Below are 57671 nucleotides of genomic sequence, written 5' to 3'. Positions count from 1 at the left end.
GCCCTGGGCGAATCTCTCGGTTCGCAATCTTCGAGCCGTCATTAGCGGCCGATCAGGATAAACACGCCCGCCACAATCGCCAGAATGGCCATCACGGTCGGCTCGCCTTCGAAAGTGCCCAATCGCGGAAATAAAGCGAATACGCCGTAAAGAATTAACCAAATGGCCAACAACAACATGCCAATGTTCTTCGTGAATTTCATTTCCATCTCCGGTGTATAAGTGCCAGCGCAAACGCGGGGCCAGCGCCCCTGCCTGCCGTTAGTACCCAGCGTGTCGGCCAAAGTCACCGGCGGCCCAACGGACATAGCAAAGACAAAAGCTCGCCCGGCAACTTTGCCGAATGCGCCGCTTAATCCAGCGACTAGCTGACCGTGTTCGTCAGATCGATGTCGCGGGTGCCGGTCGTCCGGCGCGATTCCATGACGAAGGTCCGCAATTGCTCTTTCACGTCTTGCGGATGACGGACGCCGACCAAATGAATGGCCTGGGCATCTTTGTCGCTGGAAATGGCTTGCACGTGGCCGATGCCGGCCATGCGCTGCAAAAAAGTTTGCTCGACCGATAAATCGCGAATGCGAAACAGCTCGATTTCCACCACTCTGCGGCTGACCAGTCCGGCGGTAATTTTCAAACGCTGCGTAGTCAGGCTGTAATGAATCGATTTGATGCGAACGAGCGACGAGAATGCGAACAGCACCGGCAACACCAGCCCGGCAAAAAACCAAGGATGTACCAGCACTCCCGCAGCGATCAGCACGGCAGCGAACAAAAAGCACCAGGCATAAACTTTGAAGCCGATCCATTGCGATGGATTTGCTTGCCATACTTGGCGCTCCCCGCCAACTCCCGCGGCGCCGGTTGGCAAAGCGCCAATTCCTGGGCCGGCGGTTACCACTTCGCCAGTTGCAGTAGCGGCCGGCGCGGGATCGAGAACCGGCGCACCCTGGTTTTCCGGCTGCCGCGCCAGCGCCGGATCAGCAAGTTCCGCCACCGGCGCCGGAATTTGGAACCGGCCATGGCAAGCGGTGCACGCCGCCATCCGGCCGGCATCTTCCGGCGGAGCGTTAAATAGCTTTCCGCAGTAGGGGCATTTGATTTCCATGATGTGTATGCTTTTTGACGAGCGGGTTACCTGCAAGTTGAGAACGGTTCAGGACGTGGTATCCCGAAGGATATCGTCGATGAGATCCGTGGGGCCACGAAATGTAGTTTGACGGAGCGCGGAAATAGCATCGGAGAAAGAAAGTAATTGCTGTTCAGCGGCCATCTTGATGACGCCCAATGTCCCGATACCGTGTAATCCAAGCTCTTTGGCGACAACGGTACCAGCTCGTTCATCAATGAGAATTAAGTCTGCTTTAATTTCTTGGGCTAAAGAGATCGCATCGGATTCGCCGGCCCCGAGATTGCCAATCATGCCTTTCGAAGTTGGCGAGCGCAATTCCAACCAGGCCGGCGGATGCATCGCCCAATCGCGAACAACGGTCGGCGCATTAATATGCAGCAACTCTTGCAGGACCACACGCGGCACGAGAACCTGACCGAAAAGTTGTGGCAGTATATCAATCTGCCCGATCAACACCAAATAATTCAGCGGCGAAGTATCCGAGACAACAATCATTTGTCGAGCAGCTTCCGCAGCGTCGCCATTTGCGCTTCGAATTCAGCGGGAGTGATCAGGTCTTCCGTAACGTTGTGCCGCTTGAGCACACCGTCGACTTCCAGGCGCGTAATGCCAAGGGCGGTGGCGACTTGGTGCTGAGTGAGTTGGCCCTGGCGGTACAGTTCCACCAGCGCCGCTTCCTTGGCAGCGGCAGAAAGATCGCCAAGCTGGGCGCGAAGCTGTTGCTCGATGCTTTCGGGCAGGTTAAAACTAACGGTGGCCATGAGATGGGCTCCTGAGGTTAGTTTAACACAAAATCGTCCGGACTGAATGGTTTTAGAGTGCGACTGCCGGCTTGTCCAGCAGTGAATTCGGGGACTCGAATCTCGTTGCAAATGGCCGGCGTGGTTAGTAGAATGCTCCTTAAATTGCGTTGTTTGGTTAAATTGTTTCGTTAAATTGCCAAGCAATTGTAGTTCGGATCGCAGAGGTAGCAGAGGTGTCCGACCGCGCCCAGTGCATGGTGCGGACGAGTAGATTTTCAACAGTAGAAGATACATCTGAATCAGGGGTGCTGGCTAATGAAATCCAACCTGCAGGCGCTGATGGTCGTGGCGGTAATTGCAACGGCTCAATTTATTCCGGCGTGCGCGCGGGGCGCAAGTTTGTATGTAACGCTGCAAAACCCGGGCGAGGTTGTCGCGGTCGATGAGGCCACGGGAAATTTAACGCCGGTGATTACCAGCGGATTGAACTTTCCGCGCGGCATTGCCGTGAATAATGCCAACGGCGATTTTTTTGTGGCCGATTACACGAATATCGAGAATAACCCCGGCTCGCCTGACGTGCTGACAATCGATCATTATTCCTCGGGGGGCGCGCTGCTGAATTCGTTTCCCGCCGGACCGGCTTTGGGATTTGGCGGATCTCTGGCATTTGGCCCTAACGGAAACGTGTATGTAGCGGGCGTTACCGTTGCTGACAACGGCGGTTTGGCTGGAGGCCAAATTCGAGAGTATACGCCCGGGGGGATTTTCGTGGCAGAGTCGGTAAGCGATGCGAATAACATCCCGTTTCAAATGACGTTCGACTCAGCCGGCAACTTATTTGAGAATGATGCAGCGGATGGCAAAATATTCAAGTTTGCGGGTGCGAATTTGCTTTCGCCCAGCGTGTTTACAACTACGCCCGGACATTCGCCGGACGGCATTGCCGTGGCCAGCGACGGCACCGTTTTTGTTGGCTTCTACCTGGGGGGCACCAATGTGTATGACTCTTTGGGAACGTTGACTGGCCAACCGACGCCGAGCGTTGGCGGAGAGGCCGACGTGCTGGGCAGCGACGGCTTTTTGTATGCGTTGAGTCCGCAATCGATTTACCGGTTGAACGGCACGACGGGACAATGGCAGGCCCCCTTTTCTCCCATAAACAATTCTGGCGTGCCCGCCGCCGAATGGATGGCGGAGTTTAACCCGGTGCCGGAGCCGGCGAGTTTGGCACTGCTGGGCCTGGGCGGTTTAGCGCTGCTTGGGTTGGCACGCCGAGCGCGCGTCGTCGCCTAACAGCGATGAAAGCATTTGTACTGGCACATTACGGCGGACCGAAGGGGATGCAGTTTCGCGAAGTGCCGCGCCCGCAGCCGCAACCGGGCGAAGTGCTGGTGCGCGTGCATTCGGCGGGCTTGAACCCGGTCGATTATAAATTCCGCCAGGGAATGTTGTGGCCGATCTATCGACCGAAGCTGCCGGTGGTGATGGGCAACGAATTGGCCGGCACAGTCGTGGAACTGGGCGCAGGAGCGCGGCGGTTTGCCCTGGGCGAGCGGATTTTTGTGCGCGGCCATAAAGCGGAGCTGGGTGCGTTAGCAGAGTTTGCCACGGCGCCGGAAGAGTTGGCGGCGAAAGTGCCGGAGCAGCTCGATTTTGATGCAGCCGGCGGAGTGCCGCTGGCGGGTCTGACTGCTTTGCAAGTGCTGCGCGACGAACTGCACGTGCAGCCGGGAATGCGGCTCTTAATAACCGGCGGCACCGGCGGCGTGGGAATGTTTGCCATTCAATTGGCGAAATGGATGGGAGCGGAGGTCAGCGTCACCTGCTCCGCCGCGGGACGCGTGCTGGCGGAATCGCTGGGGGCCGACCGGGTGATCGATTATCAGCACGAGCCGATCGAGCAGGCGGTGCACAATGTTGACGGCGTTTTTGATTTGGTCGGCCACGCGACGCTCAAGCACTGTTTTGGCGTGGTGAAGCCGGGCGGAAAAATTGTCTCGATTGCCGGCACGCCGGAACCGACGACCGCCCAGCGCGACCTTGAGTCCCGGTTCGGTTTGCAAGCGCTGTTTTGGGTCGCAAGTTTTCGCTTGCGGCGACTGGCGCGACAGCACGGCGCGCAGTATCGCTATTACTTCATGCACGGCAGCGGAAGCGATTTAACCGAACTGGCCGGGCTCATCGCTGCCGGCAAGCTGCGCGTGGTGGTCGATCGCATATTCCCCTTCGACCAAATCGCCGACGCCTTTGCCTATTTGGAGCAAGGCCACGCGAAGGGAAAAGTGATTGTGCGGATGGAAGACGGAGCGGTTAGCGATTAGTGGGGAATGGGGAATGCGGAGTGGGGAATGGGGAGTGGGGAATGCGAAATGCGGAATGGGAAGTAGAGAGTTCACCACGGGGCCGCGAGTGGGTGCCACTGCTGGCTTGTCCAGCAGTGGTTCAAGTTGATAACAGCTTGTAGATTGCCTCCGCGTGCAAGCTAGTTTCAGGCCTCGTCCAATTTGCTGACTCAACTGGTGATTTGTCGAGAATCTCTTGGCACCTGAAAATCGACGGCTATTCTCATTTTCTTTGGCTTGGAGACCGTATTCACTGCTGGACAAGCCAGCAGTGGCACCCGTGCGCTTTACGGATTTTTAATGACGGTTATATTTCCTGTGAATTCTCTTCTCGCCATACGCGTGTATAAATAAATCTGACAACTGTGCACGCCTGCAATTTTACCAGTTTGTCGACTGACTCGGAAAGTTAGCCTTGACCAACCTTCAGGGTATATCCGAGCGATATTTGGTAGGACGGCTAATTTTTCTCCGAAGGAAAACTCGGCAGTTTCTATTCCATCAGGGAATGTGAGACCTGCGGGAATTACAAGTCCCACAGAAAAGTCGCTGTCGTTTACTATCGGCAGAGGATTGTGAATGTCGATCGATATTTCGATAGTCTGCCCGAACAATGGGTAATCTTTGATTTGATCGATCTGTAGCCAAAAACCGTCAGTTATTTCGTCACCTTTATGGAACAACTCGAGTCCCGAGTCCACCTTCGATAATCTTTCCAATGGATGTTCAATGCACCAACGAAGTTTTTTATCGAGTTCTTCACGAAGCTTTGTAATTTGTCTCTCGTAGATTATGTGCGGATAATCTTTAAGATCAAATGGAATGTCCTCGCTTCGTTGAGTCAACATAATCATGCGTTTCTTATCCAAGCCGTGAGCATAGCCGACTTCATAGAAGACGTTCGGGTTACGACCGGTCATGTCAGCGACGACAATGTCTGCCTTTGCAATCTGATTGTAAATTCGGTCAAGTATTCGGCCATCAAAGACCTGTTCGTCGACTCTTTCACAATATGCACCGAGCGATTCGCAGACTTGTTTAATACCCAACTGATAGACGTCGTTAAATGCAGCGTCAAACGGCATTAGCACGAAAACGAATGGTTTTGGCTGAGATGGCATTGCACTGATCCTGTGCGGTTCTAGTGCACCAGCTTCTTGTATTTAAACCGATGCGGTTGGTCGGCTTCCATGCCCATGCGGCGTTTGCGTTCTTCTTCGTAGGCGGCGAAGTTGCCGTCGCAGATGTAGACGTAGCCGTCGCCTTCGAAGGAAATAATGTGCGTGGCAATGCGGTCTAAGAACCAACGGTCGTGGCTGATGACCACCACGCAGCCGGCGAAATTCACAATCGCTTCTTCGAGTGCCCGCAGGGTATCGACATCCAAATCGTTCGTCGGCTCATCCAGTAGCAGCAGATTGCAGCCGCGGCGAAGCAGCTTGGCCAGGTGCACGCGGTTGCGCTCCCCGCCGGAGAGATCGCCCACTTTTTTTTGCTGATCGGGGCCGGTGAAATTGAAGCGGGCCAGGTAAGCGCGGGAGTTGATTTTGCGGCCTCCCATTTCCAACAGATCGGTGCCGCCGGAAATTTCTTGGTACACCGTGTTGTCGGCCTTCAGGGCATCACGATTTTGATCGACGTAGCCCAGCTCCACGCTGTCGCCGATTTTGACTTCCCCCTTGTCGGGCTGTTCCTCGCCGGTGATGAGGCGGAACAACGTGGTTTTGCCCGCTCCGTTGGGACCGATGACGCCGACAATTCCGCCCGGCGGCAGGCGGAAGCTGAGGTTATCCATCAGCAGATTGTCGCCGTAGCCTTTGTTGACGTTTTTCATTTCCACCACCAGCGAGCCGAGGTGCTTGCCCGGCGGAATTTGGATTTCGAATTCCTGCTCGCGCTCCTCGAAGCGTTCCTTGGAAAGTTGCTCGTAGGCGCTTAAGCGGGCTTTGCTTTTGGCTTGCCGGGCGCGGGGGGCGAGGCGAATCCATTCCAGTTCGCGCTGCAAAGTTTTTTGGCGGGCCGTGGCCTGTTTTTCTTCCACGGCCAGGCGGGCCTGCTTTTGCTCCAGCCAGGAGGAGTAGTTGCCTTCCCAGGGAATGCCGCGGCCACGATCGAGCTCCAAAATCCATTTGGCGACGTTATCTAAAAAATAGCGATCATGCGTGACGGCGACGACCGTGCCGGTGTACTCTGCCAGATGCCGCTCCAGCCACTGCACGCTTTCGGCATCGAGGTGATTGGTGGGCTCGTCGAGCAACAAGAGATCTGGCTTTTCCAGCAGAATTTTGCACAGGGCCACTCGGCGCCGCTCGCCGCCGGAAAGCTTGGTGACATCGGCATCGCCCGGCGGCAGGTTGACGGCATCCATGGCAATTTCGATTTGGCGGTCCAGCTCCCAAACGTTGTGCAGATCGATTTGATCTTGCACCTTGGCTTGCTCGGCCAGGAGCTTTTCCATTTCGTCCGGCTCCATCGGCTCGCCCAGGCAGGCGTTGATTTCGTCGAAGCGAGTGAGAATGGCGCGGAGGTGAGCCACCGCTTCATCGACATTGCCCTGCACGGTTTTGGCGGGGTTGAGCTGCGGCTCCTGCGACAAGTAACCGACGGTGTAGCCCTCGGCCAGCCGGGCTTCGCCGTCAAAGTTTTTATCCTGGCCCGCCATGATCCGCAGCAGCGTGCTTTTGCCGGCCCCGTTTTTACCCAGCACGCCGATTTTTGCGCCGGGGTAGAAAGAAAGCCAAATGTTTTTGAGCACTTCCTTGGGGCCGTGTTTTTTTGTGAGGTCGGCGACGGTATAGATGTATTTTTCGGACATGGGGAGGATAGTGGTCGGTGGTTGGTGGTCAGGGTTTAGTGGGCCTGGTGGCTAGTGGCTAGTGGCTAGCGATGAGCAGCAGGCACAAGACACCAGACACCAGGCACTCGACCTAGACACAAGGCCCGTTTCGGATAAATGGATTCTACCGCTGCGGGTTTCCGCATGTCGCGGGGGGAGGCGGGGCGGCGGCTCGCTTTCGGCGGGGCATAACCTCCAATTAAGAGGAGCAATTCTGCGTGAAAACAGCGCCGCTGAACAGGCGTGCCGTTCCAAAATTGCTCCGCGCCGCTGAAATTCAGCCGCCACAATCGGGGCTGCAGGCGGCAAGCCGTTACGCCGTAGTGAAAATGATCGAAGGTGCAAAATTATAGAGGGGCCTGGCCATGAGCAAGCTTTTGAATGGCGAATCGACCACGGTTCTAGCAAAAACCGAGTGCGCGCCGCCGGAGCAAGTCGTGAATTTTATTCGCCGGGTGATTCGGGAAGAAAAGTTTTACGAAGGGATGGAACGCCGGAAGAATTTGCGCTATCCCATCACCATTCCTGTGAAAGCCACGCCGCTGGACGATCGATGTCACCCGGCGGGAGAGCCGTTTTTGGGGGTGACGCGAGATATTTCGATCGGCGGATTGTGCTTGTACCACCTGGCGCCGATCGAGACCCATTTTTTGCAATTGGAGCTGGCCACCAATTCCGGTTCGGGGGCCAGCCTGCAAGTGCTGTTGCAAGTGGTGCGCTGCCTCCAGACGGGCCCGCTGTTTGAAATTGCCGGGCGGTTTGTCGGCAGCGAGTAAGTGGCGGCAAGCTGCGCGGCCCTTTACTGTGTTGTTGTCCGCTTACTGGGTTTTTACCCGCAGCACGTTGACCGAATGCGCGGGGAACTCCTGTGTAAAGCTGGCGGCGGCGTGGTCGAGGCTCGATTTTTTTGGTACGACTTTGGTCGGATGGTCGATGCTGTTCACATCGCCCGGCGAGCCGGAAAGTGTTTCCAGCGATGCTTGGGAGACCACGTTTTTGGCGCCCTGGAAATTTAATTTGGCCGAACAAGGCTCGGCGGAAATATTCACCAGCTTCAAGATGACATCGCCGCTGGCATCGTCACGGCTGGCGGTGGCGAATAAGTTGGTGGGCGGGGCCGGCGGCGGCTGCGTGCCTTCGGAAACCAACTTGTCGTCCAGGTAGCACTTGATGTTGCGGCCTTTCACTTCCATCTTGATGTTGTACCAGCGGTTGGGTTCCACCATGACCTGCGCATGAGGGCTGATTTCAGAACTGGCGCCGTCTTCAATGGCTTCCAGCGCGGAGGAAGTGTTGTTCCAGCCGCCTATGTTCCACCAGACGTAGTTGTCGTTGTCGGCGGCGTGAACCATGATGAGGAAACCTTCGCGGCCGGAGATTTTGCGGGCCTGCAAGGTCAAGGTGTAATCGGTCCAGGAACTGTCGCCGGTGACCGAGCGGCAATTTTCGCGGATGGCGGTTTGGCGATACGCGCCGTCGTTGACTGACCAATTGCTGCCGCGCGTGGGGCGCCAGCCCTCGGCGCTGTTGGAAAAATCTGATTCGTACAGCGTTTTGTCGTCGGAGCCGACAACTTTAATATCTTTGAACTCCGACGAAGTGTTCCAGGTGGCCACGCCGACGGCGCCGTGCGGCTCCGGCGGAGTCATGTCGGGCTTGGCAGCCGTGGAAATTTCCACGGGCAGCACCGTGTCACCGCGGTTCTGACTGAACATGACTTGCGCGTAATAAGACGGCGAGCCGTAACTGGAAAGCGCATTGTAACCGATTAAATCGGTGGGCCACTGCATCGAAGCGCCGCGCCGATCATCGGGTGGCGGGGTCAACTGGCTGACATTCACAAACAGCGGCGCGTAAGCGGCGATGACAACCAAATCGGAATTGCGTTCCATGCCGGTCATCCAGGCGGAATCGCCCAACGCGGCGTTCATGTTGGGCGTGGGATTGCCTTCGCGGGTGGCCCACTCGCCGACGAAAATTTTTGGCCCGGTGCGGGAAATGCGACTGGCATCGTAGTGATGCGCGTCGTGCTCCATGGCCTTGGCGGAGCGATAAAAGTGATCGTCCACCACATCTGGCTTGCGGTTATGCACCGGCGTGGTGGCGATAATTTGCAACTGCGGGTATTTAGCTTTAATGGCGTCATAAAAAGCGGCGAAGCGTTCTTCGTAGGTTCGGCCGCCGCCGCCGAGATTATCTTCATTCCCAACCTCCACGTAGGTTAGCTTAAACGGCGCCGGATGGCCGTGGGAGGCCCGTTTGGAGCCCCAAAACGTGGAGGCATCGCCCGTGACGTATTCAATTTCGTCCAGGGCGTCTTGCACGAACGGCTTGAGCTCTTCGCCCGTGGCCACGTAGCGGCCCTGGAGACAGAATCCGGCGAATACGGCCAGCACCGGTTGCATGTGCAGGTCTTCGCACCAATCTAAAAACTCCAACAGGCCCATGCCGTCGGACGAGCGGTAGTTCCAGGGGCTCATGTGCCCGGGGCGATCTTCCAGCGGGCCGACGGTAATTTTCCAGTTGTAGCGGTTGGCAAAATCGTTCCCTTCCACGTAATTGCCGCCGGGGAAGCGCAAAAACGCCGGATGCATTTCCTGGAGCAAATTCATCAGGTCGATGCGGTTGCCATCCGCCCGGTCATGAAACGTCGGCGGAAACAGCGATACCAGGCTGAACCAAATTGTGCCGGGGTTAGCGCCGGAAATGACGAAGCGATTTTTGGACGATTCGGCCACGTCGCCGGTTTTCAGCGTGGCATCATACCGTTTCCAATCCGTCGTGATTTGCGACACCGTGGTAGTGGCGGCGATTTTGCCGTCGCTGTTTTCCAAATCGACCGTCAGTGGGCCTTTGAAGTCGGAATTTGCTTTGGCGTAGAACGAAGCGCGATAAGTTGTGTTCGGCTTGACCGGAATGCCCCAGTAGCCATCGTTGGCAACGCCGACGCGTCCGCCCTCGCCAACTTTAGAAATTTCCAACCGCAAGCTTTTGGTTAAGGCGGTGGTATTGAGCGGATCTTTCGAATCCAATTCGATTTTGCCTTCCGCGCCCTCGCTTTGCACGACCGACCAATGCACGGGCGTGTCGCGATCTTTGAAAGCGCGGTTGCGGATCAGCTCCGCATACAGGCCGCCGTCGTAACTGTAATTGATTTCCTCGGTCATCAGGCCATACAACATCGGACTGATTTTCACGCCTGGTTGATCGACCTTGACGGTGATCTTAGCTTCGTCGGCGGCGCGGGCCGGCACGCCCGACAGATCGAACAATAAACCCAACGCCGCCGCAAACCCTAAAAGCGTCGTGGGAACCCAAGCCAATCGTCGTGCGCGCGAAATCGCTAGAATTGTCATTGCATTCCTCAAATTGTGCTTACAGGAAGCGAGGGACTGAGTTGCAAAACCACCCGAACATGGTTCCCCGAATCTTATGCAACCGGCCAAAAGATTGGCTTTATCGTAGCTTGCGGCCACGACCACAGCAATCAGTACCCGGCGCGTTTGCGTCGGAATCTACCGAGCGCCCGAACCATGCGGCGGTCGCTGGACAGGCCGCTGGCGACAAGATAATCTACAAGTCTCTGCTGGCGCTTTTCCAACACCGCAGCGGACACATCATCCAACTTTTCAGGGGGAGCTGACATGAGGGTTATTCACGGCCGGTTGCTGTTTACTTTGGCGGCGCTGGCACTGTTGGCCGGCGGCTGCAATTCAGAATCGAATGCGTCCAAAAGCGGCACGGCCAACTCGGCGGATAAAAAACTTACGCTGGCCTTCGTAACGAACAACGCCGCGCCGTTTTGGAAAATCGCCGAAGCCGGCTGCCGCGACGCGGAAAAGGAATTGGGCAACGTAACGGTCGACGTGCGTTTTCCATCCACCGGAGATACCGCCGCCCAACAGCAAATTTTGAACGACCTGGTCAGCGCCGGCGTGAACGGCATTACCGTGAGCCCCATCGATCCGCCGAATCAAACCGACTTTCTGAATAACATTGCCGCGCAAACCCTGCTCACTTGCGTCGACAGCGATGCGGCGGAGAGCAAGCGCGTGTGTTACATCGGCACCGATAACTTCGCCGCCGGCGTGGAAGCCGGAAAGCTCATCAAGGAAGTGCTTCCCAACGGCGGAAAGCTGGTCATGTTTGTGGGCTACCTCGACGCGCAAAACGCCAAGGACCGCATGGGAGGCATCAAGAAGGAATTGGAAGGCTCGAAAGTGCAAATTCTGGAAGTGCGCACCGACGATGGAGATCATACGCGGGCACTGAAAAACGCCGAAGATATTTTGGTGAAAAATCCGGACATCGACTGCCTGGTGGGCCTGTACAGTTATAACGGCCCAGCCATTTTGAGCGCGGTGCGCGAGGCCAACAAGAACGGCAAAGTGAAAATTGTTTGCTTTGACGAAGACGACGCCACGCTGGAAGGTGTAGCCACGGGCGATATTTACGGCACCGTGGTGCAGCAGCCGTATGAATTCGGCAAGCAGGCAATCACCAAAATGTCCAAATATCTGCGCGGCGATAAAGATGCTTTGGCCGGCGGCAAGCAATACATTGCCACGCAGGATATTAAAAAGGATAACGTGGCCGATTTTCAGGCGAAGCTGAAAGCAATCATTGGCAAGTAAATACTTGGCAGCTACATACTAGGCAGCGCTGGATTGCTAAGCCGCAAGCGGAGTCGGCGATTCCATGGTGCAAATATCCCATGCCGGCGCGGAAGGCGCTGTTGCCGAAAGCCCTGCCCCGCTGCTTTCCATGCGGGGCATTTCCAAGCGTTTTCCAGGCGTGGTGGCGCTGGATCAAGTCAGCCTCGACGTCAACCCCAGCGAAATTGTTGCGCTGTGCGGCGAAAACGGGGCTGGCAAAAGCACCCTGATGAAAATTCTTGGCGGCGTGCATCAGCCCGATGCTGGAGAAATTCAACTCGCCGGTCAAACGGTTTGCATCAACAGCGTGAACGATGCCATGCGGCTGGGCGTGGCCTTCATTCACCAAGAGCTGAACGTGCTCGACAACCTGGATGTGGCGGCCAACATTTTTTTGGGGCGCGAGCCGCGCTGGGGTGGCCCGCTGCAACTGATCGATCGCCGCCGCATTCACGCCGACGCCGCCCCGCTGATGAATCGCTTGGGGTTGCAAGTTTCCACTTCCACGCGGCTCAACCGCCTGCCGATTGCCCAGCAGCAAATGGTGGAAATTGCCAAAGCGCTGTCGCTGAACGCCCGGCTAATCATTATGGACGAGCCCACTTCGTCGCTCACGCTGCAAGAGACCGATCGGCTGTTGGAGCTGGTTGTGGAGTTGCGCAAGCAACGTGTGAGCGTGGTGTATATTTCGCACCGGCTGGCGGAGGTGAATCGAATTGCCGACCGGGTGGTGGTGCTGCGCGACGGGAAGAACGCCGGGCAGCTGGGCCACGGGGAAATCAGCCACGACCGGATTGTGAATTTGATGGTCGGCCGCGAAATCAAGAATTTTTATGTTGAATCGCACGCCCAAAAAACGCCCGGCTATTTGCAGGTTCGCAAGGCCAGGTCCGGCCGGTATCCCAAGCAAAGCGTGTCATTCGATGCGGCCCAAGGAGAAATCTTAGGCATCGCCGGGCTGGTTGGCGCGGGCAGGTCGGAAATTGCGCAGGCCATGGTGGGGCTGGATCGCCAAGGTCGTGCGGAAGTTTCGATTGCCGGCCGGCGGCTGCAAATTCGCAGGCCGAAAGATGCTATTTCGCACGGCATTTACTTGGTGCCGGAAGACCGCCGCGGCACAGGGTTAGTGACAGCGATGAGTGTGCGCGAGAATATCACGCTGGCTTCGCTGGATAATTTCTCTTCCATGCTTCTCATTAACCGGCAGCGCGAACGCAAAACCACGCAAGAACAAATTGAATCGCTCAAAATCAAAACGCCCGGCCCGGAAGCGCTGGTGATGAATTTAAGCGGCGGCAATCAGCAAAAAGTGGTGCTGGGAAAATGGCTGTGCATGAGTCCCAAGGTGATGATATTGGACGAGCCTACCCGCGGCATCGACGTGGGAGCCAAGGCGGAAATTTATCGGCTGATGCGGGCTTTGGCCGACCAAGGCGCGGTGATTTTGATGATTTCCAGCGACATGGAAGAAATTTTGCACGTCAGCGACCGGGTGGCCGTGATGCACGAAGGACAAATTACCGGGGTGCTTGCGCGGGCCGATTGCAACGAGCAAAACATTATGCAGTTGGCGGTCGGCCGCAGTGTGGCCGGCGCGCAGCCGGCATTTGCAAATTGAAATTGATTTTGAAAATTTCCGATTGCCCTGGAAGCACCATCGATCTATGAAAAAAGAACTTGGCATTTTTTTGCTACTGGCGGTGGTTTGCACGGTGACGGCAGTTTTGAAGCCGTTGTTCTTGTCTGAGGCGAACTTGACGAATTTGGCCAATTCGATTGGCCAATATGGCGTATTCAGCATCGGCATGGGGTTTGTCATTATCACCGGCGGCATCGATTTGTCGGTGGGCTCGATGTTGGCTTTGGTAGGCGTCGTGCTGGCCATTGCGCTGCGCGATTGGGGATGGCCTTGGCCGCTGGCGGTGCTATTGGCCCTGATCATTCCCATGGCCTTGGGCTGGGTGCATGGTTTTTTAATCACGCGGATGGATCTGCAACCGTTCATTGTGACACTGTGCGGCCTGTTGATTTATCGGAGTATGGCGCGGTGGATTACTCACGATGGAACGCCCGGCTTTGGCAACAAAGATAATTTTGCCACGCTGCGATTTTTAGTGTTCGGGAAGCTGTTTCAGCGGATCGATCCGGCTTCGGGCGAGATAACCTTCGGCGGAATTCCAACGCCGTTTGTCATTTTGGTGGTTGTGGCCGTTGTGTCTTGGATTGCGCTGCACCGTAGCGTGTATGGGCGATATTTATTTGCCGTGGGGAAAAACGAGGAGGCGGCGCGGTTTTCCGGAATTAACACGCGGCGGGTGATTGCCAGCAGTTACATTTTGGCGGGGCTGTTGACAGGTATTTCGGCAGTCATGTTTGCTTTTTACACGAACCAAGTAACCCCTTCGCTGCACGGCACCTTTTACGAGGTTTACGGCATTGCCGCGGCGGTGTTGGGAGGTTGCAGCTTGCGCGGCGGCGAGGGTTCGATTTTGGGAATCGTCATTGGGACGACCCTGTTGCAGGTGTTGCGAAACCTGGTGGTCATGTTGGGAATTGAAAGTTCGCTGGAATGGGCCGTGATGGGCGTGGTGATTTTGGTGGGCGTACTGGCCGACCAAATGCTGCAAAAACGGGCCAAGAAGCGCCTGGCTGTGCAGCGGACCTAGCCGGCCTCCGGCGGCACGCCGGTGCAACTTGCTGCCGCTTGAGGAAACGTTTGTGTTCCACTGTAAGCGCGGGTAGCATAAAGCGCTGGGAAGAATGAGATTGGTTCAGCTGCCAATTTTGGATTCGGGGAATTTGCAATGAAAATGAGGGTAATCAAATGGCCAGCCAGCGCGCTGCTGGCGGCCGGCATGCTGCTTGCCGGGTGGGCAATTGCTCGGCAAGTGTTCATGGAGCAAGCGGCGCAGGCACAAGATGGCGGCGGACGCAATCGAAACGGATTGCCGCCGCTGATCGACCCCAACACCGACTTGGTCAATCTGGCGCCCGTCGCCGTGCCATCTACTTCGTTTGCCTCCGGCGATCAAACGATTTTGGCCATCAACGACGGCGTCAATCCGCGCCGCTCCAGCGAGCATTACGGCAACTGGCCGCAAGGCGGCACGCAGTGGGTGGAATACACCTGGCCCAAGCCGATCAGCACAAATAAAGCCGACGTGTATTGGTATGTAGATGGCCGCGGCCTGCATTTGCCCAAAGCCAGCCGGTTGAAGTACTTCGATGGAGAAAAATACATCGATGTGCCAGGCGCCAAAGGCTTGGGCGTGGAAGCCGAAACATGGAACGAAACCACATTCGACGAAATTACAACGAACAAAATTCGCCTGGAGTTTGAGGCCGCCGGCGGTCGTGACATTTCCACCGGCATTACCGAGTTCCGCGTGTTCGATTCGGGCAAATCGCCCCAATTTCCGCCCATGGTCAAAGCAGGTCCGGATCGTGTGGTCATGCTGGGGGGCAAAACTTATTTGCGCGGCGGCATTAAACAAATTGCTCACAACAGTGACGAGGCCGCGGCGGAAAAAATTACTTGGAGTAAGGCGTCTGGCCCCGGCGAGGTAACCTTCGAAGATGCTGCCAACCCCATGACCACGGCCACGTTTTCCACGCTGGGCGATTACACCCTGAAGCTGAGCGCCAGTCTGGCCGGTGGCGATGATCTGACTTCCTCCGACACATTGCACGTGCAGGTGCTGCCTCCGGCCAGCGCCCCGCATTTGGAGCCGGTTTACACCTTGCCTTACAAAGTGAACAGCCCCTTGTGGAGCGATCGGCTGAAGACCCTGATCGCGAACTGGATTCCGCACTGTTGCTTGGAAATTTCGGATTTGGATTTGCCGCAGGGAGGCATTGCCAACTTGATCGAAGCGGGCAAAAAGCTTCGCGGCGAGCCGGCCAAGCTGCACGTAGGCTATCCGTTTTCCAACGCTTGGGTGTACAACACGCTGGAGGCGATGTGCTTGGCGCAAATGGTCGACGCGCAAGGGGACGAGCAAATTAGCCAAGCGCAGGAGGCCATGCGCGACAAAATCGAGGAGTGGATTCCCATCATCCTCGCGGCGCAAGAGCCGGACGGTTATTTGCAAACACGGTTCACGCTGGGCACGCCGCAAGATCGCGGCAATCCGCCGGAGCATTGGAGTTCGCGCGGCCGGAGCGAGCACGAAGGTTATGTGGCCGGCTATTTTCTGGAAGCGGCCATTTCGCACTATAACATGACCGGCGGCAAGGACCGCCGCTTGTACGACGCCGCGAAAAAGCTGGCCGATTGCTGGTGCGATAACATCGGCCCGGCGCCGAAAAAAGCGTGGTACGACGGACATCAGGAAATGGAGCAGGCGCTGGTCCGCTTTGCGCGGATGGTCGATCACGTGGAAGGCGTGGGCAAGGGAGATAAATACACCCAGTTGGCGAGATTTTTGATCGATTCCCGCCGCGGCGGCACGCAGTACGATCAAAGCCATTTGCCTGCCGTGCAGCAATACGAAGCCGTCGGCCACGCCGTGCGGGCCGGATATTTTTATTCCGGCATGGCCGACATTGCCATGATGACGCACGACATCGATTACCAAAGCGCGGTCTGTTCCATTTGTGACAACATTGTCAACAAAAAGTATTATCTCACCGGGGGCATCGGCTCGGGCGAAACCGCGGAAGGCTTCGGCGGAAATTATTCGCTGCCCAACAACGCGTATTGCGAATCTTGCTCCGGCACGGCCGAGCTGTTCTTTCAATATAAAATGAACTTGACCTACCAGGACGCCAAGTATGCTGATTTGTTCGAAGAAACGCTGTACAACGCCATTTTGGGCGACATCGATTTGGAAGGGAAGAATTTTTATTACGACAATCCTCTGGAAACGGCGGGCACCCCGGTGCCACGCGATCCGCAGCGTCTGCAAGGCTTCCGCGTTCCCTGGCATGCGTGTCCGTGCTGCGTGAGCAACATTTCCCGCACCCTGCTGTTGCTTCCCACGTGGATGTACGCGACCGGGCCTGACAGCATTTATGTGAACCTGTTTGCGGGCACGACGGTGGATGTGGGCCCGGTGGCCGGCACCGACGTGCAACTGGTGCAAGCGACGAATTATCCGTGGGACGGCAAAGTAACCATCGTGGTGAATCCGCACGAGGAGAAGGAGTTTTCCATCCACATTCGCTCTCCACAACGCGAAATCAGCGAGCTGTACACCTGCACGCCGGAATGCGATGGCATTACGTCGCTGGCGGTGAACGGGAAAAAAATATTGTCGCCCGACATGCAAAACGGCTACGCAGTCATTACTCGCCAGTGGCAGCCGGGAGACAAAATTGAATTCGTGCTGCCGATGAAAGCGCAGCGGGTGAAGGCCAGCCAGCGGATTGCCGCCGATCGCGGGCGGGTAGCGCTGCGTTACGGACCGTTGATTTATAACTTCGAAGCGGCTGACAACCACGGCATGGGAAACAACAATTTGCCCACCTTGAAAGCCGATGCGGCATTGAGGACGGAATGGCAGCCGCATTTTTTGGATGGCGTGGTGGTGATTAAAACCAAGTCCGCCGAGGGCGGAAACCTGTTGGCAATTCCGAATTACGTTCGCAACAATCGTGGCGGCCATTCCGCCGTATGGATTCGCGACGGCGCCGTGGATGAAACAGCACAGCAATGACGCTGGCTGAACACGCATCACGCGAATGCCCATTGCTGTAACTCCCCCCTGCTGAAACTCCATTCGGAGAACTTTCATGTTGAAGTCGATCATCACCGCTTGTCTGGCAACTGCGCTGGGTTGCATTTCGAGCGATTGGGCTGCCGCGCAAAGTGCTACGAAGAGCCAAATGGCAACCGTCACGTTGCACTTGGACCAGGCGAAAACGCGCATCGCCCCAGAAATTTACGGCCAGTTCGCCGAGCACCTGGGGCATTGCATTTACGGCGGCATTTGGGTTGGCGAAGATCCCTCCATTCCCAACACCCGCGGCATTCGCAACGACGTGGTGGCGGCGCTCAAAAACATTCACGTGCCGGTGGTGCGTTGGCCGGGCGGATGTTTCGCGGACGAATACCACTGGAAAGACGGCATCGGCCCGCGCGACCAGCGCCCGAAAATGATTAACACACACTGGGGCGGCGTCGTGGAAAGCAACGCCTTCGGCACGCACGAGTTCCTGGATTTTTGCGAGCAAGTGGGTTGCCAGCCGTATATTTGCGGCAACGTGGGAAGCGGCAGCGTGGAGGAAATGATGCAATGGGTCGAGTACATGACCTCTGATGCCGACAGCCCCATGGCCAACTTGCGCCGCAAAAATGGGCGCGATAAGCCTTGGAAGCTGAAGTACTTTGCCGTCGGGAACGAATCGTGGGGTTGCGGCGGCAACATGACGCCGGAGTATTACTCCGACGAATTTCGCCGCTACAACACGTTCATCAAAAATTACGATCAGGCCAACAAAATTTACCGGGTGGCCGGCGGCCCCAACAGCGGCGATTACCATTGGATGGAAGTGCTGATGAAAAACGCCGCGAAGTTCATGCAAGGCATTTCGCTGCATTATTACACGCTTCCCACGGGCAATTGGGACCACAAAGGCTCGGCCACCGATTTTGAAGAGCCGGCCTATCACGCCACGCTGGTCAACGCGTTCAAAATGGAGGAAATGCTCACCAAGCACTCCGCCATTATGGATCAGTACGATCCCAACAAGCGCATCGGCCTGGTCGTCGACGAATGGGGCAATTGGTACGACGCGGAGCCAGGCACAAATCCGGGCTTTCTGTATCAGCAGAACTCACTGCGCGATGCGCTCACGGCGGCCGTGAATTTAGATTTGTTCCAGGCGCATGCCGACCGCATTTCGATGGCCAACATTGCGCAAATGATTAACGTGCTGCAGGCGATGATTTTAACGGACAAGGAAAAAATGATCCTGACACCGACGTACCATGTGTTCGACATGTACAAAGTGCACCAAGGGGCAAACTTGATTCCTCTGGAAGTGAAAACGGCGGACTACGAACTGAACGACAAAAAAGTGCCGGCGGTTCATGTCACGGCTTCCAAAGATAAAGACGGTAAAATTCATATCTCACTGGTGAATTTAGATGCCAACCGCCCGGCGACCGTCAGCATGAAAGTGCCGCAAGGGAGCAGTGTCAATTCCGGCACGGTGCTGACTTCGGCGAAACTGAGCGACCACAACACGTTTGACCATCCCGACGTGGTGAAGCCGGCCGGATTCAGCGGGACGAAAATCGACGGTGAGAATTTAACGGTCGACATGCCGTCGAAAGCGATCGTGGTGCTGGAATTGCAATAGCACCGCCGGAGCGTTATCGATCATCACCTTGCCTGTTCTTGTCGACCGGCGGATACCAAACGATTTGAGTATTCGGCAGGGCCGCTTTCAATTGGTCCACACCGCTAGCAGTAAGTTTGGTGCCTGCCAGGTCAAGCCTAGTGAGTTTTTTCAATTGGCTTAATGCGCTAACGCTGGCATCAGTGATGGACGCCCAATCGAGATCAAGATCAATCAAGTTGGTCAATTCCGCCAGGCGCGCCACGCCGGCATCGGTTATCGGCATTTGATCAAGGATCAAAAATCCCAGGCTGTGAATGTGTGCAATTTGTTCGCAACCCCGATCACCTACGTTGGTGTGCTCCAGATTAAGCAACCAAAGATTGGGCAGGTGCACCAGGAATTTCATGCCATCGTCGTCGACCTGAGATCGCTCCAGCACCAAGTACATTAAACGATTCAGGGCGGTCAGGCGGACTAAGCCCGCGCTGGTTACTTTGCTCTGCCCAATTCCCAGCGTTACTAAAGATGGGAGCTTTTCGACAAACGCTAGGTCATCATCGGTAATGGGCTGAAAAAAGTTCGCCGTATTAACATTGTGGAAATAATCCACGCCGATCGCATTGTCCAGCCATAATGGCTCCAGCGGCGTTGCCGTTGGCTTTACCTCGAAGAGCCGTTCGATTGAAGGGCCATAGGGTTTGATGTGGTAGTCGTACCAGACGGCTGCCCCCAATTTGCGAATTGCCGCCACGGCATCTTGTTGCTGCCGCGCTCGGCCGGCTTCAATCCCCAGCCAAATGCCAATGACCGTGATCACCACCAGCAGCATGCGCAGGCTATAACGTGGCCATTTCATGGGTTCATTATAAGATCAGCAGCCGCGGTCTTCGAACCGCTCGCTACGTCTTTCGACAGTGGGCCAGGATTGATTTTTACATAGGATAATTGCCCGACTGACACCATCGGGCTATGTGCAAATTGTCACACTAACTCGGTTTTCCCGTCAGTTGTGAGACGGCGCGGCGTTTGGTAGTCTTATAACGTTCGGGGTGTACGCTGGCAGATTGCCACGCAATTCGAATCGCGCTGCGCTCAGCCATAGTACTCCGGGGGGGAGTGCTAACAACCTTGGGAGTTCTATTGCAACATGAATACTTTGGGCTTGATTGTCGGCAATCGAGGTTTTTTTCCCGATCATTTGTGTGCCACCGGGCGGGAAGCCGTGCTGAAAGTTCTAGCAGCGCAAGATATCAACGTGGTGGCACTTCCGACCGATGCCACGAAGTTCGGCGTGGTTGAATCGCTGGAAGATGCCCGCAAGTGCGCCGATTTGTTTCGGGCCAACGCCGAAAAGATTGACGGCGTGTTGGTTACGCTGCCGAACTTCGGCGACGAACGTGCCGTGGCCAATACACTGCGGTGGGCTAACTTGGGCGTGCCGGTGCTGGTGCATGCCTTTGACGACGTGCCGGGCACCATGACCATTAAAGACCGCCGCGATGCCTTTTGCGGAAAAATGTCGGCCTGTAACAATCTGCGGCAGTACAACATTCCGTATTCGCTCACGGGTTTGCACACAGTCGATCCCGCCCGGCCGGAATTTACAGAAGACGTGCGCCGCTTCACGGCCACTTGCCGCGTGGTGAAAAAGTTCAAAAACGCGCGGGTGGGGGCCATCGGCGCGCGGCCCGGGGCGTTTAACACCGTTCGCTACAGCGAGAAAATCTTGGAGCATCACGGCATTACGACCGAGACGCTCGATCTCTCGGAAGTGTTGGGCTGGACCCGCAAACTGGCCGATGACGATCCGGCGGTAAAAGCCAAAATGGCGGCGATCAAAAGCTACACCAACACGGCCAACGTGCCGGAAGGCCCGCTGGTGAAAATGGCCAAGCTGGGCGTGGTGATTGAAAAATGGTCGAACGAGCAGCAGCTCATCGGCACGGCCATTCAATGCTGGACTTCGCTAGAGGAGTTTTACGGCGTGGTCCCCTGCACCATCATGAGCATGTCATCGAACAGCCTGATTCCCAGCGCGTGCGAAACCGACGTTACCGGGCTGATTGGCATGTTGGCGCTAACGGCCGCTGCTGGCAAGCCCGCCGCGCTGTTGGATTGGAACAACAACTACGGCACCGATCCGAACATGGGCGTGGTGTTTCACTGCTCCAACTTGCCCAAGGATTTTTTCAGCAGCCAGAAGATGGATTACCAGGAGATCATCGCCGGCACGGTGGGCAAGGAAAACACGTTTGGCACGATTGTCGGGAAAATTGCCCCCGGGCCGTTCACGTATTGCCGTGTGTCGACCGACGATTTAACCGGAAAAATTCGCACGTATGTGGGCGAGGGCACGTTCACCGATGACAAGCTGAATACCTTTGGCGGTTACGGCACCTTCCGCGTGGAGCGGCTGCAAGAATTGCTGCAGTTTATTTGCCGCAATGGTTTTGAACACCACGTGGCGGCCACGAAAGTTTCCGTCGGCGAAGCAGTGTACGACGCCATGAGCACGTATTTGAAGTGGGATGTATATCGGCACGTTTAAGGCATGTCACGATTATGGAAAGAGCATTGGGAATCGGCGGATTCTTCTTTCAAGCTAAAAACCCTGATGTCCTGAGTCAGTGGTATTTGGAACACTTTGGGGTATTGCCCGTCCCTGCAAGTTACGATCAGCCCGCGTGGCAGCAAGAAGCGGGGACGACTGTGTTCGCGCCGTTTCCAGCAGATACCAAATATTTTAGAGACGCAAAGCAATCGTGAAAGATCAACTTCGCGTACAAAATTTGGACGCAATGATTGCGCAGCTCCGGGCTGCCGGAATCGAGGTAGAAGTTGATCAAGAAGAGTATCCGAACGGACGGTTTGCTCGATTGAGCGATCGGGAAGGAAATCCCATTCAAATTTGGCAACCAAAGTGAGATCGATTATGCCTCACTACACCATCGGGCTCGATTACGGCACCGGTTCCGTGCGGGCCGTATTGGTAAACACCACGGGCGAGGAAGTCGCGGCCAGCGTGTTCGATTATCCGCACGGCGTGGCCGGCGTGGTGATTAGCGACCGTGATCCAAATTTAGCCCGGCAGCATCCGCGCGATTACGAAGCCGGAGCCGAAGCTGCGGTGAAAGGCGTCCTGAAGGAAGGGCGCGAAAAAAAAGGTGTCAAGCCCGAGGAGATTATCGGCATTGGTGTCGATACGACGGGGAGCACGCCGTTGCCGGTGGATGCTGGCGGGATGCCGCTGGCGTTCGACAAACGCTTTGAAAACGATGTCAATGCGCTGGCGTGGCTGTGGAAAGATCACACCTCGCATGCTGAGGCGGAGGAAATTACCGCCACGGGAAGCAAGCAACACCCGGAATATCTGGCGAAAATCGGCAATCGCTATTCGTCGGAATGGTTCTGGGCGAAAATTTTGCACTGTGCCCGAGTGGCGCCGGCGGTGTTCGATGCCGCGGCCAGTTGGGTGGAAATTGCCGATTGGATTCCGGCCCTGCTGTGCGGCACTGTATCATCCGGCGACGGCACGCTGCAGCCGAACAAAGTGCGGCGCGGAGTTTGTGCTGCCGGGCACAAAGCATTTTTCAACGCCCGCTGGGGTGGCTATCCCGATGTGGAATTCCTCAAGGCGCTGGATCCGCGATTAGAAAAAGTGCGCAAATCGCTACCCGAAAAAGTTTACACCGTGGCCGATGCCGCCGGCGCGCTCTCAGAAACATGGGCCGAGCGCCTCGGTTTGAAAGCCGGCATTCCCGTCGCCGTGGGAGCGTTCGACGTGCATTTGGGCGCCGTCGGCTCAGGCATTGCGCCGGGCACGCTCGTGAAAATCATGGGCACTTCCACCTGCGATTTGGCGATTGTTCCCACCAGCGAAAAAATTGCCGACGTGCCGGGCATTTGCGGCATTGTCGATGGTTCCGTGCTGCCGGGATTTTATGGTTTGGAAGCGGGGCAATCGGCCGTGGGGGACATTTTCAATTGGTTTGTGAATGTACTGCAGCCGGGTGGCACAACCGAGGCCGATCATGCCAAGCTTTCCAAAGCGGCGGCGGCGCTGCGGCCGGGAGAATCGGGCCTCTTGGTGCTCGATTGGCACAATGGCAATCGCACGGTGCTGGTCGATCAACGATTGACGGGACTGATTGTGGGGCTCACGCTCCATTCCAGCCCGGCGGAAATTTATCGCGCACTGATCGAAGCCACGGCGTTTGGGGCCCGCGTGATTATGGAGCGCTACGAAGAATACGGCTGCCCGGCCAAGCGGATTGTAAACGGCGGCGGCATCGCAGCGAAAAATCCGCTGGCCATGCAAATTTACGCCGACGCCATGGGCCGGCCCCTTTCGGTCACCCGCAGCCAGCAAACCTGCGCGCTGGGATCGGCTATTGCCGGAGCCGTGGTGGCCGGAAAGAAAGCGGGCGGTTTCGATAACTTTGCCGACGCCATTGCCGCTATGGCCAGCCCGGCCGATCGTACATTTACCCCGCAACCGGCCGCCGTGGCGGTTTACAACAAGCTGTACAAGCTGTATCGCCGGCTGCACGATTCTTTCGGCGTGGCCGGGCATAACGACATGCTGGGTGATATGATGAAGGAATTGTTGAACATTCGAGACGCGGTGAAGCGGGGATGAAGGCGGCCAGCGCGCTCCGCTAGCGCGTCTAAACGGGCCACTAGTTCGATATTTATTCACGATTGACCGCTGCAGCGCGACCAACGGTCGCGGCTTTATATATGCCCTTTGATGACCTGAAATGCGCTGTGCTGGATGTGAATGTGGCGCTGGTGAAATCGGGCCTGGTCGTACTCACCTGGGGCAATGCCAGCGGGGTTGATCGAAAAGCCGATGGCGGCCGTGGCGTCATGGCCATCAAACCCTCGGGCGTGGATTACGACAAGCTGCAGCCGGACGACATGGTGATTGTCTCGCTGGCCAGCGGCAAAGTGATCGAAGGGACGAAGCGCCCCTCGTCCGATACAATGACGCACCTGGAACTGTACCGCGAGTTTGGCAACATTGGCGGGATTGTGCACACGCATTCGTTCCATGCCACAGCGTTTGCTCAAGCGTGCGTGGAAATTCCTTGCCTCGGCACAACCCATGCCGACCATTTTTACGGCACCGTGCCGGTCACGCGCGAATTGACGGCGGAAGAAATCAACACCGATTACGAATTGAATACCGGCAAAGTGATTGCGGAACGATTTCGCCAGGACGGAATCAATCCCGACGAAGTACCGGCGGTATTGGTGGCCAGCCACGCGCCGTTTGTGTGGGGCAGCACGCTGCAGAAGGCATTGGAAAACGCCATCGCGCTGGAATATGTGGCCGGCATGCAGGTGGAGGCGATGCAGATGAATGCGAAAGTCAAAGCCATTTCGCAAACGCTGCTCGATAAGCATTTTCTGCGCAAACATGGCCCGGCGGCCACTTATGGCCAAGCGGAATTAAAATCGAAGTAAATCCCATGCGCCGTGTACTACGCCATTTGCTTTTTGCTGCCGTGCCTTTTTTTTTGGTGCTGCCGGCCCTGGCCCAAGAGACAACGTCGAAACCCGCCCCTGCCCTGCCCTTTCATCAGTGGGCGCAAACACCGCCGATGGGTTGGAATAGTTGGGATTGCTTCGGCGCTGCCGTGAATGAAGCACAAACCAAAGAAAACGCAGATTACATGGCCGAGAAGTTGGCTTCGCACGGCTGGCAATACGTGGTAGTCGACATTCAATGGTACGAGCCGCAAGCGAAAGGTTTTAGTTACCGCAGAAATGCCAAGCTGGAAATGGACGAGGATGGCCGCTTGTTGCCGGCGCCCAATCGCTTTCCCTCGGCAGCCGGTGGCGCAGGCTTTAAGCCGTTGGCCGATTATGTGCACAGCAAAGGCTTGAAGTTCGGCATTCATTTGCTGCGTGGCATTCCGCGGCAGGCGGTTGAAGCCAACACGCCAATTTTGGGAAGCGATGCCCATGCGGCGGACATTGCCGACAAGCAGCACCCTTGTCCTTGGAACGGTGACATGTGGGGCGTCGACATGACCAAGCCCGGCGCGCAGGAATATTACAATTCGGTGTATCAACTCGTGGCTTCGTGGGATGTCGATTTTGTGAAGGTGGACGATCTCAGCCGGCCGTACGATCGCAACAAGCCGGAGATCGAAGCCATTCGCAAAGCCATCGACAACACGCATCGGTCGATGGTGCTCAGCACTTCGCCGGGCGAAACGCTGCTGAGCGAGGCCGATCATGTGGTGGCGCACGCCAACATGTGGCGAATCAGCGACGATTTTTGGGACAACTGGCGGGCGCTGAAATCGCAATTTCAGCGCTGCAAAAACTGGGCGCAATATACCGGCCCGGGACACTGGCCCGACGCCGATATGCTGCCGTTCGGTCAGGTGCGCGTGGGGCAGCGAAATCCTGGAACGCGGTTTACGCACGACGAGCAAACGACGGTGATGACGCTGTGGTCGATTTGCCGCTCGCCGCTGATAATCGGCTCGAATTTGCCTGCGAACGATGATTTCACGCTATCGCTGCTCACCAACGACGAAGTGCTCGCCGTCGATCAACACAGCAGCGGCGGGCACGAGCTGTTTCGCAAGGATGATTTAATTGCCTGGAGCGCCGATGTGCCGGATAGCGGCGATAAATACCTGGCGCTATTCAACGCGCAAGATGCTAAACCGGACAGCGACAAGCAGGATAGCGCCAAATCGGACGGTGACAAAACCGGCCAGGAAATTACGGTTGATTTGACGGCGCTTGGCTTTTCTGGTCCTTGCCAGGTGCGCGATTTGTGGCGGCACGCGTCGCTGGGCGCTTTCACGGGTAAGTTTGCGGCAACCATTCCCTATCACGGCGCGGGCTTGTTTCGCGTGGCTGCCGACATGCAGAAAGTCGGCGAAACAAAATCCAATGAGCCTAACGCCGTGGCGAGCAAGCAAAATCAATTGCCGGCTTTTCCAGGCGCCGAAGGCTTCGGGGCGCTGGCCACCGGCGGGCGCGAAGGCACGGTTTATCATGTTGCCAATCTGAACGATTCCGGCCCGGGCTCGTTGCGAGATGCCGTGAGCAAAGGCAATCGCATGGTGGTGTTCGATGTGGGCGGATATGTGGAACTGGAATCGCCGCTGTCGGTGGCGAGCAACATCACGCTGGCCGGACAAACCGCGCCGGGCGATGGCATTGGCACAAAAAACTATGAAGCGTCATTCTCTGGCTCGCAGAACATCATTGTCCGTTATATGCGTTTTCGGCAGGGAGAAACGCCGAAGCAAGATAAAAAATGCGCCGTTAATATTCATCAGGGGCACAACATGATTTTCGACCACGTGTCGATTCAGTACGGCCGCTGGGATACCATCGGCATGACGGAAAGCGCAAATATCACCATGCAAAATTGCATCATTGGCCCGGGCATCGCCCCGCAGCGGTTCGGCTGCTTGTGCGAAAGCGACGGCGTGACGTTCAGCCACGATCTGTGGATCAGTAACCACGGGCGCAATCCCAAGAGCAAAGGCAAAGTGCAGTTCATCAATAATGTGGTTTATAATTGGAACGTGGGCGGTTATGACCTGGCTCATTCGGCGGGCGTCAGTTATCACGAACTGCTGGACAACAGTTTTATTCGCGGGCCGGCGACGGGAAATCATGGCCCGTGGTACCAGGCGAACAGCAACGACCAGGTGTTTGCCCAGGGGAACGTGCTGGATGGGCAGCCGCTGGAAAATCCGGCCGGCGTGACCATGCTACAGGCCGATTGGGCCAAGCCTATCGCGCCGGTCACGGTGGACACGGCCGAAAAAGCGTACGAGAAAATTGTGACCGACTGTGGATGCTCGCTGCATCGGGATGCGGTCGATCGGTATTTAATTCAAACGCTGACCAGCAAAACGGGAAAGCTGCTCAACAGCCAGGTTGATCTGGCCGGCGAAGTGGGCGGCAACGGCTTTGGTGAACTTCAAGGTGGCGCCGCTCCAAAAGATTCCGATGCCGATGGCATTCCCGATGCTTGGGAAACCGCCCACGGACTGAACTCCAACGATCCGGCCGATGGCAGCAAGCTTGCCGCAAGCGGTTACACGAATTTGGAAGAGTATCTCGACAGCCTGGCAGCGCCTGGAAGTGTTCGACCAGCCCGATGAAGCTGTTTAAGGGCCAGGGCAAGCAACCGGATGAGCTTGGGCCGGCATCTGACTTTTGCGGCCGATCCAATGCTTGCACAGCGAGAGAAGTTGGGCTTTGTTTATCGGTTTGGGGGTATAGTCGTCGCAACCGGCTTCCAGGCACTTGTGGCGATCTTCTTCCATGGCATGCGCCGTGAGCGCAATAATGGGAGTGGTGTAGCCGTGCTCGCGCATGGTGCGCGCCAGCGTGTAGCCATCCATTTCCGGCATTTGCATATCGGTTAGCAACAGGTCGTATGGGAGCGGCGCATCGGGCTGGCCCGACTCGGTTTTCTCCAACATGGCCAGCGCGACGCGGCCATTGCTGGCAATATCGATTTCCATGCCCGCCTTGCGCAAATAGAAAGCGATGAGCAACTGATTGTCGGGCCCATCTTCGGCCAGCAGCACGCGGCCGCGCAGGGACTGCGGTGCAACTGGCTTTGTTGCGGTAATTTGTGCGCGTTCCAGCTTCGATGTCCAGGCCGCATTCGCCGCCGCGCGCAACGGCAATTGAATCCGAAACAACGAGCCCGCGCCGGGCATGGTGCGCTCCAAGCTGATTTTACCCCCCATCAATTGCGCCAGCCGACGGCAAATGGCCAGGCCCAGCCCCGTGCCGCCGAAGCGGCGCGTCACGCTATTGTCGGCCTGGTTGAACGGTGTAAATAACCACGTTGTTTGCTCCGGCGTCATTCCCAGGCCGGTATCTTCAATATCGACGTGTAATTGTGCGTCCGCATCTTTTCCCACCACGGTGGCCGTAATTTCCACGCGGCCTTGCTCGGTGAATTTGACGGCGTTGCCCGCCAGGTTCAGCAGAATCTGCCGCAGCCGAGTGGGATCGGTGCGGATACGCGTGGGCACCGGCGTGGCCAAGCGAACCTCTAAGCTCAAGCCTTTGCCGACGGCGCGCGAACGAATGAACGCCTCGATTTCATCCAGCAGATTCGGCAAATTGCATTCCACTTCCTCCAGTTGCAGTTTGCCGGCCTCGATTTTTGAAAGATCCAAAATGTCATTGACCACGGTTAGCAAATGCTCGCCGGCGCGTTTAATGGTGGCGACATTTTCCACCCGCCGGGCTTGGTCGTGCGGCTCGTTGTCGGGTTCCAGCAATAAATCGGTGTATCCCAAAATGGCGGTGAGTGGAGTGCGAATTTCGTGACTCATGTTCGCCAAAAATTCGCTTTTGGCGCGATTGGCGGTCAGCAGCGAGTTCACGGCCGCATTTTTCAGCTCTTCGTAAATTAGCGTCAAAGTGTAAATGACTACCGTGATTCCTATCGCCGCCGCCAATCCCCACAGGGAAAGCTGATTCGCATCGAGCGGCATTGCCGCCGACCAGTGGGAACGTTGTTCGATATACAACACGGGCGCGACGGCCAACGTGGCGGCCAGCCACAGAATACCGTAGCGGTAGCCTAACATCATCGTCGACAGGACCGGTATGGCGACAAACCAACCGACGGCAGGCGAGTTAATTCCTCCGCTGGCGATGCACAAATAGGTTAGCAAAACATACAAAATCAGCGCCATCAAATTTCCTGACAGCCTGATCGAGCCCAACCAGCGCATGAGTCCGAGATTCACCAAGCCCAGTGCCGCCGCCACCAGAATGCAAATTGCCAGTGGCGCCAGTTGCAGCGCTAAATACAAGCCTGCGAAAACCGGCGCCCAAATAATCAGAGCGAAGGTGAATGCCACGATTAGCCGGGCACGGCGCTGGGTGTCGACTCCGCCGCTGCGAAGCGCCTCGGGAATTTGCCAATCGACCAATCGAGAGAGGAAAAACATGAGTTGCTGCGCGATTTAATAGCCATTCAGCCAATCGGCGCTAGCAAAAAGCCACCCCATGGGCGCAGTTTGATCGCCGATCGACAGCCCATAAGAAAATATAGGCCACAATTTATTCCCCAAATGGAGGGGTATTTTGCGTTGAGTCTGCCACCTAAATCGCCTGGGCGGCAATGGCCGCCTGGTTCACATCGGGGGCGGGCCCAATCAGTCGGCCGGCGGGGGCGTTTCGGTTGGTAAAGTCGCGGATCGGGCCCAATTCGACGAGTATGTGAGATTTATTCGTAATTTTGCCAGAGGGTTTACGATTACTTACAGGGCCGTGGGCCGGGCGTTTCCATCACCGAAGTATCGCGAGGAAACTAGTGGGGTGGGAACGATAATCCGTGGGGGTTTGCCAGGTTGAACGGCCTGTAGTTGGGATGCCGAAGTTCGCAGTTTAGCGCGCCGGCGGAGTGGGATCATCTTTCGGGCGATTCCTGCCTAGAGGGGGATGCTCCAACGCTGTGGGGCCAATCGCAGATTGCGTGAACCGGAATGGTGTGAGCTGGAAGGAATCAAAAGCCATCGGTCGCAAAGTCGATGTGGAATTTGCGAGCGAGCTACAACCATAGCCATGGGCGAATTTATGTTGTGCTTTTATCGAACTTGTGTTCGGCGCCGTCGGACCGCTTTTACTTTGGTCGAGCTGCTGGTGGTGATTGCCATCATTGGCATTCTTATTGCGCTATTGCTGCCGGCGGTTCAAGCGGCGCGAGAAGCAGCCCGAATGAATGAATGTAAAAATCATCTCAAGCAAATTGGTCTAGCAGTGCAAAACCACGTCAGCACCGAAGGATTTTTCCCGACCGGAGGCTGGGGATTCGATTGGGTTGGTGATCCGAATCGCGGATACGATAAGCGGCAGCCGGGAGGCTGGGCGTTCAATCTGCTGACGTTCTTAGAAGAAAAGGCCGATCACGATCTCGGCCTGGGCGCCAGCTATAACGGCTCTAACACCGGGCCGTTGAGCGTAAAGCTCGGTCAAATGATGGGGCAAGGATTGCCGGTATTTTTGTGCCCTTCGCGGCGCACCGATTCCACAACCTTTTTCATTTCGCCGACATCAACGACCATAACCACCGCTAACGGGAATGCAAGCCACGGCGATGTCAAAGACCAATTCTATAATGTCGCGGGTAATTTAGTACCCACTAATGTCTGCCGGGGTGATTATGCCATTAACGCCGGTGACGGCAGCGCTAACCAAGGGGGCGCAAATCCGAACAGCGTAACCACGATGGATAGTTTTACCACCTGGGACAGTACCGATGACGCCACAACCAAAATGTACTGCAATGGCATCTCGTATTACCGAAGCATGGTGCGATTAAAGCAAGTGACCGACGGCTTAACGCATACATATTGTGTGGGCGAGAAGTTTTTATATGTCGACCAATGGATGACTGGCGACGACCCGGCTGACGATGAATTCTTGCTGACCGGCTGGGATAACGATTTGTATCGGACAGCAGGATGGAGCTACGTTAACAACGGCCAACCTAAGCCGACCGATAAGGCGGTCAATGTACCCCAAGCTGATGTGAAGTCGACTGTGCTTCTGTCGAACAGCGAGGGCAACATTTGGGGCAGTGCGCACGTGTCCGGTTTCAACATGGTGTACTGCGACGGCTCGGTCCACACGATTCCTTACACCATCGACTTAGTAGTCCACCGGTTGCTCCACAACCGTGCGGACGGCGTTAGCTTTAGCGGTAAAGACAACTTCTGAACGATATTTCTCGTCTGCGGTCAGGTAATTCCTGAGTGAGCAACCCGGTAGTGCGGCCGATCAATGGACCGGCGGGGCAGTAACCGCAGTGGCGGTCGTCGGTTTGTCGAATAAGTGAACGACCGGCAATGCGCGGTGATCGGCGTCGAACATGCCGCGGCTGGCGACGCCTCCTTTGCCGACGGCCGGCTCCCACCAAAACACGCCTTTGCCCAGGCCGTGCGGCGTCTCTTTCACCGCTTGATTAACGGCTTCCAGAAATTGCCGCTGGCCTGCGGGCGTTTCGGGGTAAGGGCCAGGCTTATCGCGGTATTCGGCCGTTCGCCAGTTGTAAGCGGCTTCCACCACGTAAATATCTTTGTGATAGGTTTCGGCCATGAAGTTCAAATTCTTGCGCAAGTCGTCAAGGCTGCCGTGCCACCATGGATAATACGATTGGCCGATCACATCGAACGGCACGCTATACTCCTGGCACTTATCGAAAAACCATTTGGTTCCTTTTTGATCGCCGCCACGATCAATGTGAATCATGATCAGCGGCATGGGCGCATCGCCGCGGCCGGCATCGACGCCCCGAATGCCCGCTTTTAGCAAATCGGCAAAGTTGCTCCAGTTATTGGGCAGCCGTCCATCGGGCCACAACATGCCGCCGGTAATTTCGTTGCCAATTTGGACCATGTCAGGCAAGGCCTCTGCTTGACGGAAGGCGGCAATGCAATCGCGAGTGTAAGCGAACACCGCATCAGTAAGCTCTGCGTGCGACATTTTCTCCCAGGCCTTGGGAATGAATTGCTTTTGCGGGTCGGCCCAGGTATCGGAGTAGTGAAAATTCAACAGAAATTTGTAACCCAGCGCCTTGGCTTGCTTGGCCAGGGCCAGCGTGTACTGCAAATTGTTGGGCAGCCGCGAGGGCGTGTGAAACAGCCGCAAGCGAATCCAGTTGTAACCATGATCTTTGAACAGTTGCAGCACCGGCTTAGGCTGGTCGCCGTCTTTGAAAACCATGCCGCTTTGCTCCGCCTGGGCTGACGACGAAAGATCGGCGCCGATGGCATATTCGTTTTCGCCGGCGCAGCTTACACCTGATTTGAAACAGCATTCGGCCAATCCCAGCACCAGCACGCAAATTAAACAAAACCGCCGGGTTCGCATCATTGGTCAAGGCTCACTTGCTGGCCGTCGTGGCGGTTGGCTAGATTTTTAAGGACCCCAAGATCTGTAGTTGCGCTTAGAAAGTGAGCTGATCCGTCGGCCATGCAAAAACTGCAGCCGTTGAAATGCTTGCTGCCGAAGCTCAAATCGTTGTGTTTGGAAATCTTCGGCGCATTGTAACCGACCTGCGGATTCAGATCGCTGGGTTGCACACTAGCACCCGTAATGCCGTAATAAACATTGACCGCATTAATCATCCAGAAACCTTCGGCAGTCGCGGCCGGGGGACCCATAGTATTTTTCAGATCTGCATCATGATCAACGAACCCCGGGTAATTTCCCCATACCTCCGCTCCTGCGTACCAGCCCGGTGGAACATAACCTAGCTTGGAACTATAATCCCACGAGCATTCGCCAATTAATAACGTTTTGCTGGTGCCGTCGCTAACGTCGCTGATGCGAACCTTGCTGGCCGGATACATGACGCCGTTGGTGGCGATGCCGCCGCGCCAAGTTGGCTGAGGTGGATAGGTGGGCCCGCCGAAAGCAGTGGGCAAACAACCGGTTAACTCCCAGGGCGGATTTCCCGGGCATGTGTCAGCGAACTTGCCGCCCATCACGGCATAGTAGTGGGCGCGCTCTGGACCCGTCGTGAGCGTGCCGGCAGCTGGTCCGGAGATGCCGGAGAACATGATGATTGGTTCGTTGTAGTCCTGCGAGGGGCACTTCACAAATGGAATCACCGTGGTGGGCACGCCTTGGTCGACATTTGGTGAAATATCCCACCGGAACGTGAAATTGATCAAGTCGTGAAGCGCCTTATCCTCCATGTACGGCGTGACAATGGCAATAAATCCATAGGGACCTACGTGGTCGCTGCCGTTTTCGTCGTAGAGCGCGGAGGGAAAGTGTTTTTTCGTTGACTCGTAATTCAGGCACGCCAAGCCCAACTGGCGAATAGAATTCAAACATTGTGTGCGGCGTGCTGCTTCCCGTGCCGCTTGGACGGCCGGCAGCAATAGCGCAATGAGAATGCCAATAATGGCAATCACCACCAGCAGTTCGACCAGCGTAAAGGCCGGTCGCGCATTTCGGTGTGTGTTTGTTGCTGGTCTCTTCATGAGCCAGGCCTTATCAAAAAGACCTTGTCAAAAAAGGCCCCCGGCGCCGCAGGCACGCCAGGAGCGGGGGGAGATTGATCGGCGAACTTCCGCACACTGCTTGCGCGTGTGGACTTATCGTTCCGCAGAAAGTTGGCACACTTGTGGCAATTGCAAACGGTTTTTTTGTACGCGCCGGCCATACAGTACAAAGGCAACTGCGGCCCATGCCGAGAGTGCCAGACTGCCCGGCTCCGGAACTCCGGCAAGCGAGCCTTGGCCACTTTGCAGTGCGTTCAGCATGCCTTGCAGGTCGGTGTTGTTAACGACGCCATCGCCGTTGAAATCGCCCATGGCCTTGATGTCGTCCGGGCTTAAGCCATGGGCCGAATCAAATCCGCTGAGATTAATCAGCGCCTGTTCCATGGCCGCTATGTCGCTGGAGTCGAAATGACCGTCGCCGTTGAAATCGCCTTGTTTGGGAGTGAACGTGAAAGTGGTGGTGAAGTCGACGTCGCCATAGTAGGGGCCGAATGTGGAAAGCGAGGTGTTGTCCGTGCTAAAGAAATTACTGGCCGCTTTGAATTGATCGCCGAAATGCTGAGTCGTGCCGTCGTTATAATCACGGCGATAACCGTAATCGTGCGAGGGAACGTACTCTGTCCAATCACCATTCGTACCGACCGCGGATGCACCTGTTGCCGATCCGTCGCTAAGCGATCCATCTGGCGGATCTTGCACCTGCGTGTAGTTGGTTATGAGCACTGGAGTAAAAACCGGTGTTAGCGTGCCGCCGTTATTGTTGACGAAAATCGCTGCGTAATCGGGCGATTCGAACACGGGCAGACCATTCTGATCGTACGTACCACGACCATATGTCAGGGGAAGATTGCTAAACGTAAAATTGATGGGCGCGCCAACGGCGTAATTTGCGCTGGTTACATTCAGCGTGTTTGACGAAAGACCAACGACCGCTGCATCGGTGCTGCTAAAGCTATGGGTCGTGGGATCCAACGCAATGAAATAGTTACTGACAATGGCCAGTTGAACATTGGCAGCATCCGCCAACCCCGACTTATAAAATTGAAATTGGGTTAGGTGGGCGGTAGAGCCGGTGGCGCCGGTAACGCCAAACCCGCTGGCGCCAGTTCCCAGAGAAAAACCTTGGGCGTACATGCCTCCACCACCCCAATTGCCGTCGCCCGTAAACGAGGATGTTCCGGTGGCGGCTGTGGCCGACATGTTTCCAGCCAGCGGTATCGCTAGCGCGAGGAGAATCGCTGATAATTTCAGCATCCGAAGCATATGCCGCCTCCTAGAATTGCCTCTTCGAGTAGCGGTCGTGAAGTTCCGTGTAAGTTTTTAGGAGCCTTAGCGACACACTCGGCGCCGGGCAGCGAGTGCCAGCACACCGAATCCGCCTAGTGCCAGAATGATGGAACTAGGTTCGGGAGCGGCAGTGTATGACAGGGTTGCCAAAAAATTAGCGTCACCGGCGTACGAATAAGCACTGAAGAAACCACCGCTGATGGAATTGCTTGTGGTGTAATTGAATTGAGAATCAGTGCCGTAATTTGGCACGGGATGGAAATCTCCACCGCCTTGGTCGGCGTAATTAGCGTCCAATGTTGACACCAGGACCGGGGTCAAGGCACCACCGGCACCCACGTTGACAAAATAGGCGGCGTAATCGGTCCCGTAGCTGAGCTGGAGATTGTTGAAAGTGAAGGTGATCGCATCGCCGGTTGCCAAGCTCGCGGTGCTGGCAATGGTATTGGTGGAAATGCCCACAAACGGACCGGAGCTTTCCGTCATGTTGGGAATGGTCGGACTGCCAGAATAAATGTTGTTGATGATTGCCAGTTGGATGTTGGCGGCGGAATCAGCATTGCCGGATTTGAAGAACTGAAACTGCGTAAGATAGACCGGGTCGCCGTTGTTCAGGCCGCTGGGGGCAGTGCCGCTGGGCCCGATAAGCGAAGTATTGAAGCCTTGGACATAGTCAGTATTCCAGTGGCCTCCTGCGGTATCGCCGAGAGTGTAAGAATCTGCTAGTGCGGAAGTGGTGCAGGCGAAAAGGGAAAGAACAATTAGTCCGCCAAGGGCCGGAAAGCGGTGGAAGCTGAGGGACATGAGTCGCGACTCCGGGTGCAAAAACGATGGAAGGAAATGGCAAACACGGTGCCTCGTGCCTCTGCTGTCCCGTGAGTATCCGACTTCGCTGAGGACGATTGGTCAGGGTGCCAACGGACAACCAACAAGTTGCCGCCGTTCCCCCGAATAATCGCCCGCGATTGGCCTGAAATAGCCTGCCGTTACTAAAGTTCCCCTCTGCGAACGGAACCTTAACCAAAATCTGGCAAATAATTTGGACCGAGCATCGCGCGAAGCGGTCGGCCAACTACGGCAGGGACAATCGGGGCGGCGGCTGAGGAGCCGGACTTTGAAGACGGTTCTTTATACCAACGACGTAAATTGCTAACCCATAAGAGTTTAACGTGGTGCGAAACCGCGGCGTCCATTGAACGGCCCTGTCCTTGTGGCGCAGAGCCTATGCCGATAGTTTGGTCCGGCGATGGCTGGACCAGCGAATTGTATTGGAAAATGGTCGATTGCACGCTTAATTGCCACAGATTCTAAGTAAAGATTTACGCCGACCGGGTAAGGGTAATAGGGCCGATTATTGCCTCCCTAGAGCAGCAGGCCAAATACCGATGGTTTCGGACGCACCGCACGAAGAAGGAACCTCGCCGCAGAACAGTGCCGTGCGCGAACTTGCGCGCTTGTGGGTGCAATCGCAACCAATCATTTCAGCCTACGTGACGGCCAATGTGTTGGATGTGCATCATGCGGAGGACCTGGTTCAGGAAGTGGCCCAAATCGCGGCGGAAAAATATTCGACGTTCGATCGCAACCGTTCGTTTGTTTCCTGGGCCTTGGGAATTGCCCGAAATCGCGTGTTGAAGTATTACCGTTCCCGGGCCCGCGACCGGTTGGTGCTTAGTGAGACTGCGTTAACGAAGTTGGAGCAGGCGTTGGAACAAGTGGGGCACGAAGCGGAAGACCGGCGCGCGGCGTTAAAGACGTGCCTGGAAAAAATCCAAGGCCGACGGCGGGAAGTTTTGGAATTGCGCTACAGCCAAAATGCAAAGGTGGCCGACATTGCCCAGCGGTTTGGCATGTCGAGTGACGGAGTATTTGTCATGCTGCACCGCATTCGCACGGTGTTGTATGGATGCATCCACCGTCAACTGGCAAAAGGAGCAGGCTGAAGATGTCGGCCGAATCAGAATTCGATCTCCTGCTAAGCCGTTACCTCGATGGAACGGTAACTGCCGACGAATTGGCGCGTTTAGAATCGCGCCTGCTCAGCGACAATGAATTCGCCCAATATTTTTCGCGCTGGTGCCTGCTGCATCGGCAAATTTCGGAGTTGTTCACCGAAAGCGCGTTGCATGAGATTATGGATCAGTTCGCTCAAGGCGCTCCGGGCTTGTCGAAGCGGGCATTTTCGCAATTGACTGCCGCCTCGAAGAAGCAAACATCGGGCGCGAAGAACCTGTTGTTTTCCGACGAGCGTGCCCGGCGCGATGCTTCGTCCCTGCGGTTCATTTCTCGCCGCTGGTGGCTGGCCGGCGCAGCTGCGGCCGTGCTGCTGGGCCTCACCGCGTGGGTTTTTCGTCAACACACCAATTCCTGGCTCAGCGAAGTGCCTACCGCCCGCGATGTCGATAATACCGACGTTGTGGCCACGTTAACGCAATTAGTCGACGGAGTTTGGCAGCCGCGCGCGACCGAGTTTCACCCGGGTCAATTGCTTAGCAAGGGGAGCCACATCGCGCTGCATTCGGGGATGGCCAAAGTAACGTTTGAATGCGGTGCGGAGGTAGTGTTGCAAGGTCCGTGTGAATTTGTCGCTGAAAGCCAGATGGTGGGCGTGTTGCGATCGGGCAAAATAACCGCCAACGTTCCGCATCGGGCATTTTCGTTCGCCATTCGCTCGCCGGGGGTCGATTTTGTCGATTTGGGAACTGCGTTTGGCATCAGTGTGGGTTCTAATGGCCGCACCGAATTGCACGTGTTCGAAGGGGAAGTGCTCTGCAGCCAGGCGAGAAAGGAATCGACCGAGCACAGCGACGTGATTCACGTCACTGCCGACAACGCCATGCAGTTCCAGTTGCCCAGTGGCCAATCGAGCGACATCGCCTTCGACAAGCAACAGTTCGCGCTGCTGATGGCAGTTCGACGCACGGCCGCAGCGCCTTCCAAGCTGCTGGTGCCCAGCAAGCTGGCGCTGTGGTTGGCCGCCGATGCCGCCGTGCAGATCGATTCCCACCAGCGCGTGGTCACTTGGCCCGATATTTTGTACGGCGACAATCGATCGGGAGAAGACGCCACGCAAAACGAGGAATCGGCCCGGCCGTTATTGGTGCCCGAGGCACTCCATGGGCATCCGGCCGTGCGGTTCGATGGCAAATCGAATTATTTAGTCACTACGCCGCTGGAAACCACCGACGATCAAACAGTGCTGTGCGTGTGCCAGTTTTCGTCGCAGTCTTACGATCCAAAGCGCCGGTGGGGAGGCCAAATTTTGAATTATGACGGCCCGCCAAGCCGCGAGGCAAATGGCTTCCTAAGCAACACATTGCACCCCGGCGTGTTGCAAATTGGCGAGCCGCTGCTGGCCGAGGAGTTCAAGCCGACCCTATTGACCGGGCAAGTATTTGCGGGTTTTGTCGGCAGCGCGACGGTTGAATCGGGCCGGGTCGATGCGCCGCAAGTGGGGGCCGATGTGCCCGTTGTGGTTTCGTATGTGTACGACTATTCGCACGGCCAGTCGAAAATGTTTATCAATGGCGAAAACTGCGGCGAAGCCAAGGCTTTCGCGCCGCAAGCCATTACTTCGCGCAAAATCATTGGTCGACACGCTTGGAAGGAGCTGTTCTTTCATGGCGATTTGGCGGAACTGCTGATTTACAACAAAGCGTTGTCGCCTAAAGAGCTTGCCGATACCACAGCCTATTTGACCGACAAATATTCCATTTCAATCGCGGATAACAACACCGCAAAATAGCAGAGTTTTGCCGGGGCGAGGCAGTTTTTGGGAATGCGGGCGGAATGAGGAGCGTGAAGGGGGAAATGCGTGCGATGGCTGCTTCGGGTGAAACCGTTTCTGATCGATTTAGACTCGATGCGTTTGCGCAAGTTCGATGGCACAAACGAGCCGCGATAGGCTGCATACTTTGCTGCATGCTCTTAAACTGCTCTCGGCTTACGCTGGGTGCGTACCCATTTTATGTCGGCGGCGACATTTCGCTGGAAACGTTCATGCAGCAGCAGAATATTACGTTTACACAAAACAACGTCGCGGCGCCTTTGGATCAAATCATGTACGACAGCGGGGCGAACATGTTCCGGCTGCGAGTTTTTGTGAATCCGCCAACAACCTATACCAATGCCAACACAGGCGCCATTCAAACTACTGCCTACGACATCACGCTGGCCCAACAAATTAAAGCCGACGACCCGGGTGCGAAGATTTTGTTGGATTTCCATTACTCCGACACCTGGGCGGACCCCGGCCATCAAACCAAGCCCGTGCATGTTAACCAAGGACTAGGCTGGGACGCGGACACGACCTTGGCAGGATTAGAATCGGACGTTCAAACCTATACCCAGAATACATTAACGTCCTTCAAAAATGCCGGCGTGATGCCCGATATGGTGCAAATCGGCAATGAAACGACCGACGGCATGTTGTGGCAAACTGGAAGCTCGGGCGCCGCGGCCGTGGGCGGAAGAATTCTGTATCAAAATACTCCCTACTCAGGGCTGGGGCTGACCAACAACAAACCCACGCAGGCCCAAACCAACCAAAGCTGGAAGAATTTTGGCGGTCTGCTGAATGCGGCGATTGCGGGAGTACGGGATGCACAAAGCCTCGGCCAGCATATTCCCATTGCCCTGAGTATCGATAGTGGAGATATGAATGACCAGCCGCAATCTTTCTATAGCAATATTACGAGCGTGTCGCTGGGCAACGTGACCGATTTCGACGTGGAAGGGGTAGATTATTATCCGTCCAGCAATAATTCGCAGAAGTCGTTCAGCTTTTTGCAATCGAACCTGACAGCATTGGCGAATATCAACACTAACAACGGCACAAACATCAATCCTTCAAAACGGATCATGCTGTTGGAAACCGATTACCCGTACACAGGAACTGCGAATGGCGGAACGGAGCCGATTTCCACGTGGCCGGCGACGCAGGCGGGGCAAGAAGCGGAGTTGGCTGCCGTTCGGAATTTGATGCTGAGCTTGCCAGGGCACGATGGAGAGGGACTGCTGTATTGGTATCCAGAGGCGGTGCAAGTTCCCGGCTTTTTCATTAACAACGGCGGAACAACGGCCCTGTTCGGCAGCACCAGCAGCCATAATGCGTTGGCGGCCCTGAGCGCGTTTGCTCCCTTGCAAGGCGATTTCAACGGCGATGGCCAATTCAACAGCTCCGATATTCCGGCGATGCTTTCTGCGCTGACCAATTTAACCGCCTTTGAATCAACCAATAGCATCACGCAGCCTGAACTGCTTGATCTGGGCGATTTCAACCACGACGGCGTGGTCAACAATGCCGATCTGCAGGGAATGCTTAATGCCCTTTTGGCCGGCAGCGGCTCGACCAACCCCGTTCCAGAGCCCGCCCCGGTTTGGCTGCTGGCTATTTCGGCAACCGTTGCGTTGCGGAGCTGTCGCCGCCGAAGCAAAATGTAACGGGCCGATCCTCCCGTGCTTTCATCGTTCCTGTCTTCGCCAGTTAGTTGTGTTATGAATCGTACATTGTTCCGCAACCTGCCGATGGCCGTCACGCTGTTGGCCACTACGGCACATGCTCAATCTGATTTGCCTCCGAAGGCCGGCAGCGCGAGTAAAAACGAAATCGATATTCGCCACGCGCAAACGGAAGTTGTGCGCGGCCAATTGCACTTGGGAGGGCAAAACTCTCAGGGGAGTTCGATCGAATTCAACAGTTTATACATGCAAGAGAACGGGCAGCCGGTGTTGCCCGTGATGGGCGAGTTCCATTATGTGCGCACTCCGGCCGCAGAATGGGATGAATCGCTGAAAAAAATAAAGGCCGCCGGAATTAACATCGTTTCCACCTATGTATTTTGGAATCTGCACGAGGAAATCGAGGGGCAATTTGAGTGGACCGGCGACAAAGACCTGCGAAAATTTGTGCAACTGTGTGGCCAAAATGGCCTGCAAGTGATCGTGCGGCTAGGACCGTTTTGCCACGGCGAAATTCGCAACGGCGGCTTGCCCGACTGGCTGTACGGCCGACCGTTTAATGTGCGCTCCAATGACGCGCCTTATCTGCGCTATGTGGAACGCCTGTACGGCGAGATCGGCAAGCAACTTGTCGGTTTACTATTCAAAGATGGCGGCCCTGTCATTGGGTTTCAGCTCGAGAACGAGTTGCACCACTCGGCGGCGCCCTGGGCGTTTTCGTATCCCGGCCAGCCGCCGGAATGGACCAATGCCGACGAGCAGCGCTACTTCGCGCCCGGCGTTTCCACTGCAACGAAGAAAGATTCGTACGCCGAAGAGGGCCGCCAGCACATGGCCAGCTTGCTTGAGCTGGCGCATAAATGCGGCCTCGATGCGCCGCTGTACACGGCCACCGGCTGGGGCAACGCCGCGGTGGTGGAAAATGCCACGATTCCTGTCACTTCCGCGTATCCCTTTCCCACTTGGGAAAAGCCTACTCCTTCGCCACTTTATTTGTATCGCGATTTACACCAGCAGCCAGATTACTCGCCAGTCTCCTACCAGCCGCTGCACTATCCGTCGTTCGGCGCGGAGCTGGGGGGAGGAATTATGATCACCTACAGCCGCCGGCCGACGGTTTCGGCGCGTTCGATCGAATCGCTTGTGATTCGCGAACTAGGCGGCGGCGCCAATGCGATTGGTTATTACATGTTCCACGGCGGCGCCACGCCGCGCGGTAAAAAATCGTTCATGAGCGAAGAACCCTCCGGCGTGCCTAAAATCTCCTACGATTTCCAAGCTCCCATCGGAGAGTACGGGCAATTGGCCGAATCGTACGGTTATCTCAAGCTGATTCACTTTTTCTTGAACGATTTTGGCTCACAGCTCGCGCCCATGGTGAGCGTGCTTCCCGAGAATGCTGCAGCCATGAAGCCCAAGGACGTAGATCAGCTGCGGTTTGCCGTGCGCACTCGCGATGATGGAGGCTTTGTCTTTTTGCACAATTACCAAGATCACGTTCCGATGCACGAACTCGTCGATCAACAAATTACACTGCAAACTAAGGATGGCGTGCTGCAAATTCCCGCCGATTCCAGCTTCACGCTGAAAAGCGAAACCGCCACATTTTTCCCGTTTAACTTCGATTTCGGCGGCGTGCGCGTGAGGTATGCCACTGCGCAGCCACTGGCAACGCTGGCAGAAAACGGCAAGTCGTGCTTCGCCTTCGCGGCAGTTGAAGGCATCCCTCCAGAATTCGCTTTCCAATCTAAGTTGCTCACGCATTTTAAGTCGGACGATTGCCAAGCCGTTGCCATCGGCAATAACCTGTCGGTGGTTCGCTGCGCGCCGGACAAAATCTCCGAATTCACTGTCGATAATGATCAGGGCCAGCCGGTCACGTTCGTTGTCTTTCCCAAGTCGATGGCATTACACGCTTGGCGGATTGCAACGAAGACTGGCCGCCGGCTGGCATTTTCCGAGGCGACACTCCTGGAGCGGCCTGAAGGAGTAGAAGTTTCCAGCATTGGCAATAACGCCGTTTCCTTGGCGGTCTATCCCGCTTTGCCGGCGGCGCCTAAATATGACGGCACGGCGCTCAGCGTGGCGTCTGCTCCGCACCGCTCGATGTCGGCGTACACCTGGAGTTTCCCGGAAGTCGAACCGTTCATCCATGCGAAAGTTGCCGATCGAAAAACGTTGACCCTTAGCAGTGACAAAGCTGCGCTGCCTGAGGGAATTAATGATGTATTTTTAGACATCGACTACGTCGGCGACACCGGCCTGGCGTTCATCAATGGAGAGTTGGTCGACGATGGCTTTTATTTTGGACAGCCGTGGAGAATTGGCTTGCGGCGGTTTTTATCGCGTCTGGCAGCCGACGGCATGTATTTCTCGTTTCGCCCCATAGATAAAAATGCTCCTTTTTTGGCCGACCTGCCCACAAGTGCTGTCCCCAATTTTGCCAATCAAAACCAAGTGCTGCAAATCAAGCAAGTGCGGGTGCTTCCGGAATACCATGGATTGCTGGAGTTTTAGCGGCCGCACTTTTTGGCCACCGGTCGGCAACAGGAATAGTTAGGCAGGAATAGTTAAGATTATCTCGCTTTGCCGACTGGAGAGCTATTCGCGCTGCCTTCAACAATCGCGGGCCGGGCTCGAATTTAGAAAAAGTGGAGACGACCGGACTCAAACCGGCAACCCCCGCGTTGCAAACGCGGTGCTCTATCAATTGAGCTACGTCCCCAAGGCTTCCAATCGTTGGGAATTGGAACAGGCAGTCGTCATGTAAACCGACGAAATTCTGACACACGATCTTACAATTTGACAGTTGTTTTGCAAGGCAAGTTCGCGCGGTCTGCGGCTGCTGGTTGAAAGTGCCTCGCCGGTAAGCCTATAACTTCTGTCTGGGCTTCTGTTGAACACGGAGATAATTTCCTGTGCGAGTGTTGATTGCCGACAGCTTTGAAACATCGGGCCAGCAAGCGCTCGCGGCCTTGGGTTGCGAGGTTTTGTACGAGCCCAAGTTGTCCGACGAATTGCTGGCCCAGGCGGCGCGCAACCTCAAGCCGGATGTTCTCGTGGTGCGCTCAACCAAGGTCAGCGCCGCGGCGTTGGAAGCGCCATCGCTGAAACTGGTGGTGCGGGCCGGAGCCGGTTACAACACCATCGACGTGGCTGCCGCTTCGAAGCGCGGCATTTACGTTTCGAACTGCCCTGGAAAAAATTCCATCGCTGTGGCGGAGCTGGCGTTTGGGCTAATGTTGGCGCTGGACCGGCATTTGGCCGACAACGTGATCGCCCTGCGGGCCGGAAAATGGAACAAGAAACAGTTTTCGCAAGCCCGCGGACTGTTTGGCCGCACGCTGGGATTGGTTGGCATGGGTCAAATTGCGCAGGAGATGCTAATTCGCGCCCGCGGCTTCGGCATGCCAGTGATTGCCTGGAGCCGCAGCCTGACGGCAGATCGTGCGGCCCAATGGAACATCGGATATAAAAGCACGCTTTTAGAGGTGGCCAGCGGGGCCGACGTGGTCAGCGTGCATTTGGCATTGACGAAGGAAACACGCGGCATCCTTGGGGACGATTTTTTCAAAGCCATGCGGCCGGAAGCTTATTTTATCAACACGGCCCGGGGCGAACTGGTCGATCAAGCAGCGCTTGTTTCGGCCATGCACGAACGGGGTATTCGTGTGGGGTTGGATGTCTATGCCAACGAGCCTACGACGGGCACCGGCGAATTTACCGACTCGATTACACAGGAGCCCGGTTTGTACGGCACGCACCATATTGGCGCTTCGACCGAACAGGCGCAGGAAGCCATTGCGGCCGAAACCGTGCGCATTATCCGCAGTTTTCAAGAAACCGGGCGCGTGCCTAATGCGGTGAACATTGCCCGACAGACGCCGGCGACGTGCATTTTGTCGGTGCGGCATCGTGATCGGCCGGGAGTGTTGGCGCGGGTGTTAGATGCCATTAGTGCGGCGCGCATTAACGTTCAGGAAATGGAAAACGTGGTGTTCGAAGGGGCGGAGGCGGCGGTGGCAAACATTCATTTGGAAACCGCGCCGACGGAAGGCATACTGAAGACACTGCGCCGCGCAGAGCCGGATGTGTTTGAATTGCGGCTGACTTCACTCGGCGAATAAAACGCACACAGCAAAATTTTGGGGAGCAGCGAATGCGGGTTGTTCTGATGCTTGGGGCGTTATTTGTGGCGGTTATTATTTGTGCAGCCAGCGCGTTGGCGCAAGAAGCGAATGCTGGCGGAGCATCGGCGAATGCTGAATCGCCCATCGATCGGCACGCTTTGGTCACTCGGCACAATATTGAGATTCATGAACTCGATCCTAACGGCGCCATGGCCGTGGGGAATGGCGAGTTTGCTTTCAATTTCGACGTCACCGGCCTGCAGAGCTTTCCCGAGTATTACGAAAAGACGATGCCGATTGGCATGTTGAGCAATTGGGGCTGGCACAGCTTTCCGAATCCGGAGGGATACACGCTCGACAAGTTCAAAATGAAGACCATCGCCAAGCACGATCGTGAGTTCGTGTATCCGGCCGCCAGCACGAGCAATCCGCCGCCCGATGCCGCTTACTTGCGCGGCAACCCCCATCGGTTTGGGCTGGGACGGATTGGTTTGGAGATGACCAAAGCCGACGGTTCGCCGGTGACGATTACCGATTTGAAAAATCTGAGCGAGCAGCTCGATTTGTGGAGCGGCACGGCCAGCAGTTCGTTCGAGGTTGATGGGGTGCTGGTCCATGTGCAAACCGCGGTGCATCAAACACGGGATGAGGTGGCCGTGGCCATTGATTCGCCATTGATCGCCAGCGGCCGGCTGAAGGTACGGATTGCGTTTCCTTATGCGCTGATGTCGTTCGGGCCCAATGATCAAGATTGGACGAAGCCTGAAGCGCACCAGACCGTGCTCACTCGCCGCGGCGACAACGGGGCGGATTTCGCGCGAACATTAGATGCCACCAAATATTACGTGCGTGCCAAGTGGTCCGACGGAGCAAAGCTGTCGGAGACGGCGCCACATCAGTATTTGCTCAGCGGAGAGAATTCAGCAAATTCGTCGCACCTGGAACTCGTTGCTTGGTTCTCGCCGCAGCCAATTCAATCTGAACTCGACAGCGTGGCTGCCGTGAAAGCGGCAGCGTGCGATCATTGGAAAAAATATTGGACTACTGGCGGAGCGATTGATCTCTCGGGCAATGACGATCTGCGGGCCGCTGAGCTGGAGCGGCGGATTGTGTTGTCGGAATATATTATGGCCGTGCACGACGCTGGTTCATTGCCGCCGCAAGAAACGGGTCTGGCGGTGAACTCGTGGTTCGGCAAATTTCACATGGAAATGTATTGGTGGCATGCCGCACATTGGGCGCTGTGGGGCCGGTCAGAAATTTTGCAAAAAAGCTTTGAGCATTTAAAGCAAATGATGCCGCCTGGCCAAGCGATGGCCCAGCGCGAAGGTTGCAAAGGAGTGAAATGGTCGAAGATGACCGATCCCAGCGGCGTGGAAAGCCCGTCGGGCATTGGGCCGGTGCTGGTGTGGCAGCAACCGCATCCGATTTATCTGGCGGAACTGCTGTGGCGAGCCCATCATGATCGGGCCGTGTTGGAGCGCTATCAAGACATTGTATTCCAAACCGCTGACTACATGGCTAGTTTTGTCGATTACGACGCCGAGCGAAAGCAGTATGTGCTTGGCCCCGCGGTTGCTTCGGCCGAAGAAAAGCACACCGATTACGCGCACAACTTGAACCCGACCATGGAACTCGGCTATTGGAAGTGGGCGCTGGAAACCGCCCAACAGTGGCGCGTACGGCTGGGTTTGCCGCGCGATGAAAAGTGGGACGATGTAATCAACCACTTTGCCCCGCTGACTATTCGCGATGGGATTTATCCCACCTTGGAAATCCCGGTGGAAAATACCGCCGCCCGGATGGCGACGTGGCTGTATGGAGTGCTGCCAGGACGGGGAATTGATTTAGACGTGATGCGAAATACCCTGCACGCCGTGACGGAAGGCGCCCACTGGCATCGGGAGGAAGATCAAACCTGGGGCACCGCAATGGTTGCCATGTGCGCGGCCCGGCTGAATGAGCCCGATACCGCCATTGAAATGTTGGTGGGCGATTTCGAGAAGAAATCGTTCCGGCCCTCGGGTTACACGATCCGACGACCCTCGCAAACGCCGATGTACATGCCTGCCAATGGCGGTTGGTTGGCGGCCGTGGCGATGATGGCCGCTGGCTGGGATGGCAACACCACGCCGGTCCCAGGCTTTCCGAAAAGTTGGAAAGTGCGCTATGAGGGCCTGCAGCCGATGCCGTAGCGGCGCTCTCCTCTTTTTCGTTTGCCGGGCGGCAAATTGAACGTTGGCCATTCAGTTTGCTCGTTTTGCAGCCATGCGCGAAGGCTGTCCGAGCCCAATTTCTTGCGGCATGCCGATTGCTTACCCCCTGGCGTATTTGCCGCGGAAACGCCAATCTTTGGAATGTCGGAACCGCCTTGCCCTGACGTCGGACCGCTTTCGGGGAATGCGACGTGCCACAGATTTTTCATCGCAGCTTCAACACGCTCTCGAAGGTGAGCATCGCCGCGGTTGTGCTGGTTTTGGCCGTCTTGAGTTTGGCGCTTTATGTGGTCGGCTGGTCGCCCTATGTGACAGAAGAAAAGATCGCCCGAGTGCAGCCAGTGGAGTTCAGCCATGCGCATCACGTGGGGCAACTGGGAATCGATTGCCGCTATTGCCACACGTCGGTGGAGACATCGCCGTTTGCGGGAATTCCACCTACCAAAATCTGCATGAACTGCCATCAGGAAATTTGGGTTGGCGCGGCAACCCTGCAGCCGGTGCGGGCCAGTTATCGCAGCGGCGAACCGATTCCATGGGAACGCATACATAACCTGGCACAATTTGCATATTTCGATCACAGCATTCACGTGAACAAAGGAGTTGGCTGCGTGGAATGTCACGGCCGCGTGGACGAGATGCCGTTCACGTACCAGGACAAGTCGCTGTTGATGGGTTGGTGCCTGGATTGCCACCGCAGTCCCAAGCAGCATTTGCGGCCCCGCGACGCCGTATTCAGCCTGACGTGGCAGCCGCCAGCCGATCGCGAAAAGTTGGCGGACCAGTTGTATGAAGATTACCACATCAAATCGACCGAGCAACTAACCAGTTGCTCCACGTGCCACCGATGAGCCATTGTCAAACCAAGTCGAGTGAACACCCTGCCGCGGCCGGTCTGAGCCCACCTGTGGGCCGCCGGCATTGGCGCAGTCTGGAAGAATTGGCCGGCTCGCCCGAGATACAAGAATTTTTGGAGCGGGAGTTTCCCCATCAGGCCGGACAATGGAATGATCCGGTCACCCGGCGGCAATTTCTTACGCTGATGGGAGCCTCGCTGGCGCTTTCTGGTTTGGCCGGCTGTTCGCAGCAGCAAGCGCCCGTTGAAAAAATTATGCCCTATGCTCGGCAGCCTGAGCAGATGGTGCTTGGCAAGCCGATGTTCTTTGCTACTGCGATGACGCTTGGCGGCGGAGCCACCGGTTTGCTGGTGAAAAGCCACGAGGGGCGACCCACAAAAATCGAAGGCAACCCCGATCATCCGGCCAGCTTGGGTGCCTCCGATCCGTTTGCACAAGCGGCGATTTTGGGGCTGTACGATCCGGACCGTTCGCAATCGGTTACTCATCACGGAATGCCCAGCAGTTGGAGTGCGGCGCAGCTGGCCTTGCGCATGGCCTTGGAGAAGTTAAGGCCTAATCAAGGGCGGGGCTTGCGAATTCTGACGGAAACGGTGACATCGCCTGCCTTGGCCGATCAGTTGATGGGGCGTGGCAGTTCGCTCGTGCAGGCGTTTCCGCAGGCACGCTGGTATCAATACGAGCCGGCCCACAGCAGCGGCGCACAGCAGGGATCGCAGTTAGTCTTTGGCGAAATGGTGCAACCAATCTACGATTTTTCCGCAGCCGACGTGGTGTTGTCGCTGGATGCCGATTTTCTGAATTCCGGATCAGCTCATGTGCGCTATGCTCGAGATTTTATGGCCCGGCGGCGATCCGCGGTGCAGCAAACAAAAAATCAAGCGATGAATCGTTTGTATGTTGTTGAATGCTGCCCGTCGGTGACCGGTTCTGTGGCCGATCATCGATTGCCCATGCGTGCCAGCGACGTAGAGAAATTTGCGCGTGCGCTGGCCGCCGAACTATCAATCGGGTTGCCGTCGTCGGCATCGGCTGTGGGCGATCAGCAAACCATGTCGGAGCCAGTGAGGCGCTGGATTGCAGCGGTGGCCAAAGATTTGACGGCCCACCGTGGGGCAAGCCTGGTGATTGCCGGCGCAGGACAGCCGGCAAAAGTGCATGCGCTGGCTCAGGCAATGAACAACACGCTGGAAAACACCGGCACAGTGAAGTACATTTCGCCGGTTGAGGCAAAGCCCACAAATCAGACGGAAGATTTGACAACCCTGGTGCGGGAAATGGAAGCTGGTGAAGTGGAGATGCTGCTGGTTCTAAGCGGAAATCCAGTGTTCAACGCCCCAGCGGACCTCGAGTTTGCCAAGCATTTGCCAAGCGTGCCGGTGTACGCACATCTTGGTTTATATCAAGACGAAACCGCCGCACTGTGTGAATGGCATATTCCGCAATCGCATTTTTTGGAAGCGTGGGGAGACGCGCGAGCGTACGACGGCACGGCTTCAATCCAGCAGCCGTTGATCGCTCCGCTCTATAACGGCCTCAGCGCCCACGAGGTTCTATCAGGCTTGTTCGACGTGGCCCAGCGGTCGGGTTATGAAATTGTTCGCAGCTACTGGCGCGAAAATTGGCCGCCAGCGGGCGGTGGCGAGAACTTCGATTCCCGCTGGGAAAAGGCCTTACACGATGGATTAATTGCCGGCACGGCCTATCAAGCCCGCACAAATTTGCGGCTGCGACCCAATTGGACCGCCGATTTGCCCAGAACTGCCGGTGTGGCGGAGGAAGTTGCTGCCGGATCAGAATCGTTGGAAATAATCTTTCAACCCGATCCCACTATTTACGACGGCCGCTTCGCCAACAATGGTTGGCTGCAGGAACTGCCCAAGCCCATCACCAAGTTGACTTGGGATAACGCGGCCTTCGTCAGTCCGAAAACGGCCGAAAAACTGGGCCTTACACAAACGTTTGGCGCCAGCGGCGGCGAGCATGGGCAGGCGATTGTTGATCTCGTCGAATTGGAAGTCGATGGCCGCACCGTTCAGGCGCCGGCCTGGATTCTTCCCGGCCATGCCGACGATTCAATCACCGTGCACCTGGGTTATGGGCGCTTTGCAGCCGGCAAGGTAGGAAATGGAGTGGGTTTCAATGCATATCGGTTGCGAACTTCCGTGGCGCCATGGTTCGCGGGCAGCGCAAAAATTCGCAAATTGGACGAAACCTACACACTGGCTTGCACGCAAATGCATCATTCGATGCAAGGCCGCGATCCAGTACGAGCGGTGGCCTACGAGCAGTTCCAAAAAAATCCGCTGACGCTTGATGAAAACGAAGATGAAGAACACCGCCGCTTTCAGCGCGAGCTGGTGCCAACCCCCGGCGGCGAACCGCACGCCGAAGATTCAAATCAATCGGCTCCTCACGATCGAGCCGGCTCTCAGTCAACTCCACAGGCCAACCCACTTACGCTGTTTCCTGGTTACGATTACTCGCCGCCCAAGAATAAATGGGGCATGGTGATCGATCTCACTTCGTGCATCGGCTGCAATGCCTGCGTGGCGGCCTGCCAGGCGGAAAACAACATTCCCATCGTCGGAAAAACGGAAGTGACGCGCGGCCGTGAAATGCATTGGATTCGCGTCGATCGCTATTATACCGGCGAGGCCGAAAATCCTGACACGTATTTCCAGCCTGTGCCCTGCATGCAATGTGAAAACGCTCCCTGCGAGTTGGTATGCCCAGTAGGCGCCACCGTGCATTCCGCCGAGGGACTGAATGACATGGTTTACAATCGCTGCGTCGGCACCCGTTATTGTTCCAATAATTGTCCGTACAAAGTTCGCCGCTTCAATTTTTTGGAATATGGCGATTTCACGACCGAAAGCCTGAAGTTGGGTCGAAATCCCAACGTCACGGTTCGCAGCCGCGGGGTGATGGAAAAGTGCACTTACTGCGTGCAGCGCATTCGGGCGGCGCAGATCGATTCCGAGAAATCGGGGCAACCCATCCGCGATGGTGAACTTCAAACCGCATGCCAAGCGGCGTGCCCGGCACAAGCCATTGTTTTCGGCGACATGAACGATTCCAGCAGCCGTGTCGCAGCATTGAAAGGCGAACCATTGCACTATGGCCTGCTGGCCGAATTGAACACTCGTCCCCGGACCACGTACTTAGCCGCCGTGCGAAATCCAAATCCTGAGCTAGCAGAGTCCTGATTGATGAAAGCCTGACCTTACCGACCGATGGCCGACTCTCAAAATCCTTTGCCGCCGTACGCCGCTTCGCCCGAATCTGCGCTGATCGAACCGGGGCATACCTTCGGTTCGGTCACCGATAAGATCAGTTCCATTGTGCTGCAGCGGCGCACACCGTGGGGTTGGTGGCTGGGTTTCGCCATTTCGTTTTCGCTGGTGCTGTTGCTGTTATATACCGTTGGCTATTTGCTGCTGGTAGGCGTTGGAATTTGGGGAATCAATATTCCCGTTGCCTGGGGCTTTGCGATCACGAATTTTGTCTGGTGGATCGGCATTGGGCACGCCGGCACGCTCATTTCGGCCATTCTGTTGCTGTTGCATCAGGAGTGGCGCACGTCGATCAATCGCTTCGCGGAAGCAATGACCTTGTTCGCCGTCGCCTGCGCTGGGTTATTTCCACTGCTGCACATGGGCCGCCCGTGGTTTTTCTATTGGATGTTTCCTTACCCTAACACCATGAAAATTTGGCCGCAATTTCGCAGCCCGTTGGTGTGGGACTGCTTTGCGGTATCGACGTACTTCACCGTGTCGCTATTGTTTTGGTACGTCGGCATGATTCCCGATATGGCCACACTGCGCGATAAAGCCCGCAACCGGTTCGCGCAAATTGTTTATGGCGCGATGGCGATGGGCTGGCGCGGCTCGGCCCGGCATTGGCGGCGGCACGAGATGGCGTACCTTATTTTGGCTGGATTGGCGACGCCGCTGGTGGTGTCGGTGCATACCGTGGTGAGCTTCGATTTTTGCATTGCGAATTTACCCGGCTGGCACTCGACCATTTTTCCGCCGTACTTTGTGGCTGGGGCCATTTACTCTGGCTTTGCCATGGTGTTGGTGCTGGCAATTCCGCTGCGATATTTCTATGGCCTGCAGGATTTCATTACCGCACGCCACTTGCAAAACATGGCGAAAGTCATGTTAGCCACCGGGCTGATTGTCGCTTATGGTTATTTCATCGAATTCTTCATGGCCTGGTACAGCGGCAACAAATACGAAATGTTCGTGCAGCACAACCGCATGACCGGTCCGTATGCCTGGAGTTATTGGCTACTGATTGCTTGCAACGTGGTGATTCCGCAAATTTTGTGGTGGAAGGCGGCTCGGAACAACGTACCGACGCTGTTTGTCGTGGCCTTGATTGTGTTGTTGGGCATGTGGTTGGAACGGTTTGTCATTATTATCACGAGTTTGCAGCGCGACTTTTTGCCGTCGTCATGGGGCATGTACTCCCCCACTGTTTGGGATTGGACCACGCTGTTGGGGTCGATTGGCCTGTTCTGTGCGTTGTTGTTTTTATTCTTACGTTTGCTGCCTGCGATTTCGATGTCCGAAATGCGCGAACTAGTACCCGAAGCCCAAGAGCTGGGCGCGACGATGCCGCACACGTCAGAACCGGCGGAATGAAAAGAGCGAGCGAAGCCTGAATGGCAAAAACAAACAAAATTTACGGCTTACTGGCTGAATTTGAACAGCCGACCGAAGTAGTCGCCGCCGCAAAGGCCGCGCGCGAGGCGGGCTACCAAAAAATGGATGCCTACACGCCCTTCCCGGTCGAAGGTTTGCCCGCCGCACTCGGATTTCATAGCACTCGCTTGCCGCTGATCATTTTCATTGGCGGTGTGATCGGCTGCGTTGGCGGATTTTATCTCCAGTATTGGTGCGCAGCGGTGAACTATCCCATCAACGTGGCCGGACATCCGTACAACAGTTGGCCGATGTTCATTCCCGTCACGTTCGAACTCACGATTTTGTGTGCCTCGGCGGCGGCAGTGGTGGGGTTGTTCGCGCTCAATCGGTTGCCGACGCCGTATCATCCAGTATTCAATGTTCCACGGTTTGCCATGGCCAGCCGCGACCGATTCTTTTTGTGCATTGAAGCGGTCGACCCAAAGTTTCAATTGGAAGAAACTCGAAATTTTCTTGCTGGATTAAAGCCCAAGGAAATTTTTGAGGTGCCGCCATGAGGTACGAGCGGCTGCACACCGAGGTTGGCTGGCAAAGGTGCTCCGCTGGGGCGCTCGGCGCGGTGCTTGCCGGTGCGGTGCTGCTTGCAGGTTGTGAACAAAAAATGGCCCAGCAACCAAGTTACCGACCCTTAGAGGCAAGCCGGTTTTTTGCCGATGGCCGGGCATCGCGCCCGTTGGTCAGCGGAACCGTTCCGCGCGGTGCGTTGGAGGACGATTCAATGTCCACCGGCAGGCGATCGGTTATCGCGCCGCGCACTGCGGCAGCGGCGGTTAGCACAACTGCCGCCTCCGTGCAACCACCGCTTAATCCAGACGAGTTTGTTACGAATCTGCCGTTTAAGCTCACCGCGGAAATCCTAGAGCGAGGCCAGGAGCGCTACACAATCTATTGTGCCGTCTGTCACGGTCCAAGCGGAACGGGCAACGGTCCGATTGTGCGGCGCGGGTATACGCAGCCCCCTTCCTATATCACCGATAATTCTCGGCAGCTTGCCCGCAGTGGATATCAGGTGCCGCTGCGCGATGTCCCGATCGGTTACATATTTGATGTGGCCACCCGTGGTTATGGCGCCATGGCCGATTACTCGACACAGGTTGAGCTGCGCGATCGGTGGGCCATTGCGGCATACATCCGCACACTGCAATACAGCCAGCAGGTTCCTCTCGACGATTTGCCTGCCGAAGTTCGAGAAGAAGCATTCCGCATACTGGAAGCCACGCCATGATTTCGAGCATGCCATCCGCCGTGCAAGTGAACTGGACGCTCGTCCAGCGCCGAGCACTGGTTGTGGCCGGCGGTGGGATCATCATGTGCGCAATCGGCGCGGTGTTTTGGCCAGATCACTTCTTTCGGGCATATTTGGTAGCCTGGAATTTTTGGTTGGGAATTGCCTTGGGATCGCTCGTGCTGTTGATGACCCAATATTTGACCGGCGGAGCCTGGGGTCTGCTGTTGCGGCGAATTTTTGAGGCCGCCGCCGGCACGCTGCCGGTAGTGGCGATTTTATTTTTGCCCTTGGTTGCCGGCTTGCCGCAGTTGTACGTGTGGACGCAGTCGCAGGCAGTCGCTGAATCTCCAGAGTTGCTTCACAAGGCGCAGTATTTAAACCCCGTTGCCTTTGAAATTCGTGCGGCCATTTATTTGGGACTATGGATTGTGCTTGCCGTGGTGCTCAGGCATTGGTCGAATTTGCAGGATCGGCTTGGTCCGTCGGCGGATTTATCGCGCCGCTGCGGCACCTTGAGCGGACCAGGAATTGTCATTTACGGGCTGACCATTACTTTTGCTTCGGTCGACTGGGTGATGTCGCTGGAACCGCGCTGGTATTCAACCATTTATCCTCCGCTATTTGCGGCCGGGCAATTATTATCTGGAATTGCGTTTTCGGTCGCAGTGATAATGTGGCTGGCCGAACGCGGGGCGTTGGCTGGCGCCCTCCACACCCAACACCGGCGCGATTTGGGAAATTTAGTGCTCACGTTCGTCATGTTGTGGGCATACCTGTCGTTCTCACAGTTTTTGATTATCTGGGCTGAGAACTTACCGGAAGAAATTCCCTGGTATTTGCATCGCATTCAAGGCGGGTGGCAATGGACGGCGATGGCGCTGGTATTGTTCCAGTTTGCCGCGCCGTTTTTGTTGTTGCTGTCGCGCGAGATGAAAGAAAGTTCGCAGCGATTGGCGGGCATTGCGCTGTTAGTGCTGGCGATGCGATTTGTCGATCTGTATTGGTGGATTGAGGCGGCCTATCCTGGCGGAATGTCGTTCTATTGGGTGTTCGATCTGGCGGCGCTTGCAGCCATTGGTGGAATTTGGACGTGGTGTTTTCTGTGGCTGCTAAAGCGGCGGCCGCTGTTGCCGACAAGCGATCCATACCTGGCAGAATATCTGCCGGAGGTGGCGGCGTGAGTAAAACAGCCAGCGCAATGAATGCCGCTGAACGAAATCACGAATCAAATGCCGGTCATGAATACACCGACGTTAGCGCGCGAACGACTGTTTTTTCAATTCTGACTGTGGCTGGCCTGATTGTGGGCTGCTGCCTCGTCGGTCGATGGATGTTTGACCAGCTTTTGCAGCCGGCCGACATGCGCAGCAACACTTCGGCCAATGGCGACGGATTGGTGTTGCCGCCGCAGCCGCGATTGGAAGGAATCGAAATGATGAGCGCTGGCGAACAAAGCACCACTCCCCTACTTTCCGCGCAGCAGACTGAACTCGAACAATTGCAAACTTACGGCTGGGTGAATAAGAACCAGCGAATTGTGCGGATTCCGATTCGTCAGGCGATGAAATTGGTGATCGAACATGGTTTGCCGGGAAGCAATTCCAACGATTCGGCGAACCCGCGAATCAATACTCCTAGGAATGCTGTCGATGAAAACCGCTAAACTGATTGGTGGAACTTTTTTCTGGCTGACGTGGCTGGCTCCGGCATTCGTTTTTGCTCAGGCGGGAGATGAGCCGCCGGCAAATATTATAGACCGTGTCGGCATTGACCAGCGATTGAGCGAACAACTGCCGGCCAATTTGGTTTTTCGCGATGAAACTGGCGCCACGGTTTATCTCGGTGATTATTTCGATTCAGAGCACCCAGTCATTTTGGTGTTGGCGTACTTCCGTTGCCCGATGCTATGCACCGAAGTGCTGAACGGATTGGTCGACAGCCTGCACGAAGTCAATTTCGACATGGGACGGCAGTATCGGGTCGTGACGGTCAGTTTCGATCCGCAAGATTCGCCGGAGCTGGCGGCTCAGAAAAAAGCATCGTACGTAAAAAGTTACGGCCGCTCGGGAACCGAAGATGGCTGGCATTTTTTGACCGGCGATTCGGAAGCCATTCAAGCGCTCACCCGGGCTGTGGGATTTCGCTACGTTTATGATCCGGTTACCGATCAATACGCGCACGGCAGCGGAATTATGGTGCTCACGCCGCAAGGCAAGCTTTCGCGCTATTTTTTCGGCATTGAATATCCGCCGCGCGACCTGCGCCTGGCGCTGGTCGAATCATCGGCGGGAAAAATTGGCACGCCGGTCGATCAATTGCTGCTGTTGTGTTACCACTACGATCCGGCGACAGGAAAATACACTGCCTCGGCGATGGCGCTGGTGCGCTTAGCCGGCGGGCTGACCATCTTGGTGATGTTTTCCTGGATTGGTCGCAGTTGGTATCACGATTGGAAAAGAGCCCGGCGGCAAGCTACGGCGGTAAAATAAGCGATGTTCGCACAACTTCCATTATTTCCTGAGCAAGCTTCGGCCATTGCGCCGCGGATTGATTCACTATTGTTCTTTCTGTTGGCAGTGACGGGCACGGTGGCGCTGGGCGTGTTTGTGCTGGTAGTTTATTTTTCCATCCGCTACCGGCGGCGGCCGTCGAATCTGGCCACGCCCCGAATTACCGGTTCTACGTGGCTGGAAATTTTCTGGAGTACCGCGCCGTTTTTGATTTTCTTAGTGATGTTTGCGTGGGGCGCACAAATTTATTTCGCGCTGGCGCAGCCACCGAAGGATGCACTCGATTTGTATGTCGTCGGCAAGCAATGGATGTGGAAAGTGCAGCATCCCGAGGGCCAGCGCGAGATTAACGAGGTGCACGTTCCGCTGGGACAACCGGTGAAGCTCACGCTGACTTCGGAAGACGTGATTCACGATTTTTTTGTGCCCGCCTTTCGCACCAAAATTGACGTGCTGCCTGGCCGGTACGTGTACACCTGGTTTACGCCGACCGCTGTGGGGCGCTATCACCTATTTTGCTCGCAGTATTGCGGCACCAATCATGCCGGAATGCAAGGCACGGTGGAGGTGATGCCCCCGGCCGATTACGAACAATGGTTAAATTTACATGCCGAAGGCTCCTTGGCGCTAGAGGGGCGCAAACTGTTTTTGAAGCTGCAATGCATCACCTGCCACTCGGCAAATGCGCAGGCCCGAGCACCGCTGTTGGAGAATTTGTACGATCAGCTTGTGCCGCTGCGCGGCGGAGGCGCGGTGGTGGCCGACGACAACTACCTTCGCGAATCGATTTTAAATCCGCAAGCGAAAGTGGTGCTGGGCTGGGAACCGATTATGCCCACGTTTCAAGGCCAGGTCACGGAAGAAGATTTGATCAAATTAATCGCGTTCATCAAGTCATTGGTCACTGGACAAACACCGGTTCGCACGGAAGAAGCTTTACCTCCACCGACGAATCCAGTAGGGGTTACCAATCCAGCGCCTGGCGTTAATCAACCCGGTGTCGTTCAGCCGTCCAACAGCTTGCCATCTGCGACTCAACCCCCTGCCCTACCTGCAGCTCGAAATTCACGATGAGCATAATCACTGCGCCCTATCGACCTCAAACTGCAGTGCCGCCGGTAGCGGAGCCGGAGACAAACTATTTGAACGAGGCCTACGGGGTGCGGTCGTGGCTGTTGACGACGGATCATAAGCGGATCGCGCTATTATATTTACTGTCGGTGACAGGCATGTTTTTAATCGGCGGCATCGCAGCCACGCTGATTCGCTTGAATTTGCTGACGCCGGCCGGGGCGCTAGTGACCGCCGACACTTATAACAAGCTGTTCACCGCGCACGGCGTGATCATGGTCTTCTTTTTTTTAGTTCCTGTCGTGCCCGCCGTGTTGGGTAATTTTTGCCTGCCGCTGATGATTGGCGCCCGCGATTTGGCATTCCCGCGGCTCAATTTGGCCAGTTGGTACATTTACATGGTCGGCGCGGCGATGATTTTATGGGTGATTTTTAGCGGCGGCATTGACACCGGCTGGACGTTTTATACGCCGTTTAGCAGCAAGGCATCGCATACCGATGTCGTGCCGGCGATGACTGCGATTGTTGTGGCGGGGTTTTCGTCCATCTTCACGGGACTGAATTTCATTGTCACGGTGCACCGCTTGCGGGCGCCGGGAATGACCTGGTTCCGGCTGCCGCTGTTTGTGTGGTCGATGTATGCCACCAGCATTATTTTGCTGTTAGCCACGCCAGTGATCGCGATGGCCCTGATCCTGGTGGCGATCGAGCGGATTTTTGGAGTTGGAATTTTCGATCCGGCTTTGCATGGCGACCCGTTGCTGTTCCAGCATCTGTTTTGGTTTTATTCGCACCCGGCGGTGTACATTATGATTTTGCCCGGGATGGGCATTGTGAGCGAAATCATCACGTGCTTTTCGCGGAAGAATATTTTTGGTTACACGTTCGTGGTGGCGGCCAGCCTGGGAATTGCCGTGCTGGGGTTTTTAGTCTGGGCGCACCACATGTTTGTCGCCGGACAATCCGTCTATGCGTCGCTGGTATTTTCGTTATTGAGTTACGCGGTGGCCAGTCCGTCGGCGATCAAGGTCTTCAATTGGACGGCCACGTTGTACCGCGGTTCAATCACCTTTCACACGCCGATGCTCTACGCGCTGGGCTTCATCGGCCTATTTACGCTGGGCGGGCTGACCGGATTATTTCTGGCATCGCTGGGCTTGGATATCCACGTG

At 56.1% G+C, this 57671-nt stretch carries 45 protein-coding genes and 1 tRNA gene; 31 read left to right on the top strand and 15 right to left on the bottom strand.

Features of this window, described 5'->3' with window-relative positions; all coding sequences use genetic code 11:
* Positions 1 to 41: 41 nt before the first annotated feature.
* The 4 genes from VFE46_06730 to VFE46_06715 all read right to left on the bottom strand — a co-directional run bounded on the left by VFE46_06730 (position 42) and on the right by VFE46_06715 (position 1890).
* The gene (locus VFE46_06730) at positions 42 to 203 is read right to left on the bottom strand and encodes a hypothetical protein (protein HZZ27687.1); all 162 of its coding nucleotides are present in this window, start codon (positions 201 to 203) and stop codon (positions 42 to 44) included.
* Positions 204 to 364: 161 nt separating this feature from the next.
* Positions 365 to 1105: a PH domain-containing protein gene (locus VFE46_06725; GenBank protein ID HZZ27686.1), complete on the bottom strand. Its 741-nt coding sequence runs from the start codon at positions 1103 to 1105 to the stop codon at positions 365 to 367.
* 48 nt (positions 1106 to 1153) lie between these two features.
* Positions 1154 to 1624 (bottom strand): hypothetical protein, encoded by a 471-nt coding sequence (locus tag VFE46_06720; GenBank protein ID HZZ27685.1) that lies wholly within the window; start codon positions 1622 to 1624, stop codon positions 1154 to 1156.
* A complete protein-coding gene (locus VFE46_06715) occupies positions 1621 to 1890 on the bottom strand; it encodes a UPF0175 family protein (protein HZZ27684.1) in 270 nt (89 codons plus the stop codon). The genes VFE46_06720 and VFE46_06715 overlap by 4 nt, the downstream gene beginning before the upstream one ends.
* A 297-nt stretch (positions 1891 to 2187) precedes the next feature.
* Here VFE46_06715 and VFE46_06710 point away from each other — a divergent pair, with 297 nt between their 5' ends.
* Positions 2188 to 3168, top strand: a complete 981-nt coding sequence (locus tag VFE46_06710; protein ID HZZ27683.1) for a PEP-CTERM sorting domain-containing protein — start codon at positions 2188 to 2190, stop codon at positions 3166 to 3168.
* Positions 3169 to 3173: 5 nt separating this feature from the next.
* Positions 3174 to 4196, top strand: a complete 1023-nt coding sequence (locus VFE46_06705) for an NADP-dependent oxidoreductase (protein ID HZZ27682.1) — start codon at positions 3174 to 3176, stop codon at positions 4194 to 4196.
* A 308-nt stretch (positions 4197 to 4504) separates the two neighbouring features.
* Here VFE46_06705 and VFE46_06700 read toward each other — a convergent pair whose 3' ends face one another.
* Together VFE46_06700 and ettA are read right to left on the bottom strand one after the other, a co-directional pair.
* Positions 4505 to 5338, bottom strand: a complete 834-nt coding sequence (locus tag VFE46_06700) for a hypothetical protein (GenBank protein HZZ27681.1) — start codon at positions 5336 to 5338, stop codon at positions 4505 to 4507.
* 20 nt (positions 5339 to 5358) lie between these two features.
* Positions 5359 to 7032 (bottom strand): energy-dependent translational throttle protein EttA, encoded by a 1674-nt coding sequence (gene ettA / locus VFE46_06695; protein ID HZZ27680.1) that lies wholly within the window; start codon positions 7030 to 7032, stop codon positions 5359 to 5361.
* 386 nt (positions 7033 to 7418) lie between these two features.
* Between ettA and VFE46_06690 the strand changes: the two genes are divergently transcribed.
* On the top strand, positions 7419 to 7829 hold the full coding sequence (locus VFE46_06690; GenBank protein ID HZZ27679.1) for a PilZ domain-containing protein: 411 nt from the start codon (positions 7419 to 7421) through the stop codon (positions 7827 to 7829).
* A gap of 42 nt (positions 7830 to 7871) precedes the next feature.
* On the opposite strand, the gene VFE46_06685 is transcribed toward VFE46_06690, so the two are convergent.
* The gene (locus tag VFE46_06685; protein ID HZZ27678.1) at positions 7872 to 10409 is read right to left on the bottom strand and encodes an alpha-L-arabinofuranosidase C-terminal domain-containing protein; all 2538 of its coding nucleotides are present in this window, start codon (positions 10407 to 10409) and stop codon (positions 7872 to 7874) included.
* A gap of 131 nt (positions 10410 to 10540) precedes the next feature.
* Positions 10541 to 10699, bottom strand: coding sequence for a hypothetical protein (locus VFE46_06680; GenBank protein ID HZZ27677.1), 159 nt, complete (start codon positions 10697 to 10699; stop codon positions 10541 to 10543).
* Here VFE46_06680 and VFE46_06675 point away from each other — a divergent pair.
* The 5 genes from VFE46_06675 (at position 10698) to VFE46_06655 (ending at position 19013) form a co-directional block, all read left to right on the top strand.
* Positions 10698 to 11687 (top strand): sugar-binding protein, encoded by a 990-nt coding sequence (locus tag VFE46_06675; protein ID HZZ27676.1) that lies wholly within the window; start codon positions 10698 to 10700, stop codon positions 11685 to 11687. The genes VFE46_06680 and VFE46_06675 overlap by 2 nt on opposite strands.
* A 64-nt stretch (positions 11688 to 11751) precedes the next feature.
* The gene (locus tag VFE46_06670; GenBank protein HZZ27675.1) at positions 11752 to 13326 is read left to right on the top strand and encodes a sugar ABC transporter ATP-binding protein; all 1575 of its coding nucleotides are present in this window, start codon (positions 11752 to 11754) and stop codon (positions 13324 to 13326) included.
* Between the two features lie 46 nt (positions 13327 to 13372).
* The gene (locus VFE46_06665; GenBank protein HZZ27674.1) at positions 13373 to 14374 is read left to right on the top strand and encodes an ABC transporter permease; all 1002 of its coding nucleotides are present in this window, start codon (positions 13373 to 13375) and stop codon (positions 14372 to 14374) included.
* Positions 14375 to 14512: 138 nt separating this feature from the next.
* A complete protein-coding gene (locus tag VFE46_06660) occupies positions 14513 to 17365 on the top strand; it encodes a beta-L-arabinofuranosidase domain-containing protein (protein ID HZZ27673.1) in 2853 nt (950 codons plus the stop codon).
* Between the two features lie 76 nt (positions 17366 to 17441).
* Positions 17442 to 19013 (top strand): alpha-N-arabinofuranosidase, encoded by a 1572-nt coding sequence (locus VFE46_06655; GenBank protein HZZ27672.1) that lies wholly within the window; start codon positions 17442 to 17444, stop codon positions 19011 to 19013.
* A 13-nt stretch (positions 19014 to 19026) separates the two neighbouring features.
* On the opposite strand, the gene VFE46_06650 is transcribed toward VFE46_06655, so the two are convergent.
* Positions 19027 to 19851 (bottom strand): hypothetical protein, encoded by an 825-nt coding sequence (locus VFE46_06650; GenBank protein HZZ27671.1) that lies wholly within the window; start codon positions 19849 to 19851, stop codon positions 19027 to 19029.
* Between the two features lie 291 nt (positions 19852 to 20142).
* Here VFE46_06650 and VFE46_06645 point away from each other — a divergent pair, with 291 nt between their 5' ends.
* The 6 genes from VFE46_06645 to VFE46_06620 all read left to right on the top strand — a co-directional run bounded on the left by VFE46_06645 (position 20143) and on the right by VFE46_06620 (position 27142).
* A complete protein-coding gene (locus VFE46_06645) occupies positions 20143 to 21543 on the top strand; it encodes an L-fucose/L-arabinose isomerase family protein (GenBank protein HZZ27670.1) in 1401 nt (466 codons plus the stop codon).
* Between the two features lie 14 nt (positions 21544 to 21557).
* Entirely contained in the window at positions 21558 to 21761 is a 204-nt protein-coding gene (locus VFE46_06640) for a hypothetical protein (GenBank protein HZZ27669.1), read from the top strand.
* Positions 21758 to 21919 carry a hypothetical protein gene (locus VFE46_06635; protein ID HZZ27668.1) on the top strand — a complete coding sequence of 54 codons (162 nt, stop codon included), beginning with the start codon at positions 21758 to 21760 and terminating at the stop codon, positions 21917 to 21919. Before VFE46_06640 ends, VFE46_06635 begins: the two co-directional genes overlap by 4 nt.
* 8 nt (positions 21920 to 21927) lie before the next feature.
* Complete coding sequence (locus tag VFE46_06630) at positions 21928 to 23634, top strand: ribulokinase (protein ID HZZ27667.1); 1707 nt, start codon at positions 21928 to 21930, stop codon at positions 23632 to 23634.
* A gap of 101 nt (positions 23635 to 23735) precedes the next feature.
* Entirely contained in the window at positions 23736 to 24464 is a 729-nt protein-coding gene (gene araD, locus VFE46_06625; protein ID HZZ27666.1) for an L-ribulose-5-phosphate 4-epimerase AraD, read from the top strand.
* A 41-nt stretch (positions 24465 to 24505) separates the two neighbouring features.
* Positions 24506 to 27142, top strand: coding sequence for a hypothetical protein (locus VFE46_06620; protein HZZ27665.1), 2637 nt, complete (start codon positions 24506 to 24508; stop codon positions 27140 to 27142).
* A gap of 6 nt (positions 27143 to 27148) precedes the next feature.
* Here the strand turns inward: VFE46_06620 and VFE46_06615 are convergent, their stop codons facing one another.
* The gene (locus VFE46_06615; protein ID HZZ27664.1) at positions 27149 to 28960 is read right to left on the bottom strand and encodes an ATP-binding protein; all 1812 of its coding nucleotides are present in this window, start codon (positions 28958 to 28960) and stop codon (positions 27149 to 27151) included.
* Positions 28961 to 29576: 616 nt separating this feature from the next.
* On the opposite strand from VFE46_06615, the gene VFE46_06610 reads away from it, so the two are divergent.
* Complete coding sequence (locus VFE46_06610) at positions 29577 to 30731, top strand: DUF1559 domain-containing protein (GenBank protein ID HZZ27663.1); 1155 nt, start codon at positions 29577 to 29579, stop codon at positions 30729 to 30731.
* A gap of 60 nt (positions 30732 to 30791) precedes the next feature.
* On the opposite strand, the gene VFE46_06605 is transcribed toward VFE46_06610, so the two are convergent.
* From VFE46_06605 to VFE46_06590, 4 genes are all read right to left on the bottom strand, one after another.
* Positions 30792 to 31886 carry a glycosyl hydrolase 53 family protein gene (locus VFE46_06605; GenBank protein HZZ27662.1) on the bottom strand — a complete coding sequence of 365 codons (1095 nt, stop codon included), beginning with the start codon at positions 31884 to 31886 and terminating at the stop codon, positions 30792 to 30794.
* The gene (locus VFE46_06600) at positions 31883 to 33004 is read right to left on the bottom strand and encodes a DUF1559 domain-containing protein (protein ID HZZ27661.1); all 1122 of its coding nucleotides are present in this window, start codon (positions 33002 to 33004) and stop codon (positions 31883 to 31885) included. Before VFE46_06600 ends, VFE46_06605 begins: the two co-directional genes overlap by 4 nt.
* Positions 33005 to 33118: 114 nt before the next feature.
* Positions 33119 to 34288 (bottom strand): dockerin type I repeat-containing protein, encoded by a 1170-nt coding sequence (locus VFE46_06595; protein ID HZZ27660.1) that lies wholly within the window; start codon positions 34286 to 34288, stop codon positions 33119 to 33121.
* A gap of 66 nt (positions 34289 to 34354) precedes the next feature.
* Entirely contained in the window at positions 34355 to 35116 is a 762-nt protein-coding gene (locus VFE46_06590) for a PEP-CTERM sorting domain-containing protein (GenBank protein ID HZZ27659.1), read from the bottom strand.
* A gap of 581 nt (positions 35117 to 35697) precedes the next feature.
* On the opposite strand from VFE46_06590, the gene VFE46_06585 reads away from it, so the two are divergent.
* The 4 genes from VFE46_06585 to VFE46_06570 all read left to right on the top strand — a co-directional run bounded on the left by VFE46_06585 (position 35698) and on the right by VFE46_06570 (position 42289).
* Positions 35698 to 36255 (top strand): sigma-70 family RNA polymerase sigma factor, encoded by a 558-nt coding sequence (locus VFE46_06585; GenBank protein HZZ27658.1) that lies wholly within the window; start codon positions 35698 to 35700, stop codon positions 36253 to 36255.
* Between the two features lie 2 nt (positions 36256 to 36257).
* Positions 36258 to 38057: a LamG-like jellyroll fold domain-containing protein gene (locus tag VFE46_06580; protein HZZ27657.1), complete on the top strand. Its 1800-nt coding sequence runs from the start codon at positions 36258 to 36260 to the stop codon at positions 38055 to 38057.
* Between the two features lie 176 nt (positions 38058 to 38233).
* Positions 38234 to 39754: a glycosyl hydrolase 53 family protein gene (locus tag VFE46_06575; protein HZZ27656.1), complete on the top strand. Its 1521-nt coding sequence runs from the start codon at positions 38234 to 38236 to the stop codon at positions 39752 to 39754.
* Between the two features lie 54 nt (positions 39755 to 39808).
* Positions 39809 to 42289 (top strand): beta-galactosidase, encoded by a 2481-nt coding sequence (locus tag VFE46_06570; GenBank protein HZZ27655.1) that lies wholly within the window; start codon positions 39809 to 39811, stop codon positions 42287 to 42289.
* A gap of 135 nt (positions 42290 to 42424) precedes the next feature.
* Here the strand turns inward: VFE46_06570 and VFE46_06565 are convergent.
* Positions 42425 to 42497 (bottom strand) — tRNA-Ala (locus VFE46_06565).
* A gap of 193 nt (positions 42498 to 42690) precedes the next feature.
* Between VFE46_06565 and VFE46_06560 the strand changes: the two genes are divergently transcribed.
* The 12 genes from VFE46_06560 to VFE46_06505 all read left to right on the top strand — a co-directional run.
* Positions 42691 to 43899: a phosphoglycerate dehydrogenase gene (locus tag VFE46_06560; protein ID HZZ27654.1), complete on the top strand. Its 1209-nt coding sequence runs from the start codon at positions 42691 to 42693 to the stop codon at positions 43897 to 43899.
* A gap of 32 nt (positions 43900 to 43931) precedes the next feature.
* On the top strand, positions 43932 to 46097 hold the full coding sequence (locus VFE46_06555; protein ID HZZ27653.1) for a hypothetical protein: 2166 nt from the start codon (positions 43932 to 43934) through the stop codon (positions 46095 to 46097).
* Positions 46098 to 46309: 212 nt separating this feature from the next.
* On the top strand, positions 46310 to 46969 hold the full coding sequence (locus tag VFE46_06550; GenBank protein HZZ27652.1) for a cytochrome c3 family protein: 660 nt from the start codon (positions 46310 to 46312) through the stop codon (positions 46967 to 46969).
* Positions 46966 to 50184: a TAT-variant-translocated molybdopterin oxidoreductase gene (locus VFE46_06545; protein ID HZZ27651.1), complete on the top strand. Its 3219-nt coding sequence runs from the start codon at positions 46966 to 46968 to the stop codon at positions 50182 to 50184. The genes VFE46_06550 and VFE46_06545 overlap by 4 nt, the downstream gene beginning before the upstream one ends.
* A 27-nt stretch (positions 50185 to 50211) precedes the next feature.
* Complete coding sequence (nrfD, locus tag VFE46_06540; GenBank protein ID HZZ27650.1) at positions 50212 to 51627, top strand: NrfD/PsrC family molybdoenzyme membrane anchor subunit; 1416 nt, start codon at positions 50212 to 50214, stop codon at positions 51625 to 51627.
* A gap of 20 nt (positions 51628 to 51647) precedes the next feature.
* Positions 51648 to 52187: a DUF3341 domain-containing protein gene (locus VFE46_06535; GenBank protein HZZ27649.1), complete on the top strand. Its 540-nt coding sequence runs from the start codon at positions 51648 to 51650 to the stop codon at positions 52185 to 52187.
* 221 nt (positions 52188 to 52408) lie between these two features.
* Complete coding sequence (locus VFE46_06530; protein ID HZZ27648.1) at positions 52409 to 52915, top strand: cytochrome c; 507 nt, start codon at positions 52409 to 52411, stop codon at positions 52913 to 52915.
* Positions 52912 to 54099, top strand: a complete 1188-nt coding sequence (locus VFE46_06525) for a hypothetical protein (protein HZZ27647.1) — start codon at positions 52912 to 52914, stop codon at positions 54097 to 54099. The genes VFE46_06530 and VFE46_06525 overlap by 4 nt, the downstream gene beginning before the upstream one ends.
* The gene (locus VFE46_06520; protein ID HZZ27646.1) at positions 54096 to 54581 is read left to right on the top strand and encodes a hypothetical protein; all 486 of its coding nucleotides are present in this window, start codon (positions 54096 to 54098) and stop codon (positions 54579 to 54581) included. The genes VFE46_06525 and VFE46_06520 overlap by 4 nt, the downstream gene beginning before the upstream one ends.
* On the top strand, positions 54568 to 55407 hold the full coding sequence (locus tag VFE46_06515) for an SCO family protein (protein ID HZZ27645.1): 840 nt from the start codon (positions 54568 to 54570) through the stop codon (positions 55405 to 55407). The genes VFE46_06520 and VFE46_06515 overlap by 14 nt, the downstream gene beginning before the upstream one ends.
* A gap of 3 nt (positions 55408 to 55410) precedes the next feature.
* Complete coding sequence (gene coxB / locus VFE46_06510; GenBank protein ID HZZ27644.1) at positions 55411 to 56502, top strand: cytochrome c oxidase subunit II; 1092 nt, start codon at positions 55411 to 55413, stop codon at positions 56500 to 56502.
* On the top strand, positions 56499 to 57671 hold a 1173-nt coding region (locus tag VFE46_06505), incomplete at its 3' end, for a cbb3-type cytochrome c oxidase subunit I (GenBank protein HZZ27643.1). The genes coxB and VFE46_06505, both read left to right, overlap by 4 nt.

The sequence above is a fragment of the Pirellulales bacterium genome (genome assembly GCA_035656635.1).
Classification (GTDB): Bacteria; Planctomycetota; Planctomycetia; order Pirellulales; family JADZDJ01; genus DATJYL01.
This window is presented reverse-complemented; position numbering and strand designations above follow the sequence as displayed.

Bases quoted from the DNA above. Each gene is read 5' to 3' on its own strand.
- VFE46_06525 (HZZ27647.1), top strand. From the start codon at position 52,912: ATGATTTCGAGCATGCCATCCGCCGTGCAAGTGAACTGGACGCTCGTC.
- VFE46_06650 (HZZ27671.1), bottom strand. From the start codon at position 19,851: ATGAAATGGCCACGTTATAGCCTGCGCATGCTGCTGGTGGTGATCACG.
- VFE46_06595 (HZZ27660.1), bottom strand. From the start codon at position 34,288: ATGCTTCGGATGCTGAAATTATCAGCGATTCTCCTCGCGCTAGCGATA.
- VFE46_06655 (HZZ27672.1), top strand. From the start codon at position 17,442: ATGTTGAAGTCGATCATCACCGCTTGTCTGGCAACTGCGCTGGGTTGC.
- VFE46_06710 (HZZ27683.1), top strand. From the start codon at position 2,188: ATGAAATCCAACCTGCAGGCGCTGATGGTCGTGGCGGTAATTGCAACG.
- VFE46_06570 (HZZ27655.1), top strand. From the start codon at position 39,809: ATGAATCGTACATTGTTCCGCAACCTGCCGATGGCCGTCACGCTGTTG.
- VFE46_06590 (HZZ27659.1), bottom strand. From the start codon at position 35,116: ATGTCCCTCAGCTTCCACCGCTTTCCGGCCCTTGGCGGACTAATTGTT.
- VFE46_06725 (HZZ27686.1), bottom strand. From the start codon at position 1,105: ATGGAAATCAAATGCCCCTACTGCGGAAAGCTATTTAACGCTCCGCCG.
- VFE46_06660 (HZZ27673.1), top strand. From the start codon at position 14,513: ATGAAAATGAGGGTAATCAAATGGCCAGCCAGCGCGCTGCTGGCGGCC.
- VFE46_06720 (HZZ27685.1), bottom strand. From the start codon at position 1,624: ATGATTGTTGTCTCGGATACTTCGCCGCTGAATTATTTGGTGTTGATC.
- VFE46_06630 (HZZ27667.1), top strand. From the start codon at position 21,928: ATGCCTCACTACACCATCGGGCTCGATTACGGCACCGGTTCCGTGCGG.
- VFE46_06665 (HZZ27674.1), top strand. From the start codon at position 13,373: ATGAAAAAAGAACTTGGCATTTTTTTGCTACTGGCGGTGGTTTGCACG.
- VFE46_06615 (HZZ27664.1), bottom strand. From the start codon at position 28,960: ATGTTTTTCCTCTCTCGATTGGTCGATTGGCAAATTCCCGAGGCGCTT.
- VFE46_06680 (HZZ27677.1), bottom strand. From the start codon at position 10,699: ATGTCAGCTCCCCCTGAAAAGTTGGATGATGTGTCCGCTGCGGTGTTG.
- VFE46_06730 (HZZ27687.1), bottom strand. From the start codon at position 203: ATGAAATTCACGAAGAACATTGGCATGTTGTTGTTGGCCATTTGGTTA.
- VFE46_06705 (HZZ27682.1), top strand. From the start codon at position 3,174: ATGAAAGCATTTGTACTGGCACATTACGGCGGACCGAAGGGGATGCAG.
- nrfD (HZZ27650.1), top strand. From the start codon at position 50,212: ATGGCCGACTCTCAAAATCCTTTGCCGCCGTACGCCGCTTCGCCCGAA.
- VFE46_06670 (HZZ27675.1), top strand. From the start codon at position 11,752: ATGGTGCAAATATCCCATGCCGGCGCGGAAGGCGCTGTTGCCGAAAGC.
- VFE46_06690 (HZZ27679.1), top strand. From the start codon at position 7,419: ATGAGCAAGCTTTTGAATGGCGAATCGACCACGGTTCTAGCAAAAACC.
- VFE46_06580 (HZZ27657.1), top strand. From the start codon at position 36,258: ATGTCGGCCGAATCAGAATTCGATCTCCTGCTAAGCCGTTACCTCGAT.
- VFE46_06545 (HZZ27651.1), top strand. From the start codon at position 46,966: ATGAGCCATTGTCAAACCAAGTCGAGTGAACACCCTGCCGCGGCCGGT.
- VFE46_06515 (HZZ27645.1), top strand. From the start codon at position 54,568: ATGAAAACCGCTAAACTGATTGGTGGAACTTTTTTCTGGCTGACGTGG.
- VFE46_06640 (HZZ27669.1), top strand. From the start codon at position 21,558: ATGGAAAGAGCATTGGGAATCGGCGGATTCTTCTTTCAAGCTAAAAAC.
- VFE46_06715 (HZZ27684.1), bottom strand. From the start codon at position 1,890: ATGGCCACCGTTAGTTTTAACCTGCCCGAAAGCATCGAGCAACAGCTT.
- VFE46_06585 (HZZ27658.1), top strand. From the start codon at position 35,698: ATGGTTTCGGACGCACCGCACGAAGAAGGAACCTCGCCGCAGAACAGT.
- ettA (HZZ27680.1), bottom strand. From the start codon at position 7,032: ATGTCCGAAAAATACATCTATACCGTCGCCGACCTCACAAAAAAACAC.
- coxB (HZZ27644.1), top strand. From the start codon at position 55,411: ATGTTCGCACAACTTCCATTATTTCCTGAGCAAGCTTCGGCCATTGCG.
- VFE46_06675 (HZZ27676.1), top strand. From the start codon at position 10,698: ATGAGGGTTATTCACGGCCGGTTGCTGTTTACTTTGGCGGCGCTGGCA.
- araD (HZZ27666.1), top strand. From the start codon at position 23,736: ATGCCCTTTGATGACCTGAAATGCGCTGTGCTGGATGTGAATGTGGCG.
- VFE46_06575 (HZZ27656.1), top strand. From the start codon at position 38,234: ATGCTCTTAAACTGCTCTCGGCTTACGCTGGGTGCGTACCCATTTTAT.
- VFE46_06685 (HZZ27678.1), bottom strand. From the start codon at position 10,409: ATGACAATTCTAGCGATTTCGCGCGCACGACGATTGGCTTGGGTTCCC.
- VFE46_06605 (HZZ27662.1), bottom strand. From the start codon at position 31,886: ATGATGCGAACCCGGCGGTTTTGTTTAATTTGCGTGCTGGTGCTGGGA.
- VFE46_06600 (HZZ27661.1), bottom strand. From the start codon at position 33,004: ATGAAGAGACCAGCAACAAACACACACCGAAATGCGCGACCGGCCTTT.
- VFE46_06530 (HZZ27648.1), top strand. From the start codon at position 52,409: ATGTCCACCGGCAGGCGATCGGTTATCGCGCCGCGCACTGCGGCAGCG.
- VFE46_06535 (HZZ27649.1), top strand. From the start codon at position 51,648: ATGGCAAAAACAAACAAAATTTACGGCTTACTGGCTGAATTTGAACAG.
- VFE46_06700 (HZZ27681.1), bottom strand. From the start codon at position 5,338: ATGCCATCTCAGCCAAAACCATTCGTTTTCGTGCTAATGCCGTTTGAC.
- VFE46_06555 (HZZ27653.1), top strand. From the start codon at position 43,932: ATGCGGGTTGTTCTGATGCTTGGGGCGTTATTTGTGGCGGTTATTATT.
- VFE46_06645 (HZZ27670.1), top strand. From the start codon at position 20,143: ATGAATACTTTGGGCTTGATTGTCGGCAATCGAGGTTTTTTTCCCGAT.
- VFE46_06610 (HZZ27663.1), top strand. From the start codon at position 29,577: ATGGGCGAATTTATGTTGTGCTTTTATCGAACTTGTGTTCGGCGCCGT.